Below are 45,040 nucleotides of genomic sequence, written 5' to 3'. Positions count from 1 at the left end.
CTGCGGGCGAATAACCAACACACCCGACAACCCCGTCCGCTCAATCTCCATAACACCTAACCTCAACCGTCTGTTGCCTGTGTTAGGCGAGTATTGTCAGGCTGGGTGTCAATGCAAGGGTGATGCGCGAATTGCTGCTCAGATGATCGCAGACGGAAATGGCGGTTCGTTGCTTTACTGATCCCTCAAACCGCTAGGTCGCCTGCTGGTTCAGCATCTCAAGCACGGCGTCGCGTTCCGACAGAACCAGCAGCAAGGCTAGATCGCCCGGTTCCACCTGTTTCAGGATCATCGCGGCGGCCTCCGACGGGGATGCGGCCCTTTGGATCTGGGTCTTGTCATATCCCTGTTCCAGGGCAGACTTTTCGATCAGGTCCGGTATCTCTCCCAATGAGCGGCCCCGTAGATACCCTTCCAGTTCAGCAGCAACGACCACGTCGGGTTGGAAATTCAACGCGGTTGCAGTGACGTCCCGAATGTCCTGATCCGAGCGATCTCCGGCATGGCTGAGCATGATGAACCGCCGTTTTGCTGGCAGGGCCGACAGCGCATCGCACACGGCAGAAATCGAATGCGGGTTATGCGCGAAATCCACGAAAACCTGAGCGCCGTTGTATAGGAATTCGTTACAGCGACCCGGATTGTCCCTGGCATCCGGTTTGAACCCGGCCAACCCATGCCGCACCGCCTCAAGCGTCAGCTTCAAAGCCAGCGCAAGGCACATAGCCGCCAGAGCGTTCAGGATGTTGTATTTCGCGGCCCCGCCCATGGTCAGGGGCACGTCGGACACAGCTATGACCACCTGCTCGGACCGGCCGTCGAAAAAGACGATATTGCCCTGCGAAACATAAGCGCAGCATGTTCCCGCGTCCCGCGCCCGACGGATCAGATCACTCCCGGCATCCAGAGAAAACCACCAGATATTTGCCGTAGTGTTTTCGGCCTCGGCACGGACAAAAGGATCATCGGCATTCAGGGCCAGAACGCCGCCCTTGGTCAGTGTCCGGTGCACGGCGAATTTCGCCTGAGCCAGCTCGGGCACCGTGTTGACGCCGTATTGCCCCAGATGATCGTTCGCCACGTTGGTGACAGTGGCGGCCATGGCGGCACGTGTCGGCAGGCCGCGGCGCAGGATACCCCCACGGGCCACTTCGAGGCAGCCGATTTCAAGCCGCTTGTCGCGTAGCAACATCCGCCCTCCGCCGGGGCCGGAATAATCGCCGCGATCCAGAATATCATCACCCACCCGCACAAACTCGGTCGAGGTCAGTCCCGCGACCTTGCCCGAGGCGCGGGCGATGGCCTCCAGCAACCGGGTCGTGGTGGTCTTGCCATTGGTTCCGGTGATGAAGGCGACGGGGATGTTGTGAAGGGAGGGCCAGTCAACGTTATCCGGGGCGGGCAGTGCGTTGACAGGCCAGACTTGACTGCCGGTGCCATGCCCGATGGAAATCTCGTCATCGTCGCACAGGATATCCACACCATGCGCCTCGGCGGCCGCGATCAGGGCGATCAGCGCAGGGTTGGCCTCCTTTGCCATGACGCCTTTGACGTCCCGGATCATCTGATCAAAATCGCCCGGCGTGGCCTCCAACAACTCTGCCGCGCAGAAATGCCAGGCGGTCTGCGCCGCAAAGATCGCGGAATAAAGCTGATCCATCGGTGCCGAGATTGCCAGATTGACGCCACCGGTGAAGGTACGGTGGGTCAGTACCTGATCCTGCCAGCCAAGCGCATCCAGAACGCGCCGGGCGTGTTTTTCCCACAGTGCAATGACCTGCGCGGGGTCGATATCAGTGAAAAATACATCCATCACCGCGCCGGGGTAATCCCATAACAGGCCGGGGCCGGTCAGGCGCCGCGCGTCATCCACCTGAATATGACCAGCGGTCGCGCATTCGATGGTCAGCGCGGTTTCAAGCTCTTCGATCCGGTCCATTCCGGTGCCTCCGCTCAATCCGCGTCTTCGCTGATTTCACGCGCCAGTCTTACGCCGCGTTCGTCCCGGATCAGGTTCTGGTCACTGTCGAACATGTCCTCGAACGTGGTGTCGGCGGGGCTGGTCCCGGGTGTCGCCTCGGTTTCAGAGGTTTCTCCATCGGAATTGAAATAGATGATCTGTTTCCAGCACCGTGTGGTGTCATCGCCAAAGATCACCAGCAGATCGCCCGGTGCCGCCATCTCCAGCGCTGTAGTCACGGCCTCAACCTCATCCGGAATGATCGAGATCACGTCGTCCGGCGTCCCGCAATCGATCAGGGCCTGCCGCATCATTTGCGGCACTTCGTCATGCCCGCGACCCCGGCGGCGGTCGTCTGCCTTGCAGATGAAGTGGTCAAAATGCCCGGCCAGCGCTGCGGCCCCATCAACAATGTCTTCATCGCGCCGGTCGCCGGGCATCGCAACAACGCACAGCCTGCGGCCCTTGACCTCCAACTGATCGGCCAAAGCGGCCATCGCCTTCAGCGCGGCCGGGTTGTGGCCGTAATCAAGGATCACCTTGAAAGGATGTTCATCATAGACATTCATCCGCCCCGGCGCCTGGAAATAACTGGTGTCGAAAGTGCGCAGACCATGCCGGATATTGTCCAGATCGACCCCAAAGCTATAGGCCATTGCCGCCGCGACCATGGCGTTTTGCACGTTGAAGATCGCCTTGCCCTCAAGCGTGGCAGGGATCAGATGCGACCACAGAACGGGGATGTGAAGCCCTTTGTCATAGATGGTCAGCATGTCGCCATTCATGCCTTTTTCCAGCACGATGGCCTTGCCCCCTGTCTTGATATGTTCCTTGACCAGACTGTGGCCGGGGTTGGTCGTGACATAGAAGATCTGATCCGCCCCGGCGTAATCGGCCATCTTCAGACAATTGATGTCGTCTGCGTTTAGCACGGCCGTATCGGTCGCGCTTTCCACCACCACCCGTTTGACTACGGCCAGCTCCTCGACCGTGTTGATCCCGCCCAGACCCAGATGATCTGCCGAGACGTTCAGACAGGCCGCCACGTTCGAGCGTTGATAGCCCAGACCCGAGCGCACCAGCCCGCCCCGCGCGGTTTCCATCACCGCAAAATCGACCATCGGATCACGCAGGACGATCTGCGCCGATTTCGGGCCGGTCATATCCCCCTTTACGCTTAGCTTGCCATCCACATAGACGCCGTCGGTCGAGGTCATGCCAACGATCTTGCCGCTGGTTTTCATGATATGACCCAGCATCCGCGACGTGGTCGTCTTGCCGTTGGTGCCGGTGATGGCCGCAATCGGGATGCGGGTCTGTTCATTGGCGGGGAACAGCATATCGATGACCTTGCCCGCCACATCGCGCGGCTGACCTTCGGACGGGGCCACATGCATCCGGAAACCGGGGGCGGCGTTTACTTCGACAATCGCGCCACCGATATCCTTGTAGGACTTGGTGATATCGTCGATCAGGAAATCGACACCGCCCACATCCAGCCCGACGGCCATGATGGCGCGTTCGGCCATGTCGCGGTTGTCAGGATGCACCACGTCGGTCAGGTCGATGGCGGTGCCACCCGTTGACAGGTTCGCAGTCGAGCGCAGATAGAAAACCTCGCCCTCGGGCAAGACAGTGTCTTCTGTCACGCCCGCATTCTCCATCAGGCGGTTTGCCTGATTGTCCAGCTCGAGCCTGGTCAGTACTTTTTCGTGCCCGATGCCCCGGCGCGGGTCCTGGTTCACGATGTCGACCAGTTCAGCAATCGTATGAGTGCCGTCGCCTGTCACATGGCCGGGGACGCGTTTGGCCACCGCAACCAGTTTGTCGTTCACGACCAGCATCCGGTGATCAAATCCGGTGATGAAGCTTTCAACCAGAATGGCGCGGCTGCGCGAATGCTCCTTGGCCTCGGCAAAGCCTGCCTCGACCTCGGCATCGGAATTCAGATTGATCGAAACGCCGCGCCCATGGTTTGCGTCCAAGGGCTTGACCACCACAGGAAACCCGATCCGCGCGGCAGCGCGCACGGCCTCGCGGGCCGAATAGACCATGCGCTGCTGCGGAACCGGCAGGCCAAGATCGTTCAGCAGGTTATGGGTGTCTTCCTTGTCGCAGGAAATCTCAACCGAGATATGCTTGGTCTCGGACGTAATTGTCGCCTGAATGCGTTTCTGAAACTTGCCGTGCCCAAATTGCACAAGCGAGCCGGAATTCAGCCTGATCCACGGGATGTCGCGTTCCTGCGCCGCCTTGACCAGCGATCCGGTCGACGGGCCAAATTCCTTGCGTTGCGCCCTCAGCACAAAGCTGCGCAGTTCTTCATCCCAGTTGAAGTCCGGGTCGAATTCGTAATCCACCTGATCTTTCAGGGATTGCGGCAGCAGGTGCATCAGCAACCGCATCGCCAAATTGCCCGCATCCAGACCGACGTCACGCTGGCGGTATTCATAGACCATATTGTACTGGCCCGGCTCACCTGTGCCGCGCGTACGGCCAAAGGTCACGTCGGACCCGGCCACGTTCTGCACTTCGATGGCGCAATGTTCCAGCACATGCCCCAACCAGGTGCCTTCATCCTCGCGCAGGCGGCGGATGAAGCCGCCGGGTTCGCGATAGGAGCAGCCATGTTCTGCCAGACCGGGAAGCGCCTTGATCAAGGCGTCAATAAACTCGGAACCAATTTTTGCCGAGGGCCACTCTTCCAGAACACCCAGATCGATGACGTGGCGAATGACCGGAAAACTTGCCCAGACATTTGGGCCGACAAAGACATTGGTTGAGATTATTTTCATGAGGCTCCCCGTTGGTTAGCTATTATTCCCCCCGCTGGCGGCCTCTTGACCGGACATGTCCGGCAATGTGCAGAACGCCATATGCTCATCCGGCGGAAAAGCCTGGCGAGCCGTCAGATCATAACGGCACCCTTCGCCCAGAACGTCAAGCCGAAGTCCAAGCAGGCTCAGTGCTTCACCGCGGCGCGCGTCCCACATCGACGAATGAGTCAGATGACTGGCGTCAACGACGGTAACCGATCCACTGCCCACGACTTCAAGGACATTATCGGGTCCGATGAAGGCTGCCGTGTCTTCGTCGATACCCAGTCCGATCAAAAAAGGGTTGAAAGATGAAGCAGTTAACAAACGTCCCAGCCGATTGCGCTGTGTGAAATGCTGGTCGATGATGACGGCGTTGGTCAAGCCCATGCCCGGAGCCAGCGTGATATTGCCCTCAGCCGGGGCGGAGTTGCTGCTGCCCCCGGCCACCATGTGTTCGGACATGATTGATGCCCCGGCTGAAGTGCCGGCAACCGGCACACCGGCCGCATTCCGACGGCGAATTTTCTGCGCAACAAGCGTGCCACCCAGAATCGCCGACAGCCGCAGCTGATTGCCACCGGTCATGAAAACCCCTGTGGCGCGGTCTAGCATCTCGGCATAATCGGGATTATCGCAATCGGCACGACGTGAGATGGGCAGAAATTCGACCTTGCCCGCACCCAGTTCGGAAAAGATGCGATTGTAATCCGGTCCGGTCTCTTCCAGCATCGAGGCTGTCGGGATCACGACAATATCGGCATTCTCACCACCTGAAAGCTCTACGAACTTACGGTGGATCTGCATTTCCTTGACGCGGTCTTCGCCGCCGCCGATCGGGATGATGAACCCGCGCGGGGTCTCTGCATCAACGGGTGCAGGGCACATATCTTACTTACCTTCCGGTATAAAAGCAGCCAGCCATCGGGGCCACTCGGACGCTTAATCTGTTCATACATGCCGTGTCGGGCCATCTGACCTTATCGGACATGCCGTTCCCCCCAGCGACATCACATGCCGCACGGCAGGGATTTCGTCAAGAACCACCGGTTTTGTGCCTGCTTCAGCCTGCCAGTGCCAAACCCTGCGCGACAAAAGCAATCCCCCCGAAACATCAAAGCTCCGGGGGGATCAGAATGTCCGTCAGTTTGCGCGCTGGTTCAGATGTCGAATTTGACACCCTGCGCCAGCGGGAGCTCTGCCGAGTAGTTCACGGTGTTGGTCTGGCGGCGCATATAGGCCTTCCACGCGTCCGAGCCGCTTTCGCGTCCGCCACCGGTTTCCTTCTCGCCTCCGAATGCGCCACCGATCTCGGCGCCCGAGGGGCCGATGTTGACGTTGGCAATACCGCAATCCGACCCCGCCGCAGTCAGGAATTGCTCGGCCTCGCGCATGTTCAGCGTGAACACACAGGATGACAGCCCTTGCGGCACATCGTTTTGAATCTGGATCGCATCGTCAAAATCGTCATAGCCCATGACATAAAGGATCGGTGCGAATGTCTCGGTTTTCACGACCGCACTTTGGCCGGGCATTTCGACGATTGCGGGCTGCATATAGACACCCGCAGGAAGCCCTGCGGTCACGCGCGCGCCGCCAAACACGGTGCCGCCTTCGGCCCTTGCGGCTTCCAGTGCGGCTGTCATGGCGGCACCCGATGCCTCATCTACCAGTGGCCCGATCAACGTGCCCTCAGACAGCGGATTGCCGATGGGCAAACCGGCATAAGCCTTTTTCAGGCGGCTCACCAGTTCCTCGCGGATCGAGTTGTGCACGATCAGACGGCGCAGCGTCGTACAGCGCTGACCGGCGGTCCCAACGGCCGAGAAGACAATGGCGCGCACGGCCATTTCCAGATCCGCCGAAGGGCCAACGATCATCGCGTTGTTGCCACCCAGTTCCAGAATGCACTTGCCAAAGCGTGCCGCTACAATGGGCGCAACTGCACGACCCATACGTGTCGAACCCGTGGCCGAGATGATCGGAACATCTTCGCTGGCCACCAGCGCCTCGCCCAACTCCGCGCCACCGATCAGGACCTGAAGCAACCCTTCGGGGGCATCGCCAAACCGCACCAGCGCGCGTTCAAAGATCTTCTGGCAGGCCATCGCTGTCAGCGGGGTCTTCTCGGACGGTTTCCAGATCACCGGATCGCCACAGACCAGTGCCAAAGCGGCGTTCCACGACCAGACCGCAACCGGGAAATTGAAGGCCGAGATCACCCCGACCGGGCCCGCCGGATGCCAGGTTTCCATCATCCGGTGCCCCGGACGTTCCGATGCGATGGTCAGACCGTAAAGCTGACGCGACAGACCAACGGCAAAGTCGCAGATGTCGATCATCTCCTGCACTTCGCCCAGACCTTCGGACGTGATCTTGCCGGCCTCCCAGCTGACAAGCGCGCCCAGATCGTCCTTGGCGGCGCGCAGCTCTTCGCCCAGCAGGCGGATCAGCTCGCCCCGACGCGGGGCCGGCACAACGCGCCACGCCTTGAACGCGGTTTTGGCGCGGGCAATGATCGCGTCCATTTCGGTGGCCGGAGTTTCATGCACGTCGGCCAGCAGGCTGCCGTCAATCGGCGACGTCACTTTCAGGGTGCCGCCCTTCAATGTGGCACCCGTCAGATCCAGATTTGCAAGCGTGGTTTGGGCTGTCATTACGATGTCTTTCATATCTCAGGCCGCCTTGTTTTGCCGGGTCACGTCACCAGCACGATACAGCTGGCCAAATTCTGTTTTCAGGAAGTCGTTCAGTTTGACCTGTTCCTGCCGGACAAACCCTTTCGAAGGCAGCGTGCCGGTGCGCATCTGGTCAACGACGCCCAGAATACCCGCAGCTGTCGTGACCTGAATGGCACTCCAGACCTGTCCGTTGATGGTGCGGGCAAAGCTCTTGTTGATCAGGGATTTCTCGCGCAGAACGCCATTGATCATACCCTTGGCCGTGCAATAGACCAGCACCACGTCCTGATCGGTGCGGGGCAGGGCGGTCTCGAAGATCTCTTTCAGCAGATCGCGGCGGCGTTCCAGCCCCAGATCGTGCAGCAGCAGCTTCAGGATTTCACAATGGCCGGGATACCGGATCGTGCGATAAGACACGGCCCGCGCCTTGCCTTCCAGCGTTTCCGGCAGCGTGCCCAACCCGCCCGAGGTGTTGAAGCATTCGTATTCCACACCATCGTGACCCAGAATCTCGTAATCTTCCAGCGGCGCGGTCTTGACCAGTTTGCCGTTCACAATGGCGTCGCATGGATTGCAGTACTCGTTGATCAACCCATCGGTCGACCAGGTCAGATTATACTTCAGCGCGTTGGTCGGATAAAGCGGCAGCGCGCCCACCCGCATATGCAGGCTGTCCAGCTCATCGAACTCCGCTGCAAGCGCGGCTCCGGAGATACCCACAAAACCAGGTGCCAGACCACATTGCGGCATGAAAGCTGTCTCACTGCCTTCGGCCAGTTGGCGTACGGCCTCGGTGGCCGCAACGTCTTCGGTCAGGTCGAAATAATGCGCGCCCGCCTCTTTGGCGGCCTTGGCAATGTTCGGGGTCAAAAAGAACGGTGCCGCTGAAACCACGGCGTTAAACCCGGTCAGTTCCTTTGCCAGACTGTCCGCATCCCGGGCATCAATCTGCTTTGTACCAATTCCAAGCCTTGTGATTTCACCCAGTGCTTTCAGGTCATGGTCGGCCACGGTCACTTTATAGTTTGGCGAGGCCCTCAGCAGCGTCGCGATCATCTGACCGATCTTGCCTGCCCCGATTACGCAAATATTCCAGGACATCAACGTCTCCGTAAATTTCTGTTCCTGATATTATGGTGCAGGGCTGGCCAGACATTTCATAGGCCGCAATTTGACGAAGTGATCGGATATGCCGACATTATGTCGGATCAATTGGCATTATGGCGCAACCGCCTTCAGGGGTTGAAATCGGCAGGCACCCCGAAAGGAGGAGAGCCAACACCAGTGCCCGTCAGGGAATGCAGAAATGCGACAAGGGCGCCGATTTCCGCATCCGAAAGTGTCACTGGCACAATGTCGATCCTGCTGCGCTGGCGTTCCATTTCGAACCGGTCTTCCCACACCGCGAAATCCGCCTCTTGCAACCAGGGGACCTTGGGCAACGCAGCCATGTCGGGTTTCCATTTGGCAAGGCTGGTCTGTGGGTCAAGATGGTGACGGATCATGCTTTCGAGGTCCGCAAAAGCACCGTTATGCCCGTAGGGCGCGGTCAGGGCGACATTGCGCAGCATCGGCGTGCGAAAGCGATAGGCGTCTTCCAGACGGTTGCTTTCCGCCATCCGTCCAACGTCCCGCGCATATGGGTCCCATTGCCGGGTCCGGCCCGGCCCGAAAGGGGGCAAACCTAGCGCGTGAAACTCTTGGTCCGACATCAACGGACCCGCATGGCAGGTCGCGCATCGCGCATTGCCATAAAACAGGTTCATCCCGTCTTTCTGGATGTCTGACAGCGCATCCTTGTCCCCGGCCAAGTACTGGTCGAATGGGCTGTCGGTGCTGCGCCACTCGATGGCCATGAAGGCCGCCAGCGCGTTGGCGATCTGGGTGATCGTGATGTCTTCGGTGGTCTCGATGTTGTCAAAAGCCGCGACTATGGCAGGGCCATAGCGCGGATCGGTCCGCACGCGTTTGGCAAGGATCGGCCAGCCCTTGTCGATCCTGTCGTGAACCGCGCCGGTCACCTGATTTTCAGCGACATTACCGGCCATCTCGAATTGCGCGGTCAGCGGGAACAAGGCCTGCGCCGCCAGAAGCGAGTTCAATCCCCCGGGCAGCCATTCCTGTGCAGGCGAATTGAACCCGTTGCCATAGAGGTCCGAGATGCTCAGGCGGCCATCGTGGAAAACGGTATGGATGTCCTTGGCCCCGAGGTTCCACAACCCCGGCGCATTTCGGGGAATGCGTTTGCGGATCTTGTCCGCGCCGGTACCCGGCGTGCGGTCCGGGCCAAGACCCTGTCCGCCTTCACCGATCCCCAGGGACAACCCGTCAGAAGTGCCGAAATCGGGGTGATGGCAATGGGCGCACGAAATGTTCAGATTGCCTGACAGGATCGGATCGTAAAACAGTTGATGACCGATAGTGGCCTGTTCCATATCAAATGGGATAAAGTCATCATCTGTCAGCGGGCGTGGCAGGTCCTGCGCCACCGCGGCCCCCGCCCAAACGAGGACAATCGCCCAATGCGCCAGTTTCTCTTTACCCTTTGTTTTCTTGCGACCCCGGCTCTGGCTGAGCTGGAACAGGCCCGTGACTTGATGGAGGTCGGAGAGTTTGAAGCCGCGCGCGCAGAACTGCTGCCCGCCGCCCGGTCGGGCAATGCCGAGGCCGAGGAACTGATTGGTGTGATGTACGGGCTGGGTCTTGGGGTCGAGCAGGACCATGAAAGGGCGTTTGAATGGTATCTGCGTGCCTCGATGAAGGGGCATCCGGGGGCGCAGTCGGGGGTCGGCTGGTACTACGAACTGGGTCTGGGATTGCCCGCCCCCGATCTGGTGCGGGCCTATATGTGGTACACGCTCAGCGCCATTGGCGGCGATCCCGATGCGGCGATCAGCCTTGAGGAAGTGATCAAGAAAATGTCGCCGGAGCAGATCGAGAAGGCGCATGTTCTGGTCAACGACTACAAAGGGTGGATGTACCCGTTTCGATAAGGGCCGGGCCACAAGGCCCGACCCGTCCGTTTAGTTCAGGTCTGCATTGCGCGAGGCGTTCACGTCCGCCTCAGCCGCCGTGACCGCATCGGTCAGCGCGGCAAAGATCTCATCACCACGGGCAACATTGGTCTGGAACCAGTCATAGACAGGTGAAGCCGCGGCTTTGAACGCAGCCTTCTGCTCGGGTGTCGGGACATACAGGTCACCGCCACCTGCGACGAAGTCCTCATAGGCCTGAATCGATTTGCGCTTGGGCGAGGCAAAAGTGGCCTGTTGCAGGGCGTAGAACCCATCGACAACGACCCGGCGCATATCTTCGGGCATCGCCTGGAACTTGGCGTTGTTCATCCACCACAGCGCACCCATATAGGCGTGCCCGTCCAGCGTGACATATTGCAGGCCGGCATCCGGGAACTTCATGCCCATGATGTCGGTGATGCCGTTCTTGGACCCCTCGACGACGCCGGTCTGGAAGCTGGTGAAAAGTTCCGGCCACGGGATCGGTGTAGGTGACGCGCCCAGTGCCTTGACCAGTTCCTGTGGCAGGTCGGCGACGACGGTGCGGATTTTCAGACCTTCCATGTCGGCAGGCTCGGCCACCCGGTGTTTTGTATTGGCGAAGTTGCGCCAGCCGCCGGTGTTGCCGATGGTCATCAGGCGGATCGCGCCACCTGAATCCTCCAGCGCCATGTCGCGCATCTTGCGGGTGAAATCGCCCGACAGAACATGCTCGGCGATCCGGTCATCGGCCATCAGATAGGGCAGGTCCAGAACCTGCACGTAAGGAAAGATGCCCGAGGCCCCGCCCGAGGTAGAGATATAGATATCGATGGTGCCATCCGCCACGCCTTGCAGGCATTCTGCACCGTTCGAACACAGCTGGGTGCCGATGAACAGCTCAACCTCGATGGCGCCGTTCGACGCCGCCTCGACATAGTTCTTGAAAACGATCAGACCGTCGTAATCCTCGTCATTTTCGTTCGAATTGGCAGTGGCGCGCAGTGTATAGTCCGCAGCCACCGCAGCGACCGCAGACGCGGCCACAAGCGATGTGGCAATCGCCGCTGTTTTGATGAAGTTTCCGAGCATGCGTTTCCTCCCTGTGATACTCAGTCAGTTTGCAAATCCCGTTATCCTCGGGATCGTCATGGATAGTGCGGGGATGTAGGTGATCAGAAAGATCACGATGATTTCGACCGCCAGAAACGGCAGGATCGCCTTGGCGATCGTCTCGACCCGCTCCCGCGACACGGCGGCGGCCACGAACAGCACCAGCCCCATGGGGGGCGTTGCAAGGCCGACGGTCAGATTGACGCTCATGATGATGGCGAAATGGATCGGGTCTACACCAAGACTGGTGAAAATGGGACCAAGGATCGGGCCAAGGATGATGATCGCGGGGCCTGCGTCCAGAAACATACCGACGATAAACAACAACAGGTTGATCAGAAACAACAGGATCAGCGGATTTTCCGACAGGCTGAGGATCAACGAGGCCAATTGTTCCGGGGCATGGCTCAGGCTGACCACGGTCTTGAACGCCATTGCTGCGCCAACCAGCAGCAGCACCACAGCCGACGTCATACCTGCATTGCTCAGAACATCCGGAATTTCCCTCAGGGTCAGTGTACGCAGAACGAAAAATCCGATGATAAAGGCGTAGCCCACAGCAACAGCGGCGGCCTCGGTCGGAGTAAAGATGCCCCCCAGAATGCCGCCCAGAATGATCACGGGCGTCATCAGCGGGAAGAACGCCTTGAGGCTGGCTTTGCGCCGCTCATCCCATGTGTATTTCCGGCTGGCGACGGGAAAATCGTACTTGTCGGCCATGAACTTGATCATCACCATCAGGCCGACACCCACCATGATCCCGGGCACGATCCCCGCAAGGAACAAGGCGGCCACACTTTCGCCCATGACATAGGCATAGATGATCATGATGCCCGAGGGCGGGATGATTGGCCCGATGACCGAACTCGCGGCCGTAATGGCGGCGGCGAATTTTCGGGTGTATCCCTGTTTTTCCATCGCCGGGATCAGCATCGAACCCAGGGCGGATGTATCAGCCACCGCTGATCCCGAAAGGCCCGCGAACAGGATCGAGCTCAGAACGTTTACATGCGCCAGCCCGCCGCGCAGATGGCCCATCAGCGCCTGGCTGAATTCGACAAGGCGGATGGTGATGCCGCCGCGGTTCATCATTTCACCGGCCAGCATGAAGAACGGGATGGCCATCAGCGGGAAACTGTCCATGCCGTTGTAGACATTACGATAAAGCAGGGTGATGTCGTTCGTCTGTCCGTTCAGCCACAGCAAGATGCCGGGTGCCGCCAGAAGCGCGAAAAAGACCGGCAGGCCAATCAGCAGGAAAATCAGGAACGTAGGCAGGAACCAGATCAGCATCTATTCGGCCCCCACGGCTGCGTCGGGAATGTCCGGCAACAGATGCGCGCCGCCAAGCAGGGTGACCACGGAACGCAGGATAAGCTCGATATTGACCGAGATCAGCAGAATGATCCCCACCAGCAGCGAGGCCATCATCCAGCTGCGCGGAATGCGGTACCACTCGTCAAACCCAAGCGATGTCGGCAGGTACAGGGCGGCGGTTGCAAACCTGCCGCCAAAGCCCGTGACCTCGGACCAGCCGATTTTGACCGCAACCAAAAGCACGGCCAGCGAGATCAGTAGGAGGAACAGATTGAGTGACAGGCCGAGCATACGCGGCAGAAACCGTTGCAGCATGTCGATAGCCACAAAACCGCCGCGCCGAAAGGCCGTCGGTGCCATCAACCCGGTCATCCACAACATGCAGAACCGCGCGGCCTCATCCGGCCAGGGCAGGGCGTTGCCCAGAACGTATCGGAAGAACACCTGAATCAGGATTGCGATGACCATGAAAGCAATCGCAACGACGCCAACCGCGCGGCCCAGACGCAGCGCGGTTTCGTTCACGAATGCAATCGGCGCAAGCACCGATGCCAGTCCGCCCATGCGGATCCTCCCTTGTTCAGCCGCAGGTGTGTCCCGCGGTCGTCAGATCGCGCTTAGTGCTGCGCGAATTGGCCCATTTTCCCGGCGTAGAACGTCAGCGCGTCGCCGTCGCTCATGCTGGCCTTCAGGACTTTGCCCACCACGATCACGTGATCGCCCGCGTCGTGATAGGCATGTTGTTCGCATTCAAATCGTGCCAGGCAATCCGACAGCAGCGGGGTGCCGTTTGCACAGCGCTCATGCCGGATGTCGCGCAGTGCATGGGCATCTTTCGAGCATCCAAAACACAGCTCGGCCTGCGCCGACGATAACACATGCACCGTGAAATGCCGTGCCGCGCGAAAATAAGGGAACCGGCGCGAGTTGCGGTCGCCGGCCCACATGATCAGTGGCGGGTCCAGCGACAGTGACGAAAAGCTGTTGGCCGTGATGCAGATAGGGCCATCACCGCTGTCGCATGTCACGATGGTAACGCCGGTTGCAAACCGACCAAAAGCATCCCGCAGGGTCCGGGTGTCGTCCTTATGTGGCACAAAGGTGTGGGTCATATTCCTTGAGATTGCGTTCATCATGCTACCTCATGCCCCAGCGCCGCCTCGTACAGGCGGAACCAGGTTTCGCGGTCTATGGTGACGTTCAACGCGTCTGAGATGCGTTTGATACGGTTCAGGTTGTTGGTGCCCAGAACCGGCAGAATGCCCGCCGGATGAGCCAGCAGGAAGGCGACGGCCACAGCGGCCCGGTCTACACCGAACTCCTCCGCGATTTCATCAGCGACAACCCCGACGGGCGGGTTTCCGGCCATCAGCAGCCCACCCCCCAGCGGCGACCACGCCATAAGGTGGTGCCCATGCTGCTGGTGAAACGCCAGATCGCCATTGGTGAAAGGGGCGATCGCGCCCAGTGAGATCTCGATCTGGTTGGTGACCAGCCGGGTTTTCATCGCCGATTGCAGCAGGGTCCAGTCCCACGGGCGGAAGTTCGAAACACCAATCGCGCCCACCTTGCCGCTGGCGACAGCCTCATCCAGCGCAGCCCCGGTTTCGTGGTGGTCCATGAACGGATCAGGGCGGTGGATCAGCAGCAGATCGATGTGGTCGATGGCCATTTCCGACAGGGACATGTCGATGGATTTCAGGATATGCGCGCGTGAGGTGTCATAGTATTTGACCTTCGCATCGGAATGCCGCCCCACAGGTGCGACGATGTCACATTTGGTGACGATCTCCATCTTCTGGCGCAGGCCGGGATTGGCGCGCAAGGCGTTGCCCAGAACGGCTTCGGCCGCGTAACCACCATAAATATCGGCCTGATCGAAGGTGGTGATGCCCTGATCAAGACAGGCCTGAATTTTGGCCTCGACATGCCCTGCTGAGGTGTCGCTATCGTCACCCAGCCGCCACATGCCATAGACAAGGCGGCTCATTTCCAGCGTCGGGGATAGTTTCACGCGTTGCATCAGCGGCGCACTCCGTTGCCCAGCGGTGTGGCTGGGGGTGTCTTGGGCACACGCCTGTAGGCTTCGGGCAGCGAGCATGTTTTCAGATGCGGCATCACACGAGCACCGAAATGCTTGGCCTCATCCATGTGCGGATAGCCTGAGAAGATGAAGGCGCGAATGCCCATCTTCCGGTAATCTTCGATCTTTGACATGACCTGATCGGTTGATCCAACCAGTGCCGCACCACAGCCCGAACGGGCGCGGCCGACGCCGGTCCACAGACCGGGTTCCACATACCCATACTTATCCGCCAGATCACGATTCCTGGCCTGATGCGCTACGCCAAGCGACGTTGCATCCAACGCCCGCTCGCGGATCGCGCGGCCATAGTCGTCATCCAGTTTTGAAACGATGTAATCCGCGTATTCCTGCGCCTCGACTTCGGTATCGCGAACGATCATGTGAACCCGCAAGCCATAGTCGAGCGTACGGTCATAATTTTCGGCCACTGCATGAACAGCTTTCATCCGCTCGGCCAGTTGATCCTTGGTTTCCGGCCACATCAGGTACACATCGCAATGCTCGCCGCATAGCTCCAGCGCCGCGGGCGAATAGCCTCCGAAATACAGCAGCGGCCCGCCAGTCTGATAGGGTCGCGCCGGGTCGGTTGTCAGACCTGTAAAGTTGTAGACCTCGCCCGCATGGTTGATTTCCTCCTGCGTCCAGGCCTGTTTCAGGATCTCGACCACTTCGCGCGACCGTTGATAACGATAGGCACTGTCGGCCTTTTCGCCGGGAAAATCGGATGAAATGATGTTGACGGTCAGCCGCCCCTTCAACATGTGATCCAAAGTCGCGATCGTGCGGGCCAGCATGATCGGCTGCATCTCGCCGCAGCGCACAGCGGCCAACAGGTTGATCTTCTGCGTGATCGGCGCGCAACCGGCGACAAAGCTCAGCGTGTCCTGCCCAACCTGATACGATGACGGGCACAGGATGTTGCGGAACCCCTGCGCCTCGGCCTCCTTCACGATGGCCGAGCAATGCTCCCAGCTGGACCGCAGATCACCATCAGGCACACCCAGGAACTGATAATCGTCCGAACATAAGGCGGCGAACCACGAAACCTCGGCCGCATCCAGATCAGGGGATGTGATGGGGACGATGGTCATTTGATTCACGCTCCGTGCATCTTTTACTTTCCTCTTGCGTAGCAATCACATTGATGTAGATCAATAGTGTATCAATTTTTCCTGCGACCGAATGAAGCGCCTGAAATGCCCCCCAACACCCGAAACCCCAATGCCCTGCCTATCTACGTTCAGATTGCCGAGCTGCTGATCCGCGATGTCGCTGCGGGCCGCTTGATCGATGGTGAGCGTCTGCCCCCGGAACGCGATATGGCGGCCGAGCTGAACGTGTCGGTCGGCACGCTGCGAAAATCTCTCGCAGAGCTTGAGAAAAAAGGCATGTTGGAGCGTATTCAGGGGTCAGGAAATTACATCCGCGAGACCGGAACTCAGAACAGCGTCTACGCGATGTTCCGGCTGGAATTGCCCCAAGGGGGCGGGTTGCCGCGTGCGGATATCCTGTCCGTCGATCATCTGAAGAAACCTTCCGATCTGCCGGATTTTGGCACTTCAGACACCGGATCGCGCGTACGTCGGATGCGCTATCTGAATGACACAATCATCGCGGTCGAGGAAATCTGGCTGGACGAATCAGCCGGCCTGATCAAGCGAAGCCTGCTGTCGGACTCGCTCTACCGCTATTATCAGCACCAGCTGGGTTTCTGGATATCACGGGCCGAAGATCGCGTATCGATTGGCCAGCTGCCCGATTGGACGCCCGCGGCGTTCACCAAAGCCGCCGGTGAAACGGTGGGCTATATCGAACGGTTCAGCTGGTCGGACAAGGCCGAACCTGTCGAATTTTCAAAGACCTGGTTCGACCCGGACCGGGCCACCTATGTCCAACGTCTGAAGTAAAAGGAAACGCGCATGACCCAGACCATCAATTACGGGCTGATCGGATGTGGCATGATGGGGCAGGAACACCTGCACAACATCGCCCTGCTGGACGGCACGCGTGTTGCGGCGATATTCGAACCCGATCCCGGGATGGCAAAAGCCGCGCAGGCGATTGCGCCGGGGGCGGTTATGGCACGCTCGGTGCAAGAGGTGTTGGATATCGAAGACCTGGACTGCCTTGTCATAGCCAGCCCAAATCACCTGCATGTCGACCAGATCTGTGAAATCGCGCAAACGCGCCCCTTGCCGCTATTGGTGGAAAAGCCCCTGTTCACCAACCCCCAGGACGCCGCAAGGCTAGCGAAGGTACAGCGTGACTATCCACACCCGATCTGGGTTGCGATGGAATACCGTTATATGCCGCCCATCGCGACCCTGATCGACAAGATCGGGGACACAGGCGGGGTCAGGATGCTGTCGATCCGGGAACATCGCTTTCCGTTTCTGCGGAAAGTCGGCGACTGGAACCGGTTCAACCGCAACACCGGCGGCACCTTTGTCGAGAAATGCTGCCACTTCTTCGATCTGATGCGGCTGATCCTGCAATCCGACCCTGTGCGGATCACCGCAAGCGGCGGGCAGGCGGTGAATCATCTGGACGAAACCTACGGGGGTGAAACACCCGATATACTGGATCATGGCTATGTTCTGGTCGATTTCGCCAATGGCGCGCGCGCGATGCTCGAGCTGTGCATGTTCGCCGAAGGCGCCCGCTATCAGGAGGAGATTTCGGCCATCGGACCCAAAGCCAAGGTCGAGGCTCTGGTGCCGGGGCCGGGGCGGTTCTGGCCCGACCATCTGGGAACGCCGCCAGTGCCGCAGGTCATCGTCAGCCCGCGGGACCCCAAGGGGCCAATGTCGCAGGATATCCCTGTCGATCCCCGTTTGCTGGCTGCCGGAGATCACAACGGCTCGACCTATTATCAGCACAAGGGGTTTCTGGATCTGGTGCGCGGGCACAAGGCCGAACCGGATGTGACAGTGCATGACGGTTTGTGGGCGGTGCGAATGGGATTGGCGGCGCAGCAGGCCCTGCAAACCGGCGAAACGGTTCACCTAAAGCACCCTTAGACTGACACCAGGCAGGTTCAGGGCAGAACCCTCTGCGGCGACAAATGTGTCGCTTGCGGGCCAATCTGTCGTAAATCTGCTAGTGAAGCGGGGCGCAGTAGGGGACAAAACTGTATGACTTGTCAGTGTATCCCCACCCGTCTTGATCGCCGTGCGACCGGCTGTGATCTGGTCGCGACGCGCCGGTAACCGCCCTTCGGGGCCGTTCTGCCTGCCTGCTTTCAGACGACAACGGAATACCTCATGACAACCGCTCTGCGCCTCGCCATCGATATTGGCGGCACTTTTACCGATACGGTCCTGGTCTCGGGTGATGAGACGATACTGGCCTCCACCAAAACCCTGACCACCCACCAGAACCCGGCAGAAGGCGCACTGGAAGGCGCGCGGCGAGTCATGGCGCAGACTGGCCGGTCGCTGAAAGATGTCACCGGATTCATTCACGGAACAACTCTGGCAACCAACGCGCTAATCGAACGGCGCGGGGCGGTCGTGACCACGGTCTGCACCGAAGGATTCCGCGATATTCTCGATATCGGGTACGAACGTCGGTATTCCCAATACGACATCAATCTTGAAAAGCCGGACATGCTGGTGCCGCGCGAACGCTCGTTGACCATACGCGAACGCATGTCGGCAGAAGGCGAGGTGCTGATTGAACTGGATGAAGGGCAAGTAGACCGGTTGCTGGCCGAGATTGACGCCAGCGGGGCCGAGGCGGTGGCCATCTGCCTGATGCACTCTTACGCCAACCCGACCCACGAATGGCGTTTGCGCGATCTTCTGGCGCGACACCGCCCCGGTTTGACCGTCTCGATCTCGTCCGATGTCAGCCCCGAAGCGCGTGAGTTTGACCGGCTCTGCACCACTGTAGCCAACGCCTATATTCAACCGCTGATGGATAGCTATCTGACCCGGTTTGTGGATCAGTTCACGGCCGAGGGCGTAACCTGTCCGATCCTGATGATGACGGCAGGCGGTGGTATGTGCACGATCGACACCGCCACGCGTTTCCCCATTCGTCTGGTGGAATCCGGCCCTGCCGGTGGGGCTATTCTGTCCGCCCGCATCGCCGCGCGTGCCGGGTTGGATCAGGTCCTGTCATTTGACGTCGGTGGCACCACGGCCAAGCTCTGCCTGATCGACAAGGCGCGCCCTCAGACATCCCGCTCTTTCGAAATCGCCCGCGCGGCACGGTTTATCAAGGGGTCGGGAATGCCGGTGCGCATTCCGGTGATCGAGATGATAGAAATTGGTGCTGGTGGTGGTTCGATCGCGGGTGTTGACCGTCTCGGGCGTCTGACAGTCGGGCCGAAGTCGGCAGGCTCGGAACCCGGACCGGTCGCCTTCATGCGCGGCGGCATCGATCCGACCGTGACCGACAGTGACATCACTCTGGGCTATATCGTGCCCGACACCTTTGCCGAGGGGCATATCCAGCTGGACCCTGCTGGCGCCAAGGCCGCCCTGAGACGTGTGATCGGGGAAAAACTGGGGCTGGATGCGACAGGTGCGGCAGATGGGGTCAGCCGCATCGTTGTCGAAAGCATGGCCAGCGCCGGGCGGATGCACGCGGTCGAAAGCGGCAAGGACCTTGGCCCGCGTACCATGATTGCCTTTGGTGGCAACGGGCCGCTGCATGCCACCCGCGTCGCCCGGTCCGCCGGTGTTTCGCATATCGTGATCCCGCCCAATCCCGGCGTCGGTTCGGCGGTTGGGTTCCTGTTTGCCCCGGTGTCCTTCGAAATCGTCCGCTCGCGCTTTTCCCTGCTCGACAGCATGGACATGGACGGGTTGAACGCCCTGTTCGATACGATGATTGCCGAAGCAAAAGAGGTCGTCGCCCAAGGGGCAGGGGATGCACCCACCGAAACCCTGCGCACCGCCTTCATGCGCTATAGCGGGCAAGGGCATGAGATCGAGATTACCTTGCCGGATCGCGCCCTGACGCGCCAGGATATCGCCCCGCTGACAGCCGCATTCGAAAGGGAATACCGCAAACAATTCTCACGCCCTGTGCCGGGGATGAAGATCGAGATCCTCAATTGGGCCGTTCGCGTTGCCACCCCGGACAAAGCGGTGCCCACGGTGTCAGAAACGCCGGGCAAAACCGCATTTCAGGTCACGCAGACACGCCCCATCACCTGTGATCTGGATGGCACGGTAAAACAGGCCGCCTTTCTCGCCCGCGCCGATATGCGCCCCGGTGACCATGTGGCAGGCCCCGCGCTGATCCATGAACCGCAAACAACCACACTCGTTTCCGCCGATTTCTCGGCCCAGATGGATGCAATCGGCAACCTTGTCCTGATACAGGACCAGAAAGGAGGCGCATGATGACCGCTGAACTGTCCCCCGCCCGCCTGCAAGTGATGTGGAACCGCTTGCTGGCTGTGGTCGAAGAACAGGGCCAGACCCTGATCCGCGCGGCTTTCTCGCCCATCGTGCGCGAATGCGGCGACATTTCCGCGGGGATATTCGACGTGAATGGCCGGATGCTGGCGCAGGCTGTGACCGGAACACCGGGCCATATCAACACCATGGCCGAGGCCGTGCTGCACCTGCGCGCCCGTTTCGCGGTGCAGGACATGCGCCCCGGCGACATCTACATGACGAACGACCCATGGCTGGCCTCGGGGCATCTGAACGACTTCCTGCTGATGATGCCCGCGTTCAAGGATGGCAGGGTGGTGGGCTTTACCTCCTGCACCTCGCATCTGGTGGATCTGGGCGGTCTGGGTATGGGGCCTGAAGGCTCGGACATCTATGACGAAGGCCTGCTGATCCCGCCTTGCAAACTGGTCGAGGCCGGAACGCCCAATGCGCTGCTGATGGATATCATCCGCGCCAACTCGCGCGAGCCTGTGGCCAATGAGGGCGACATCTACGCCCTGATCGCCTGTTGCGAGGCCGGGGTGAACCGCCTTGTTGCGATGATGGACGAGTTCGGGATCGATGATCTGGACAGCCTTGGCACCTATATCATCGACACCTCGCGTAAAGGTGCGTTGCAGGCCATCGCCGAGGTGCCCGAGGGCGTTTACAAGAACGTGCTGCGCATGGACGGTTATGAGGCAGAGCTGGAGCTGCACGCAACGCTCACTGTGACCAAAGACGGGATGCATGTCGATTTCACGGGCACGTCCGGGTGTTCGAAAAAGGGCATCAACGTGCCTTTGAACTATGCGACCGCCTATACGGTCTTTGCCCTGCGTTGCATCGTCGGACCGGATATCCCGAACAACGCGGGCTCGCTGGAACCTTTCACGGTGGACGGCCCCAAAGGTTGCATCCTGAACGCCCAGCATCCGGTGCCTGTGGCCATGCGGCATACGCTGGGGCAGGTTACACCGGATCTGGTTTTGGGCTGCCTGCATCAGGCGCTGCCCGATCAGGTGCCCGCCGAAGGGGCCTCGTGTATGTTCGATCTGCCAATGCGCCACGCGCCCGAAGTGGCGGCGAATGGCGGGCGTGAATTTGCCATCGAACCCGTTCACAACGGCGGCACCGGGGCGCGACCCCATGCGGATGGCCTGTCTGCGACAGCCTACCCTTCGGGGGTGTTCGGCTCGCAGGTCGAAATAACCGAAAGTGTCGCACCGGTGATCATGTGGCGACGCGAATTGTTGCCCGACTCGGGCGGCGCAGGCCAGTTCAGGGGCGGATTGGGGCAGCGGATCGAGATGACGTCCGCCAACGATGCCCCCTTCATCGTCTTCCTGTCGGTCGAACGTCTGAAATTCCCCGCTCTGGGCCGCATGGGCGGCCTGCCCGGCGCGCCGGGACGTATCCGGTTCCGCGATGGCAGTGGCGACATTCCGGGCAAGGGTGAGCTACGTGTGGAAAGTGGCGACTACCTGATCTTCGATACCCCCGGCGGCGGCGGCTTTGGCGATCCGGCCGCGCGCGACCCAGAGGCGCTGGCGCTGGACCTCAGGCGCGGGCTGGTCACGGAAGAAGGGGCCAAAGCCTATGGGAGTGCCTCATGATCCGCGCAGTTGATCACATTCGTGCCATGGCGGCCTATGCGCTGGCCGATCTGGGCGGCCCGGACACTGTATCTCTGGCCCAGAATGAAAGCGCCTTTCCGGTCAGCCCTGCCGCAATTGCGGCGGGGAAGGTGGCATTGCACCGGATGCCGCTTTACCCCGATCCCGACTGGTCGGACCTACGCGTCGCCATCGCTCAGGTGCACGGGGTGTCAGCCGACAACATCCTGTGCGGTGCCGGATCGATGGAGTTGATCGGCTGCCTTATCCGCGCCTATTCAGGGCCGGGCGACCATGTATTGGGCACGGATTACGGCTATGCCTATGTGGCATCAGCGACGGCGCAGGTGCGTGCAGACTATGTGAAAGCGCGCGAGGTTGATCTGACCGTCTCGGTCGACGACATTCTGGCGGCTGTTACGCCAGATACCCGGATCGTCTTTGTCTGCAACCCCGGCAACCCGACCGGCACCCTGATCCCGAATGCCGAGATCATCCGCCTGCGCGACACATTGCCCGAGGACGTGCTGCTGGTGGTCGATCAGGCCTATGCAGAATTCGCTGATCGCGACCACGACCCGGCTGAAATCTTTGCCCTCGTCGCACGTGGGGATACTGTGGTCATACGCACCTTCTCAAAGGCTTACGGTCTGGCGGGCGCGCGCGTGGGTTGGGGTCTGTTCCCGTCTGAGGTCGCGATTGAGCTGCGAAAACTGCTCAACCCCAACAACGTATCGACCCCCTCTCAGGCCATGGCAACGGCAGCGGTGCAAGATCAGCCCCACATGCGCAACACGGTTGCCAGAACCGCCGCCATCCGGGATCGCTTTGCCGACGGGTGCCGGGCGCTGGGATTATCTGTTCCGCACAGCCACACCAATTTTGTCCTGATCCGATTTGCCGATGCCGCCACCGCGCAAAAAGCGGATGCAGCGTTGCGCAAAGCGGGTTTGCTCATGCGCGGAATGGGCGGCTATTGCCTCGCGGATTGCCTGCGCGCCACGATCTGTGACACGGCAGTGATGGAGCGCTGCCTGACTGTTCTGAAAGAGGTGACGTCATGACCTTTGAAACCCGGACACGGGCCAAAATCGGGGTGCTGGTGCCCTTTACCAACACCAATCTCGAAGCTGACATGATGCTGATGCGCTGCCCGGACACGACGGTGCATTTTCAGCGAATGGGTGGCTATGACGTGGATGAGATCCCCGGCTCGGATCAGATGGCGGGTCTGGGGGCCTCGGATATCAGCCATGACCTCAAGATGATCTCGGGCGTTCGGCCCGATGTGGTGCTCTATGGCTGTACCTCGGCCACGCTGACCCATGGCCCGTTCTTTGATCACCAGCTGGCGCAGGACATCAGGGCTGCGTCGGGGGCCGTGTGTATTACCGCCGCAGGGGCGCTGGTTGGTGCGATCCATGAGCTCGGCGTGTCCAGCGTCGGTTTTTCTTCACCCTATCTGGGCGAGATCAACACGCAGGCCATGGATTTTCTGACGCAAAACCAGATCACAACGGTGAAATGCGCCGATATCGGCCGCGAGCTGGGCAATTACGGGCAGGGAGAACTGACCCCGGACGAGGTTTTCGACCTTGCCATGCAGGCCGACCACCCAAAGGCCGAGGCCATCATACTCAGCTGCACCGACATGCGCGCGGTCGAGGCCATAGACCGGATCGAAGCGGCCCTTGATAAACCTGTTGTGACGTCCAATCAGGCCATGATGTTTGCCCTAATGCGGGCGCTTGACCTGCCAAGGCACAGAAATGTTCCGGGGCGGTTGTTTGATCTGCTATAGCCGCGGATCAGGCAAAAGCATGGAACCCACGTCGGATGGCTGCCTGCCTCAAAGGCAGGTTCGCCCCGACACATGGGGCGGGAAATCTGGCTAACCCAACGCGCCGTGTCGCAGACGTGACTGTATTTACGTCGCAAAAGAACAAGATACCGTGCCCTCGACGCCATAGTCGGAATAAGGGCCGCTCGGGAATGAAGCACATGTTGAACCATCCGCACGGTTACGGGAGATTTGGCCAGCCCTGCGGGGAAACCATCTTAGGCTTGTCTGAAACATCATACGTTCACAAAACACAAAGGTGCCTCTTTTCATGAGTCAAGTTTCGGAAAATCTGCTGAACCAGATCCGCGACCGTTTTGCCCAGATTGATCACTGCCCCGAACAGGGCGAGCGGATATTTTTCGAAAACGCCGGTGGGGCTTTGACACTGAAATCCGTGCTAGACAGCTCGGCGCGTCACGCCGCAATCCCGGACAATCAGGGGCGTGACAATCCGGGGTCTCATGCTCTGGTTGCAACGATCAACGCGGCCAAGGCCGATATGCGGGATTTCATGAATGCACCCGGTGGTCAGTTCTTTGTGGGTGAAAGCGGCACAGAACTTCTGTTCCGGCTGATCATGAACGCCTGTCTCGGAACCGGTCCGGGGATTGTGCTGGGGTCGACACTGGAACACCCCGCCACACGCTCAGCCTGTGATCGCTGGGCCCGTATTGCCGGGCAGACCCATGTGCTGGTGCCCCACGATGACAACACCGGCACCGTGACAGCCGGGACCTATGCCGCAGCTGTTACACCCGACACCAAAGTGGCGACAATCCTGCACACCTCACCCGTGACGGGCATGGGCGTTGATGTGGCCGCAGTTTCACAAGCGATCCGCGCCGTGGCGCCAGACTGTTTCATAATTGTCGATGGCATCCAGCACGCCGCCCATGGCCGGATCGATCTCAGCGCGTATGACGTCGACGGCTACGTGATCTCGCCCTACAAGGTGTTTTCGCGCCATGGCTACGGCGTGGCGTGGATTTCCGACCGGCTGACGCGGCTTGAACACAATGCCCTGTTGGACGGCCCGGCAGATAACTGGGAAATGGGCACACGCGACACCGGGGCTTATGCGACCATGTCCGACGTTGTGTCTTATTTCGAATGGCTTGGCAGTCAGGTCAGCGACGCCACCGACCGGCGTGCCAGATTTCTGGCAGCGGGTGACGCCATTCACGCGCAGGAAAAGGCACTGACCGACGCGATGATCCACGGCACCGGCAACCTGAGCGGTCTGGCCGAGATGGAGAAAGTCACCATTCTGGGCGGTGCCGACAACCCCGCACGCGAAGGGCTGGTGTCGCTGCGCGTACAGGGCGTGGCCTCGGCGGATGTCGTCAAACGGCTGAACGATGAAGGTATTCGCACCCATTTGCGCAAGGCCGACCACTATTCTGGCAACATATTGACGCCGCTGGGTTATGACGCCTGCGTCCGGGTCTCGATGTGCCACTACAACTCAATCGGCGAAGTCGCCAAATTTCTGGCTGTCATGAAAGAAATCGCCGCCTGAGCTGCGGCGGACCAAGGGACAAGCACTCATGAAAACCCATGCACAAGCTGTCGTGATCGGAGGGGGCCTTGCCGGCTGTTCGATCCTGTATCATCTGGCCAAGCTTGGCTGGACCGACGTTGTCCTGCTGGAACGGAACGAGTTGACCTCCGGTTCGACCTGGCACGCAGCGGCGAATATTCACGGGCTGCACGATAACAACAACATCACCCGCATCCAGCACTATACGATGAATCTGTATAAACAGCTGGAACAGGAAACCGGCCAAAGCTGCGGCGTATTCCAGCCCGGCTCGCTCTATCTGGCCCAGACCGAAGAGCGTGAGCAACAGTTGCGCCTGCAAGAGGCCAAGGCCCGGTTCTATGGTCTGAACTTCTACGAAGTCAGCCGTGAAGAAGCCAAGGAACTGCATCCGCTGGCGCAGTTCGATGACATCCGCTGCATCATGTACGAACCCGATGGCGGCAATGTCGACCCGTCGGGCGTGCCGCACGCCTATGCCGCCGGGGCCCGCGCCATGGGGGCCACCATCGAACGGTTCTGCCCGGTGACAGGGACCGAACAACAGCCCGACGGCAGCTGGATCGTGCGCACGCCCAAAGGCGAGATTCACACCCAATGGGTTGTCAACGCCGCCGGTCTCTGGGGGCGTGAGGTGGCGGCGCTGGCGGGTCTGACCCTGCCGCTGCAACCGACCGAGCATCAGTATTTCGTGACCGAAAGCATCGACGAGGTCGCCAGCCTGGGGCGCCGTCTGCCCTCGATCGCTGACCGCGACGGCGAATACTACTTCCGGCAGGAAGGCAACGGCCTGCTGATCGGGGCTTATGAGAAAGACATGAAATTCTGGGCCGAAGACGGCACGCCGCTGGATTTTGCCCATGATCTGTTCCCCGACGATCTGGACCGGATCATGGAAAACGTGATCCGCGCCACCGAACGCGTGCCGGTCGCGGCCACAGCCGGGGTTAAACGCGTGATCAACGGGCCGATGATCTGGTCGCCCGACGCCAACATGCTCTGGGGGCCGGTGCCTGAGCTGAAGAACTATTTCCTCTGCGGTGGTTTGATCCCCGGTTTCTCGCAATCCGGTGGGTTGGGTCTGCTGGCGGCGCAATGGATGATCGAGGGCGAGCCGCAATATGACATGTTCGCCTGGGATCTGGCCCGCTTTGGCGACTGGGCCGACAAGAAATTCACCAAGGCCCGCGTTCAGGATGCCTATACCCACCGCTTCAAGATCCATTTCCCCAACGAGGAACGCAGCGCAGGCCGCCCGGCCCGTTTGCGCCCCGCCTATGAGATGCAGAAACAGATGGGGTGCGTCTTTGGCCTCAATTGCGGCTGGGAACATCCGCTCTGGTTCGCCGATGAGCCCGAGGTGGAAGAGACCACCGGCTTTACCCGCCAGAACTGGTGGGTGCCCGTGGGCCGTGAGGTGCAGATGCTGCGCGACAGCGTGGGCGTGATCGACATTTCGAACTTCGCCAATTACGTGATCAAGGGCCCCGGTGCCCATGACTGGCTGGACCGTCTGGCGGCCAATCGGGTGCCCACCGAAGTGGGGCGCAGCTGCCTGACGCCGCTGATCTCGGTTCGCGGTGGCGTGGCGGGCGATTTCACCATCACCAAGCTGGCCGAAGACGAATACATGATGATTGGCTCCGGCATGGCCGAACGCTATCATCAGCGCTTCTTCAACATGGTCGATATGCCCAAAGGCACCACGCTTGAGGTCGCCACCGACCGCATCGCAGGGTTCAACATCGCAGGCCCCAGGTCACGCGAAGCGTTGGCACGCCTGACCAATGCCGATCTGTCGAACGAGGCGTTCCGCTTCATGCGGTCGCAGAAAATCACGGTCGCTGGCGTCGAATGCGTGGCCATCCGGGTCAGCTTTACCGGCGATCTGGGCTGGGAACTGCACTGCGCCGAGGGGGATCAGGTGGCGCTCTACACCGCCCTGCTTGAGGCCGCCAAAGACTGTGGTGGCGGTCCGGTGGGCGCGCGCGCGCTGGGGGCGCTGCGGATCGAAAAGGGCTATGGCTCGTGGGGGCGCGAGTATTCTCAGGAATACTGGCCGCAAGAGGTCGGGCTGGCGGGTCTGATCAAACTGGACAAGGATTTCCTGCACAAAGACGCCTATCTGTCCGTCAAGGACAACCCCGCGCGCGAGGTGCTGTCCGTCTTCGAACTGGATGTGACAGAAGATGCCGACGCAACCGGGGGCGAGCCGATCTTTACCCCCGATGGCACGCCCCTGGGCCGTGTCACTTCAGGGGCATACGGCTATTCGGTCGGGAAATCGCTGGCGCTGGGGTTCCGCAACCCAAACACGGCACAGCCGGGCGATGAGGTGGTCATTCAGGTCATCGGCAAACCGCACAAGGCGCGCGTACTGGCCGAGGCACCGTTTGACCCGACAGGCGCCAGACTGCGGTGTTAACGCTCAAAACCCGTCTACAGGCAGGCAAGGCCAATAAGACGCTCCAAAAGATGTCTCGTCTCGGCACTTCAGGCGACTTCATCTTTTTCCAAATACTCCCGCCGGAGGCGCCCGAACTCACTCACCTGCGCATTGCGGGCGCCATTGCTGCGCCACCGGGTCACAAATGCGCAGGCAGTCCACCGCGCGTGCAGCGATCTGGGACACGATATCCATCAGGGCGTCGGGCTTCAGATAAAACGCAGGAACCGGGGGCAGGATGATGGCGCCCATTTCTGCCGCCGCCGTCATGTTGCGCAAATGGGCCAGGGTCAGCGGTGCTTCTCGTGTCAGTAAAACCAACGGCCTGCGTTCCTTGAGCTGAACGCTGGCGGCGCGCGTCAGCAGGTTATCGTCCAGCCCATGCGCAATCGCGGCAAGCGTTCGCATGGAACAGGGCGCAACGATCATGCCGGATACCGGAACCGACCCGGACGCAATGCTGGCACCGATATCGGCGCTTGGGTGATGCCGCGTCACCAGTTGCCGCAGGTTTTGCAAAGCGTCCGGGCCGCATTCCTGCGCAAGTGTCCGCATCCCGGCTGCGCTGACCACAAGATCGGCCTCGATATCCGATGACGCCAGGCACCGGGCCACTGCAAGGCTTAACGCCGCGCCTGACGCACCGGATACCCCCAAAACAACACGGGCGTTTGTCATGCTCTCAGCTCCGGCATCAATCGGTTTACAAGGTCTTCCGCAAAGGCGTGATCTCCATCCGCAGTGTGCATCACAGTCCCCCATTCCCGCAGCGTTTCACTGCCCAGTTTCGTCGTGGCGTCGATGCCGATTTTTCCGGCCAGACCGGGTTCGGGTGATGCAAAATCCAGATAATCCATAGGTGTCCTGTCCAGCACCATCACGTCCCGGCCCGGGTCCATGCGAGTGGCAAGCGCCCAAGCAATATCCTCCCAGTTTCGGGGATCGATATCGGCATCGACCGCGATGATCATTTTCGTATAGCTGAATTGCGGCAGCATTCCCCACAGGGCCATCATCACGCGCCGGGCCTGCCCCGGATACCGTTTGTCGATGGCAACGATTGCCATTCGATAGGAACAGGCGGCGGGCGGCAGCCAAAGATCGTGGATTTCGGGGATCTGCGCGCGGATGGTCGGCAGGGCCAGGCGGTTGAACACCTCGCCAATGATTGACGGTTCGTCCGGTGGCCGCCCGGTATAGGTCGAAAGATACAGCGGCGCGTCCCGATGGGTGACAGCGCTGACCTGCATCACCGGAAAGGGTTCAGCCGGGTTGTAATAGCCGGTGTGATCCCCAAAAGGCCCCTCGGGGGCGGTCTCGCTTGGTGAAACCCAACCTTCCAGAACAATCTCGGCGTCAGCAGGGACCAACATGGGGATGGTTCTGGCCGGGATCAGATGTGGGCGCTTCTGGTTCAGGGCACCGGCAAATGTCAGCTCGGATACCGTTTCTGGCAAGGGCAAGGCCGCCGATAACAAAGTCGCGGGGTTTGCGCCCAGCACAATGGCGACGGGCATCTTTTCGGCGCACCTCGCCCAGCTCCTGTGATGCGCCGCGCCGCCGCGATGAGGCAGCCAGCGCATGATGACACGGTTCCGGTCCAGCACCTGAACACGGTAAACCCCCGCGTTATAGCCTTGCGCCGCGTTTGCATCGCTGCCGTAGGGCCGGGTAAGAACCACGGGCCACGTGATCAGCGGCCCCGCATCGCCGGGCCAGTGGGTCTGGATTGGCAGCGCGGTCAGATCCACATCCGCTCCGCTGTGGCAGAGGCTTTGCACCGGGGCAGTTCTGACCAGTTTCGGTCGGGTCGACAGGGCCGCCTTCAGCATCGGCCATCTGGCCAGCGCGTCCCGCACTCCGTCCGGCGGCGTCGGGGACCGCAGCGCGGCCAGAAAGGCCCCCAGATCGTCCAGCCCGGCGGGTGTGACACCCAGCCCGGCAGCAACCCGTTCCGCTGTTCCGAACAGGTTGACGACGACGGGGGTATCGAACCGATCAGTGGACACGTCTGTCGGGTGGTCAAATTGCAGAACCGGCCCACCCGCCTCAAGCACGGCGCGGTGAACAGCGGTCATCTGATGGCGTACGGAAACCGGATCAGGGATGCGCCTGAACTGTCCGGTGTCTTCGCACCATTTCAGAAAATGCCGAAGGCTGGGATATTGCGGCAGGGTGCGAATGGGACTGCTCCGACGGTGGTTTCCACCCTCTAGCAACGAAAGCGAGGGGTCGAATTGACAACCGTCAAGTCACCCCAGCCGCGATCGCCCTAGGAAGGCATCCAAGGTCATAATGTTGAGACAGCAGGAGGTCTCATTGCCCGTTCCTCAGAACCCGATACCGCGCTGCCCGGCGGCTTTGGCGGCCATGTTTCGGATAGTGCCGCTTGGCCCCTTGTCGCTGTCGCTGACGGTCTTCACGCGCCGGGTCGCAAAGAAAAACCCGGAAATGTTTCAACGGCTTGGCGCATACGGAAGATCAGTTTTCGTTCTTGATCCGACGGATTTGCCTGTTGTCCTGCTGCTTGATCCGAATGGCGGTGCCCCAAAGGTGACACTGACCCGGCGCAGCGGGTCAGGGGTTGCGCGTATTTCCGGCCCTCTGGCGGCCCTTCTTGGGCTGGTTCACGGTGCATTTGACGGCGATGCACTGTTCTTCTCACGTGATCTGGTGATCGAGGGCGATACGGCCGCGGCGCTGGCCCTGCGCAACGCAATAGACGACGCGGAACTGGACCTCGCGCACGAGGCCGCAGCCCTCTCCGGCCCGCTTGCGCGCCCGCTGAAGCAGCTGATCGCGTTGGTGGAACGTCGAACCGGCCTGTACCTGACTCGACCGGAAGATGCTGTACTATGGTGATGGAAATCGTCTGCCCGGCAGGAACGCCCGCCGCCTTGCGCGCAGCCGTCAAGGCCGGGGCGCATACAGTCTATTGCGGCTTCAATGACGAAACCAACGCGCGCAACTTTCCGGGCCTGAACTTCGACCGGGCCGAAATGCGCGCGGGTGTTGCCTTTGCCCATGACCACGGGGCCAAGGTACTGGTTGCGATCAACACGTTTCCCCGCGCCGGCAGCGAAGCAATCTGGCATCGCGCGGTGGCCGACGCGGAAACCTGCGGCGCGGATGCCGTGATCCTCGCCGATATCGGGCTGCTGGATTATGCCGCGCGCAACCATCTGGGGCTGCGCAGGCACCTGTCCGTGCAGGCCGCGGCGGCGAATGCCGATGTGATCAACTTCTATGCCGAAACCTTCGGCGTCAAACGTGTGGTCCTGCCGCGCGTGCTGTCGGTTCCCGAAATCGCCGCCATCAACGCCGAAACAGAAGTCGAGACCGAGGTTTTTGTGTTCGGCGGGCTCTGCGTGATGGCCGAAGGTCGCTGTTCGCTGTCCTCTTATGCCACCGGGCTGTCTCCGAACATGAATGGCGTCTGTTCGCCCGCCAGCCATGTTGAATACCAGAACGACAAGGGCGCGTTGAACACCCGTCTGGGCGGTTACCTGATCCACCGGGTCGAACGAAATCAGCCGGCACCCTATCCGACATTGTGCAAAGGGTGCTTTTCCGCAGGTGAAAAGACGGGCCACCTGTTCGAAGACCCCGTCAGCCTGAATGCGGAACGGCTGATCCCGCAATTGCAGAAGGCCGGCGTTACCGCGCTGAAGATCGAAGGGCGCCAGCGCTCGAAATCCTACGTTGCGCAGGTGGTTCGGAACTTCCGTGCCGCTGTCGACGCGCTTGAGGCCGGGCGCCCTCTGCCCGAGGGGATGCTGGCCCGTTTGTCCGAAGGGCAGGCCATGACAACCGGCGCATACAAAAAAACCTGGAGATAGCGCGATGGAACTGACCGTTGGCCCCAACCAGTTTTTCTGGCCCGCCGATAGCTGGACATCCTTTTACGAGGATTTGGCCCAAACCCCCGTCGACCGCATCGTGCTGGGCGAGCTGGTTTGTTCCAAGCGCCTGCCGTTTTATCAGGACCGGATTCCCGACGCGATTGCCCGGCTGGTTGAGGCAGGCAAACAGGTTGCGCTGACCAGTCTTGCACTGGTCACGCTCAAGCGTGAACACAAGCTGACCGCCGATCTGGCCGATCTGGGGGTCACGGTCGAGATCAACGATCTGACCGCGCTGGCGCATCTGCCCGAAAACACCGCTTTCGATGTCGGACCGCTGATCAATGTCTATAACGAAGGCACACTGGCATGGCTGGCGTCACGTGGGGCGCGCCGCATATGCCTGCCACCGGAACTGCCAATCGCCTCGGTCAGGGTTCTGGCACAGGCCGCCGCCGGTCTGGGTGTCGCGGTCGAGGTTTGGGGCCACGGTCGCCTGCCGCTGGCCATCTCCGGCCGGTGTTACCACGCGCGCCTGCATGGGCGCAGCAAGGATAATTGCCAGTTTGCCTGCGAAAACGATCCCGACGGGCTGGAAGTGCTGACCGGCGATGGACAGCCGTTCATGGCCATGAACGGTGTGCAGACCCTGTCAGACAGCTATGCCTGCACGGATCATCAGATCGAGTTGCTGCAAAGTGCTGGCGTCGCGGCCCTGCGCCTGTCGCCGCAATCTCAGGGGTTCCCAAGGCTCTGCGCGCTCTACCGACAGCGGCTGGATGGGCAACTTGACCGGGGCGATCTGGAACATGCGCTGCGCGCCGCCGATCCCGGTATAAGGCTAAGCGACGGGTTCCTGACCGGCGCATCCGGCGCTGAATGGTCGGGTTCGGCATGCGCGCCCACCGAAGCAGCACGCTGATCATTCTGGAAAAGACCGGCATCCGATAGCGAATTTTCAGCACGACCTGAGCGGGCGATCCGGAAAATCTATGGATCGTCCTGCACAGTCAGGTGGTCACAGGCAGGCGTTGCCGCACCAGTTCGGCCCACAGGTTTGCTCCCAATGGCAGCAGCGCGTCGTTGAAATCATAGTCATTCGCGTGCAGGGGGCGGCCATTCGACCCCTCGGTTCCATTGCCGATCAGCAGAAAACACCCCGGAACCGCTGCCGCAAATTCCGCGAAATCCTCGGAAAACGACATGGCGGTCCGGTCGCCGTCAACCTCCAAACCCAGCGTTTTTGCTGCTGAAACCACATGGGTTGCGGCGTCGGCATCGTTGATTGCCTCGATGAATTCGGTCTGGAACTCCACCGTCACCGCGACACCGTGGCTTTCCGCCACGCCTGCTGCAATCTGCCGCATGTGATGTTCAATCCGCGCGCGGTCGTCGGGGGACATCGCCCGTGCGTCCCCTTTCAACACCGTTCGGCTTGGCAGGACGTTGCGCTGCCCATCGGTGATGAACTCGGTCACGGAAACGACCGCGCCAGACGCCGGGGCAAGCTTACGCGAAACGATGGTTTGCAAGGCCAGAACAAGCTCTGCTGCGGGCGTAAGTGTCTCGCGCCCGACATGGGGCATCGAGGCATGGCCGCCCTGACCAGTGATTGTGATCTGGAATAGGCTTTCGCTGCAACAAACAACACCGGCGCGGGTTGAAACCCGCCCAACGGGTTCGCCCGGCAGATTGTGCGCGCCATAGACTTCGTCAATCGGAAAATCCCGCAGGACGCCTTCATCAATCATCGCCCGCGCACCCAGCCCGTGCTCCTCATTGGGCTGGAACAGGAAGACAACGGTGCCGTCAAAGCCCTGATCCCTGGCCAAAAGCTCGGCCGCGCCCAGCAGCATGGTCGTATGGCCGTCATGGCCGCAGGCGTGCATCACGCCCGGATTCTGAGACTTGTAGGCAAAGTTGTTGGCCTCGGTAATGGGCAGGGCGTCGAAATCCGCGCGCAGACCGATGGACCGGTTGCCATGGCCCGCTCGCAGAACACCAACAACGCCGACACCCTCATGCACTTCGATGCCAAGGCTTCTCAGGTGATCGGCGATCCGGGCCTTGGTCCAGTCCTCCTGAAAGCCAAGCTCGGGGTTGCGGTGAAACTCATGCCGCAGGGCGCGCAGGTTCTCAAAAAAACTCGTCAAGGCAACTCTCCTTCGTCCTGCTTTCTTTCGTCATTGCTACAGGGTTTTGCAATCCCGCTCAAAGATAGGTTCCGATTGATGCACGTTGCCCCCGGATGAGAGCCCTGAACAATTTCGATCCCGCGAGGGGAACACCAGCCCACGCATCACAAGACGGCAGGTCTGTAAACCATTCTGCGCCTACATCCCGTTGCGGGGGATGACAAAAGACTGTTCTTCCTCAAAGATCAGGTCGTCACCCGACCACGCCTTTAGGCGAGCGGTCAGGTGAAATTCGGTCGCAGTCGCCCTTTGTTCGGAACAGGTCCAGATCTTGGCGGACCACCCCTCGCGGTCGAAACCGGCGGTTTGCTCCATTGTGGCTACTGCCGACAACGGATCATCCGGCTGGATGGTATAGCGTCGATCCGACATATCGCTCAGCACCGTGCCGATATCGTCGAGGCGAATATCGCCCACCGGCCCAAAGACACCCCCGTCAAGGAAATACCTGTGTGTCACCTCGCCATTGGTCAGATCGGTGTGGACCGAACGCTCCATCGAACCGGAGCGAACGTTCGTCTTCCGCGGGGCGACGTCGGGACCCCGAGGTTCGGGCAAGGGGCGTGGGGCTGGCGCGTCATCATGCTGGCTGCGCACGGGCAGGATCAGCCGCGATGTGCCGGGTTGGATCGTCAGCGTAACCGGCTCGGGCGCTGGCCACAGGACCGGCCAATAGGCGGACGCGATTTGCAGAACGATGCGATGACCCGCCAACACCCGATAACCGGTTCCATAAAGCGGGACAGTCACGTGCATGTCTTCGCCGGGTGTGATCGGTGTCGGTTCAGTGTCGCTGATCCGGTGGGTCAGATTGCAGAACCCGCGTGCAATCAATGTCTGCGCGCCATCCGGGGCCTCATCCACCAGCAAGGCCGCAACAAAACCCTGCGCCCGATCGGCAGAAACTGTCAGGTCTACCGAGGGCTGGCCCAGAATATCGATCGGCTCTCCAAGTGGCTCTGCTTTGAATTGCAGCGCCCCTGCGGCTTCGATCCGGCAATCTGCCGCCATATCTCCGGGTATTGCAAAGGAACACATGTCGCCCGCTGCGGCCCCGAAATTCTGCGGCGAACAAACCGACATCTCCCCGCCCGACCCGGCGGAGGCGTCCAGCGTTCCGTCATTTAGCCACAAGGGCTGGTCCTTGACATGTGGCGATGGCCAGCTTGGCTCCTCGATCCACTGCCCGTCGCGGTGCACATGTGTTCCGGACGGGGCGGCACTGTCCTGCAGGAAAAACCGCAAGGGCGGCTCGTCCATCAGGCCCGTGTCGATCCCCTTCAGCCAATGGTCCCAGAACCGGATCACCTCGCCGACGAAATCGACCCGGGGCCCCGGCACCCCTTCTTGCGGGTACAGATGCGCCCAGGGGCCCATCAGGATCTTGACCGGCCCGCTCAGGTGTTCCGCGATGCGGAAAGGAGTGTCGCGATACAGGTCCATCCATCCGCCAAAGAAATACACCGGCACATCGACATCCGCGTAGTTTTCGCAGATCGAACCGCGCCGCCATATGTCGTCATGGGTCTGATGTTCCAGCCACATGGCGGGCCAGAATTCAGCCCCCTCCAACCGTGCGCGCCACATGTCGATCCAGCGATCTTTGCCCACAATCTCGGGGTCGGGCGGCATGGCATTGTACAGCTGCATGATCGAGCCCCACCAGAAATTGTCATTGGCCAGACAGCCGCCGTAAAAGTGAATATCCTCGCGCCAGCGGTCATCCGTTCCCATCACCGGCGCAATCGCCTTCAGCGCAGGCGGGCGGGTAGCGGCCACCTGAAAGGCGTTATACGCCCCCCAGCTTTTGCCAAACATTCCGACATTTCCGTCGCACCAGTCCTGATCGGCAATCCACTGGATGATGTCGTGCCCGTCCTGAATCTCCTGATGCGAATACTCATCCTCGGGGATCCCGTCGCTGTCGCCATAGCCGCGGATGTCCACCCGGATCGACGCATAGCCTGCAGCGGCGAAATGCGGATGCATGCTTTCATCCCGCATCCGGGTGCGATCCCGGCGGCGATAGGGGATGTATTCCAAAACACAGGGAACGGGCGTTGCTCGGGCCGAGCCGGGCAGCCAAAGCCGTGCCGCAAGTTTTGCGCCGTCCGGCATGGGAATCCAAACGGTTTCGATGACCTCTGTGTTGCTCATGTCCGGTCCTTTGACTGACTGTCAGGTGAAAAGCTGTTTGTGGCGTGCTTGGCCGGGGGGTTTTTCAATGGCCTCACCATCGAAGCCCCAAGCGCAGCGCATCATAAATGGCGGCATGCGTGTTGCGTGATGAAATGGCATCGCCGATCCGGTACAGATCAAACCCCGCCTCTGGGACCGATTGCGGAAACACGGGGCCGGACCCGCCGACCAGCGCTTCATAATCCACGGCGCCCAAGTTTCGCGACAGCGGTTTCAGATCGAAGTACAGATCATCCAGCGGCAAAACACCCTGATTGACAACCACCTGATCATACAGGCGCTTTTCTATCAGGTCTGAGTAATCCGTACCAATGGCTGCCTCCAGCTGATTGCCTGATCGCACCAATGATTTCAGCGTCCGGGCGACTGTGAACTCGGCACCGGTCTTTTGCAGGGCGCGCATGTAGGGCACCAGGTTCATCCCCATGATTTCGGGGGCAAAACTGCGGTCTCGGGTCATGATTTCTACCCGCCCCCCCGCTTGCGCGATAGCCTCAGCCGCCATCAGGGCCGGGTGATCCCCTGCATCGTCATAGATAAGGACATTGTCGCCGGGGCGCACATCACCGGTCAGGATATCCCAGGCAGTAACCGCCAGATCGTTACCCGCCTCCAGAACCGTCACCTCGGGCAATCCGCCGGTTGCGATCACCACCATGTCCGGCGCAAGCGCAGTTACAGCATCGGCGTCCGCAAAGGTGTTGAAACAAAATGTCACGTCGCGTGCGGCGCATTGGGCCATGCGCCAGTCGATGATCCCGATCATCTCGGCCCGGCGCGGGGACTGCGCGGTCAGCCGCACCTGACCGCCGGGTGCGGGGGCGGCCTCAATAACGGTGACGTCATGCCCGCGCTCGGCCGCGACCCGCGCCGCCTCAAGCCCGCCGGGGCCTGCGCCCACAATCACCGCGCGGCGGCGCGTTTCAGCGGTGGGGATCAGATGCGGCATCGACAATTCGCGCCCGGTGGCCGGGTTGTGGACACACAGCGCCTCACCCGCCTGATAAATGCGGTCAAGACAGTAAGTGGCACCGACACAGGGCCGGATGTCCTCTTCCCGTCCAGCCCGGATTTTGGCAACGATCATCGGATCTGCCATATGCGCGCGGGTCATGCCGACCATGTCCAGCAGGCCCGAGGCCACCGCATGCCGCGCCGTCGCCACATCGGGAATGCGCGCGGCGTGAAAGGTCGGCATCCCAACCTCGGCCCGAACCCGCCCGGCAAAATCCAGATGGGGTGCGCTTTTCATGCCCTGAACCGGGATCACGTCCGTCATGGCCGGGTCGGTATGAATACGCCCGCGAATGATGTTCAGGAAATCGACCTGACCGCTGTCGCGCAGCCTTCGGGCAATCTCCAGCCCTTCCGCTTCGGTTATGCCGCCCTTTTCCACCTCATCGGCGGTGTAACGGACCCCTATGATGAAATCGCTCCCGACGCGGTCGCGGATTGCGTCCAGAACCATGAAACCAAAGCGCATCCGGTTGTCCAGATTGCCTCCAAAGGGCGCCTCCATCCGATTGGTCATCGGCGACCAGAACTGATCGATCAGATGACCGTAGGCCTGCAATTCAATTCCATCCAGCCCGGCGGCCTGCATCCGTTCGGCGGCATCGGCGTAATCGGTCACGATCCGCGCGATGTCGAAATCTTCCATCTTCTTGGCAAAGGCCCGGTGCGCTGGTTCCCGGTCGTGCGACGGCGACAGGGACGGCAGCCAGTCACCCTTGTTCCAGCCCGTGCGCCGCCCCAAATGGGTCAGCTGGATCATCACCGCACAGCCATGGGCATGGCAGGCATCCGTCAGCTCCGCCATCCAGCGGACCACCTCGTCCTTGTATGCCAGGATATTGTTGAACGCAGGCGGGCTGTCGCGGCTGACAACGGCCGACCCCGCCGTCATGGTCATCGCAACCCCCGCTTTGGCCCGCACCTCGTGATAGGCACGATAGCGTTCCGTCGGCATCCCACCTTCGGGATAGGCGGGTTCATGACTGGTTGTCATGATCCGGTTTTTCAGCGTCAGGCGCTTTAGCTGATAAGGTTGCAGCAAGGCATCGCGGCTCATGATTGCGCCTCGTGATCAGTTTGATTGCGCAAGGCGGCAACAGGGTCGGATGACATGCAGCTCTCCGGTTATCTGGGGGCAAGAGGTGATGGTCTTCGCCGATTGAAATCAAACTGGAATTGCCAAGTCAAATTTGTTTTCAATCAGACGTTTTCGACCAATTTTCCCCGTGCCTTTCGCCCTAGTGGACACGACAAGCGCGGCCGTGCGCCCCCGGCTGGCGCATGTCTTCGGTTAATAAACGGGGTGCCCTCGCGCAAACAGGCGACGAGGCCGGGCTCAGGGCACTTCGGAATGGACGCTCAGCAGGGTTTCCAGAAACAGTTTGGCCGCGCGTGTCGGATCCGGCTGTTTCCGCGTCACCGCCGCAAAGCGCGTTCTGTATTTGATTTCCTGCGGCATCACCTGCCTCATAAGCCCCTTATCAACAAATTCCTGCGCCAGATGGTCCGGAAGAAAGCCCAGATAGCTGCCCGACAGAATAAGTATTGCAAGGGCTTGTTCGTTCTGCACTTTGGCGGCGCGCCGAAACCCCAGTTGCTGGCCGTAGATCAGGTTGGGCGAGTTCACGTTCAGACCCGCATAGTTGAACGCCTGAATGTCCCGCAAGCTCAGCGTGTCAGCGGACTGGCTGAACAACGGATTGGCCTGCCCGCAATACAGAAACATGTTTTCCCCATAAAGCGGCGCATAATGCAGGCTTGCCGAGGGGCGGTGCAGGGCGATGATCCCGACATCCAGCTGCCCGCTGATAACCAAGGTCTCAATGACGTTAGGCGGTTCAATCGACAACTCGATCTGGATGGCAGGGGCGGCTTCGTTGAAGCTGTGAATGGCGCGCGCAAGGCGCGCTTCGGGGTTCGTGGTGCATTGATCGAACAGCGCCACGCGGATACTTCCTGCCAGTTGCTGCTTGATCTCGTTGACTTCGGTTCTGAACTGCGAAACCGAAATCAGCAGGTCGTCTGTCGCGGCCAGCACTTTCTCGCCGTCTTCAGTCAGGGAAAAACCCGCCGGGCCACGGTTGCACAGCTTCAGATCCAGCCGAAGCTCCAGATCCGATATGTGTTTCGAGATTGTTGATTTCCCGATGTTGAGCTCAATTTCTGCTGCCGAAAACCCTCCGCTTTCCGCAACGGTTTTGAAAACCCGAAGAAGGCGAATGTCCGTGTCCCCGATGCGGGTGGCCAGTGGGTTCTGTCTCATATTATAAGTTCGAAATTTGTGAAACCTTTCGCGCAAATATTAACAACGACGAAACCATGTTGGCAAGATAGCCTCTTGTGGCCGAGGCAGAATCGGACTGGCCACCTTCTCCCCAGGCCATCGCGCACCTCGAAACACGACAAATGGGAGGACATCCATGTCATTTATCAAAAAGCTTGGCACCATCAGCGCCGCCGTTTCCGTTGCTGCACTGATGGTTGCAGGCACGGCTGATGCGAAGAACTTCAAGATCGCGGTGGGCGATAGCGCAGGAAGCGCACAGGAAGCTCTGGGCATCGCCTTCGTCAAGGCGCTGGAAGAGAAATCGGGCGGTGCCCACACCGCCACGCTGTTCCTGAACGGTCAGCTGGGGTCCGAACAGGACACCGTGAACGAGGCGGCGATCGGCACGCTGGATATGTCGCTGCTGGCGATCAATAACATCACGCCCTTCTCGCCTTCGGTCGGTGTTTTCACGCTGCCTTACGTGATCCTCAGCCTGGAAGATGCCGAAAAGCTGACCCAGGGCCCAATCGGTCAGGAACTGGTCGAAAACACCATCCGTGATGCCGGCGTGCGCATCATCGGCTGGACCTATACCGGTTTCCGCCGCCTGACCAACTCGAAAAAACCGGTCAAATCGGTTGCTGACCTTCAGGATCTGGTCATCCGCGTTCCCAAGAACGAGATCATGATCGAAACCTACAAGGCATGGGGCATCAACCCGACGCCAATGGCCTGGTCGGAAACCTTCACCGGACTGCAAACCAAGGTGGTTGACGGGCAGGACAACCCTTACCTGACCATCAACGCGATGAAGTTCTACGAGGTTCAGGACCACGTCACCAACCTGCGTTACATCTTCTCGATCGAACCGCTGATCGTTTCAGAAGCGGTCTTCCAGGACCTGTCCGCAGAAGATCAGGCAATTATCCTTGAAGCGGGACAGGAAGCCACCCTGGCTTCCGCACAGTTCCTGCGGGATTCCGAAGCCGCCATCAAGGAAGAGCTGACCGCCAAAGGTATGGAGATCATCGATCCCGAAAACGACGAAGCCGAGTTCATCGAACTGGCGACAGGTGCCGTATGGCCCCAGTTCTACGACTCCATCGGTGGCGTCGAAAAACTGAACACCGTTCTGGAAGCCATTGGCCGCGAGCCGGTGCAGCAATAATCGCCGCAGAGCGATACCGGGAAGAGCGCCACGGCGCTCTTCTCATCTCAGGGAGGAGTGAAACCACATGTTCTGGAAATTTCTGGACAACATAGAAAGTGTCATCTGCCGGATACTCTTATCCGGCTTTGTCTGCCTTTTGTTCGTGCAGATCATCGCGCGCGAGGTCTTCGGCTTTTCGGTCAGCTGGATCGAAGAACTCTCGGTCTACATGTTCGTATGGTTCGTCTATTTCGGTGCAAGTTACGCCGCCCTGAAAGGGGCGCATAACCGCGTGACGTTCCAGTTCAAATTCCTGCCTGACGGGTCGATTAAATACATCGAAGCCTTTGCCGACCTCTTCTGGCTCTTCTTCAATGTCTACTTCCTCTATCTGGCGACAGACTTTGTTTTCAACAAGATGAACAAGTTCTGGAAATCCCAGACACTGGGCATCGAGATGAAGTATATCTACATGGTGCTGCCCATCGCATTTGCGCTGATGACCTTCCGCATCATTCAGGTGAATTACCGCCGCCTTGTCAAAGGCGAGGACATTCACGATCCCGACCAGATCGATCTGGACGAGATCAAGGCCGCTGCCGAAGCGGCCAAAGACCACTGAGACCGGGAGGGGTAACCATGGAATCCGAAATCGTCACGGTCCTGTTTGGATCATTTCTGTTCTTGCTGCTCATTGGCGCGCCGATCACGGTGGCGCTGGGTGTCGCGTCGCTGATCTCGTTTCTCTATCTGGGCGACAATCCGATCAAATTCGTGCAGATCGCCTTTACATCCGTGGGCTCGTTCCCGCTGATGGCGCTGCCAGCCTTTATCCTCGCCGGGGCCCTGATGGAGGCTGCCGGTATCTCAAAACGCCTGATCAACGTTGCCGAAAGTCTGGCCGGTCCTTTCACCGGTGGTATTTCGGCCGCAACGGTCATGGCCTGTCTGTTCTTTGGTGCAATTTCGGGCTCGGGCCCGGCAACAACCGCGGCTGTTGGGATGCTGATGATCCCGGCAATGATCGACCGCGGCTATGAGCGCGGCTATGCCTCGGCGATCACTGCGTCCTCTGGCGGCCTCGGGATTATCATTCCTCCCTCCATCCCGATGGTGATCTTCGGCATTGCCGCGCTCGGTATGGCCCCGCCACCCGAAGCGGTCGAGAAATTCGGCACCTTCCAGTCGGTTTCGATTTCGAAACTGTTCATTGCCGGGTTTGTACCCGCCTTCCTGATCGCCACCAGCCTTTTGATCCTGAACTACTTCATGTCGAAAAAGCGCGGCTACAAAGGCGTCGCCGAAGGCTGGTCGATCCGCCATGTGGGCTGCGAAATGTATCGCGGGTTCTGGTCTTTGATGGCGCCGCTGGTGATCTTGGGTGGTATCTATACCGGCTTCTTCACCCCGACCGAGGCAGCAATCGTCGCGATCTTCTATACCCTGTTCGTGGGGGTAGTCATCTATCGCGAACTGACCTGGCAGTCGCTGTTCCAGTCGCTTGAAGCCACCACATGGCTGACCGGTCGCGTCCTGCTGATCCTGTTCACCGCTACGGTGTTCGGACGTCTTTTGGTGGAAAACCAGATCCCGGCGATCATCGCAGATTCGATGCTCAGCTTCACCGACAACCTCTATGTAATTTGGGCGCTGATCATCTTCTTCCTGCTGTTCGTCGGCATGTTCATGGAAACACTGGCCACCATCCTGATCCTTGTTCCGGTAATGCTGCCGGTAGCGTATTCGGTTGGTATCGATCCGATCCACTTTGGCGTGGTGATGGTCTGTACGCTGGGCATCGGGTTCCAGACCCCGCCGCTGGGCGAGAACCTGTTCATCGCATCGGGTATCTCGAACATCTCGATCGAACAGATCTCGTTGCGCGCGCTGCCTTTTGCGGCGGCAAACACGGTGGCGATCTTCATAATCGCCTTCTTCCCTGAACTGTCGCTGTGGCTCCCACGGCTGTTTGGCTACTGATCTGAAAGGATGACGACATGAAACAGATGGTCTCCAACATCCTGTTTGCCACCGACCTGTCCGAAAACTCGGGTCACGCCATGCGCCATGCCGCCAGCATCGCGCAGGCCACCGGGGCGGAGATTCACGTGTTGCACGTGAATGAACCCTTGTCGGACGACGCCAAGATCACGATGGAAATCTTCATTATGAACGAAGAGACCCGCAAGACCGCCATTGAGCGTCGTCACGAGATGGTGCGCAAGGTTCTGGCCGAGCGGCAAGCCAAGTTCTGGGCGCAGTTCGACGGCGACGACGGGAAAATTCGCGATCAGGTCACCTCGGTCGAGGTGACTGACGGCCATCCGGCAGAAGTGATCCTGCGCCGCTCGGTCGAACTGGGTTGCGACCTGATCGTATTGGGGGCGCATGATCACGGCTTTTCGCACACCTTCCTGGGCACGGTCGCAAAACGCGTTTTGCGGCGCTCCAGGATCCCGACACTGATCGTTCCGAACCCGGACGAAATGTAACAACCCCACTGACAAGGAAGTACAAAATGAACAAAACCCTGACCGCGCAGGACCTGGCGGACACGTTCGACGCGTTCAACCGCCACGACATCGACGGCGTGATGACCCACTTCGCCGACGACTGCGTGTTCTACACCGTGGCCGGTGACGAGAAATACGGCAACAAGGTTGAAGGTGCCGAAGCCATCGCCGCCGCGTTTTCGGGCGTCTGGGCAGGCATGAAAGACGCCCATTGGGATCATCACAGCCACTTTGTCCACGGTGATCGTGCCGTATCCGAGTGGACCTTCTCGGGAACCGACGCAAACGGAATGCGGATCGAAGCCGAAGGTGCGGATCTGTTCACCGTTCGTGACGGTAAAATCATTGTAAAACAGGCGCTTCGCAAAGCGCGCCCAATGTTCAAAGCCTGATCCGCCGCCCTGCGCGCAGCCTCGGAGAAAAACAAGAATGGTGGATAACAGCATCCCGCGTCACTGGCCCAAGGCCAGTTATGACCCCAAATATGACCCGATCATTGATGCGGGTCCGGGTCACAATCGCGACCACGCGCCCACGTATTGGATTGGAACGGCCGGAACACCTCCGGCCGATGATGGACCTGTGTCCAGCGATATGGATGCGGATGTGGTGGTGATCGGATCGGGGTATACCGGTCTGTCGACCGCCATTCATCTTGCCAAGGAACACGGCATTCAAGCTGTTGTTTTAGAAGCAAATACCGTCTCATGGGGCTGCTCCACCCGCAATGGCGGGCAGGCCCAGATCTCATCCGGGCGGCTCAAGCGGTCGCAATGGATCGAACGGTGGGGAACGGACGTGGCCAAGCGCATGCATGCCGAGGTCACAGAAGCGTTTCAGCTGTTCAACGATCTGATTGCGTCGGATGATATCGATTGCGACCCGCAGCCAGGCGGCCACTACTACATCGCGCATCGCGACAAGGTCATGCCGTCCCTCAAGAAAGAGAGCAAGCTGCTCAACGATGTGTTCGGCTACGGCTCGCGCATCCTCTCTCGGGAAGAGCTGCATGAAAAGCACGTGCGCGATATGGAGGCCGCAGGTGCCATGTGGGAACCTGACGGGACCTGCATCCATGCGGGTAAACTGGCGTTCGGCTACGTCAACATGGCGCGTCGTCTGGGGGTGAAAATTCACACCGGCAGCCCGGTCATGGGATGGCAGACGAAGAACGGCGTGCATCACCTGCGCACACCGGGCGGCATCGTCCGCGCCAAAACGGTGGCCTTGGCAACCGCGGGCTATACCCCACCGGGTCTGAACACGCGCACAAAGCACCGCCTGATGCCTATCCTGTCCAACTCGATGGTGACACGGCCCCTAACCCAGGCCGAACTGGATGAGTGTGGCATTCAGACCAAATCGCCCCTGACGGACACGCGCACCCTGCGCCATTATTATCGTTTATTGCCTGACAACCGGATGCAGATCGGCAGCCGCAGCGCGGTAACAGGACGAGACGCCGAGAACGAAAAACATTTGGAGCTTCTGAAAAAGGGCCTCGCCCGAAAGTTTCCGGTGCTGACGGATATCAACCTCGATTACTCGTGGTGGGGCTGGGTCGATGTCAGCCACGATATGATGCCGCGTATCTTTCAACCGGACCCGAAACAGCGCGTGTTCTACGCGATGGGATATGGTGGCAACGGCGTGATGTACTCGGCTCAGGCCGGGCGTCGTATGGCACAGCTGATCGCGGGCAAGAAAGACAAGGCCTTTGCCCTGCCGATCTTTACGTCCCCGCTGCCCAGCCATGGTATCCTGACACCCTTCCGCCGCCTCGGCCAGCGCATAGCCTATGTCGGCTATTACCTCAGAGACGAAATACTCTAATTTACCAACGCTTTGGCGTTCTGAAGATAAGGAAACACCCCTATGAAGATGACGACGGAAGAGGCCTTTGTTAAGGTTTTGCAGATGCATGGTATTGAACATGCGTTTGGGATCATTGGCTCTGCGATGATGCCGATTTCGGATCTGTTTCCGAAGGCTGGGATCATGTTCTGGGACTGTGCGCATGAGGGCAGCGCGGGGATGATGGCGGATGGCTACAC

Annotated in this window: 37 protein-coding genes; 19 read left to right on the top strand and 18 right to left on the bottom strand. The window is 60.1% G+C overall.

What is annotated here, in order from left to right; genetic code table 11:
- Nucleotides 1–193 precede the first annotated feature (193 nt).
- From AC2FLU_RS00700 to AC2FLU_RS00675, 6 genes are all read right to left on the bottom strand, one after another.
- Nucleotides 194–1,939, bottom strand: coding sequence for a Mur ligase family protein (locus AC2FLU_RS00700; protein WP_496808465.1), 1,746 nt, complete (start codon nucleotides 1,937–1,939; stop codon nucleotides 194–196).
- A 14-nt stretch (nucleotides 1,940–1,953) separates the two neighbouring features.
- Nucleotides 1,954–4,755 (bottom strand): cyanophycin synthetase, encoded by a 2,802-nt coding sequence (gene cphA / locus AC2FLU_RS00695; RefSeq protein WP_496811761.1) that lies wholly within the window; start codon nucleotides 4,753–4,755, stop codon nucleotides 1,954–1,956.
- A 15-nt stretch (nucleotides 4,756–4,770) separates the two neighbouring features.
- Nucleotides 4,771–5,664: a cyanophycinase gene (locus AC2FLU_RS00690; RefSeq protein WP_480477557.1), complete on the bottom strand. Its 894-nt coding sequence runs from the start codon at nucleotides 5,662–5,664 to the stop codon at nucleotides 4,771–4,773.
- A gap of 272 nt (nucleotides 5,665–5,936) precedes the next feature.
- A complete protein-coding gene (gene amaB / locus AC2FLU_RS00685; protein WP_496808469.1) occupies nucleotides 5,937–7,433 on the bottom strand; it encodes an L-piperidine-6-carboxylate dehydrogenase in 1,497 nt (498 codons plus the stop codon).
- A gap of 18 nt (nucleotides 7,434–7,451) precedes the next feature.
- A complete protein-coding gene (locus AC2FLU_RS00680; RefSeq protein WP_496808463.1) occupies nucleotides 7,452–8,558 on the bottom strand; it encodes a saccharopine dehydrogenase family protein in 1,107 nt (368 codons plus the stop codon).
- A gap of 134 nt (nucleotides 8,559–8,692) precedes the next feature.
- Nucleotides 8,693–9,946, bottom strand: a complete 1,254-nt coding sequence (locus AC2FLU_RS00675) for a cytochrome-c peroxidase (protein ID WP_496808462.1) — start codon at nucleotides 9,944–9,946, stop codon at nucleotides 8,693–8,695.
- A 33-nt stretch (nucleotides 9,947–9,979) separates the two neighbouring features.
- Here AC2FLU_RS00675 and AC2FLU_RS00670 point away from each other — a divergent pair, with 33 nt between their 5' ends.
- Complete coding sequence (locus AC2FLU_RS00670; RefSeq protein WP_480607358.1) at nucleotides 9,980–10,450, top strand: tetratricopeptide repeat protein; 471 nt, start codon at nucleotides 9,980–9,982, stop codon at nucleotides 10,448–10,450.
- Nucleotides 10,451–10,480: 30 nt separating this feature from the next.
- Here AC2FLU_RS00670 and AC2FLU_RS00665 read toward each other — a convergent pair whose 3' ends face one another.
- The 6 genes from AC2FLU_RS00665 to AC2FLU_RS00640 are packed head-to-tail and all read right to left on the bottom strand — an operon-like array spanning nucleotide 10,481 to nucleotide 16,057.
- The gene (locus tag AC2FLU_RS00665; RefSeq protein WP_480555887.1) at nucleotides 10,481–11,542 is read right to left on the bottom strand and encodes a TRAP transporter substrate-binding protein; all 1,062 of its coding nucleotides are present in this window, start codon (nucleotides 11,540–11,542) and stop codon (nucleotides 10,481–10,483) included.
- Between the two features lie 24 nt (nucleotides 11,543–11,566).
- Nucleotides 11,567–12,856: a TRAP transporter large permease gene (locus tag AC2FLU_RS00660; RefSeq protein WP_209599366.1), complete on the bottom strand. Its 1,290-nt coding sequence runs from the start codon at nucleotides 12,854–12,856 to the stop codon at nucleotides 11,567–11,569.
- Entirely contained in the window at nucleotides 12,857–13,444 is a 588-nt protein-coding gene (locus AC2FLU_RS00655) for a TRAP transporter small permease (RefSeq protein WP_480477543.1), read from the bottom strand.
- A 53-nt stretch (nucleotides 13,445–13,497) separates the two neighbouring features.
- On the bottom strand, nucleotides 13,498–14,013 hold the full coding sequence (locus AC2FLU_RS00650; RefSeq protein WP_480477541.1) for a flavin reductase family protein: 516 nt from the start codon (nucleotides 14,011–14,013) through the stop codon (nucleotides 13,498–13,500).
- Nucleotides 14,013–14,903: an aldo/keto reductase gene (locus tag AC2FLU_RS00645; RefSeq protein ID WP_480625462.1), complete on the bottom strand. Its 891-nt coding sequence runs from the start codon at nucleotides 14,901–14,903 to the stop codon at nucleotides 14,013–14,015. Before AC2FLU_RS00645 ends, AC2FLU_RS00650 begins: the two co-directional genes overlap by 1 nt.
- Entirely contained in the window at nucleotides 14,903–16,057 is a 1,155-nt protein-coding gene (locus tag AC2FLU_RS00640; protein WP_496811760.1) for an LLM class flavin-dependent oxidoreductase, read from the bottom strand. The genes AC2FLU_RS00645 and AC2FLU_RS00640 overlap by 1 nt, the downstream gene beginning before the upstream one ends.
- Before the next feature lie 105 nt (nucleotides 16,058–16,162).
- Here AC2FLU_RS00640 and AC2FLU_RS00635 point away from each other — a divergent pair, with 105 nt between their 5' ends.
- The 8 genes from AC2FLU_RS00635 to AC2FLU_RS00600 all read left to right on the top strand — a co-directional run bounded on the left by AC2FLU_RS00635 (nucleotide 16,163) and on the right by AC2FLU_RS00600 (nucleotide 27,783).
- Complete coding sequence (locus AC2FLU_RS00635; RefSeq protein ID WP_480477535.1) at nucleotides 16,163–16,873, top strand: GntR family transcriptional regulator; 711 nt, start codon at nucleotides 16,163–16,165, stop codon at nucleotides 16,871–16,873.
- Nucleotides 16,874–16,885: 12 nt separating this feature from the next.
- Nucleotides 16,886–17,986 carry a Gfo/Idh/MocA family protein gene (locus AC2FLU_RS00630; RefSeq protein WP_480625460.1) on the top strand — a complete coding sequence of 367 codons (1,101 nt, stop codon included), beginning with the start codon at nucleotides 16,886–16,888 and terminating at the stop codon, nucleotides 17,984–17,986.
- Nucleotides 17,987–18,229: 243 nt separating this feature from the next.
- Nucleotides 18,230–20,323: a hydantoinase/oxoprolinase family protein gene (locus tag AC2FLU_RS00625; protein WP_496808460.1), complete on the top strand. Its 2,094-nt coding sequence runs from the start codon at nucleotides 18,230–18,232 to the stop codon at nucleotides 20,321–20,323.
- Nucleotides 20,323–21,975, top strand: coding sequence for a hydantoinase B/oxoprolinase family protein (locus AC2FLU_RS00620; protein ID WP_496808459.1), 1,653 nt, complete (start codon nucleotides 20,323–20,325; stop codon nucleotides 21,973–21,975). The genes AC2FLU_RS00625 and AC2FLU_RS00620 overlap by 1 nt, the downstream gene beginning before the upstream one ends.
- A complete protein-coding gene (locus tag AC2FLU_RS00615; RefSeq protein WP_496808458.1) occupies nucleotides 21,972–23,039 on the top strand; it encodes a pyridoxal phosphate-dependent aminotransferase in 1,068 nt (355 codons plus the stop codon). Before AC2FLU_RS00620 ends, AC2FLU_RS00615 begins: the two co-directional genes overlap by 4 nt.
- Complete coding sequence (locus AC2FLU_RS00610; RefSeq protein WP_496808457.1) at nucleotides 23,036–23,776, top strand: maleate cis-trans isomerase family protein; 741 nt, start codon at nucleotides 23,036–23,038, stop codon at nucleotides 23,774–23,776. The genes AC2FLU_RS00615 and AC2FLU_RS00610 overlap by 4 nt, the downstream gene beginning before the upstream one ends.
- 310 nt (nucleotides 23,777–24,086) lie before the next feature.
- Nucleotides 24,087–25,337: an aminotransferase class V-fold PLP-dependent enzyme gene (locus AC2FLU_RS00605; RefSeq protein ID WP_496808456.1), complete on the top strand. Its 1,251-nt coding sequence runs from the start codon at nucleotides 24,087–24,089 to the stop codon at nucleotides 25,335–25,337.
- Nucleotides 25,338–25,365: 28 nt separating this feature from the next.
- Nucleotides 25,366–27,783 (top strand): GcvT family protein, encoded by a 2,418-nt coding sequence (locus tag AC2FLU_RS00600; protein ID WP_496808455.1) that lies wholly within the window; start codon nucleotides 25,366–25,368, stop codon nucleotides 27,781–27,783.
- Between the two features lie 117 nt (nucleotides 27,784–27,900).
- Here AC2FLU_RS00600 and AC2FLU_RS00595 read toward each other — a convergent pair whose 3' ends face one another.
- A complete protein-coding gene (locus AC2FLU_RS00595) occupies nucleotides 27,901–28,482 on the bottom strand; it encodes a UbiX family flavin prenyltransferase (RefSeq protein WP_496808454.1) in 582 nt (193 codons plus the stop codon).
- Entirely contained in the window at nucleotides 28,479–29,987 is a 1,509-nt protein-coding gene (locus AC2FLU_RS00590; RefSeq protein WP_496716425.1) for a UbiD family decarboxylase, read from the bottom strand. Before AC2FLU_RS00590 ends, AC2FLU_RS00595 begins: the two co-directional genes overlap by 4 nt.
- A gap of 136 nt (nucleotides 29,988–30,123) precedes the next feature.
- Between AC2FLU_RS00590 and ubiT the strand changes: the two genes are divergently transcribed.
- Genes ubiT through ubiV form a run of 3 tightly spaced genes read left to right on the top strand, consistent with a single transcriptional unit; the run spans nucleotide 30,124 to nucleotide 32,568 of the window.
- Nucleotides 30,124–30,666, top strand: a complete 543-nt coding sequence (gene ubiT / locus AC2FLU_RS00585) for a ubiquinone anaerobic biosynthesis accessory factor UbiT (RefSeq protein ID WP_480496068.1) — start codon at nucleotides 30,124–30,126, stop codon at nucleotides 30,664–30,666.
- Complete coding sequence (gene ubiU, locus AC2FLU_RS00580; protein ID WP_496808468.1) at nucleotides 30,666–31,643, top strand: ubiquinone anaerobic biosynthesis protein UbiU; 978 nt, start codon at nucleotides 30,666–30,668, stop codon at nucleotides 31,641–31,643. The genes ubiT and ubiU overlap by 1 nt, the downstream gene beginning before the upstream one ends.
- Nucleotides 31,644–31,647: 4 nt before the next feature.
- Nucleotides 31,648–32,568: a ubiquinone anaerobic biosynthesis protein UbiV gene (gene ubiV / locus AC2FLU_RS00575; protein ID WP_496808453.1), complete on the top strand. Its 921-nt coding sequence runs from the start codon at nucleotides 31,648–31,650 to the stop codon at nucleotides 32,566–32,568.
- A gap of 88 nt (nucleotides 32,569–32,656) precedes the next feature.
- Here the strand turns inward: ubiV and AC2FLU_RS00570 are convergent, their stop codons facing one another.
- The 4 genes from AC2FLU_RS00570 to AC2FLU_RS00555 all read right to left on the bottom strand — a co-directional run bounded on the left by AC2FLU_RS00570 (nucleotide 32,657) and on the right by AC2FLU_RS00555 (nucleotide 39,317).
- A complete protein-coding gene (locus tag AC2FLU_RS00570; protein ID WP_496811759.1) occupies nucleotides 32,657–33,799 on the bottom strand; it encodes an amidohydrolase in 1,143 nt (380 codons plus the stop codon).
- Nucleotides 33,800–33,979: 180 nt separating this feature from the next.
- Nucleotides 33,980–35,998, bottom strand: coding sequence for a CocE/NonD family hydrolase (locus tag AC2FLU_RS00565; RefSeq protein ID WP_496808452.1), 2,019 nt, complete (start codon nucleotides 35,996–35,998; stop codon nucleotides 33,980–33,982).
- A 73-nt stretch (nucleotides 35,999–36,071) separates the two neighbouring features.
- Entirely contained in the window at nucleotides 36,072–38,111 is a 2,040-nt protein-coding gene (locus AC2FLU_RS00560) for an oxidoreductase (protein ID WP_496811758.1), read from the bottom strand.
- Between the two features lie 279 nt (nucleotides 38,112–38,390).
- Nucleotides 38,391–39,317 (bottom strand): LysR family transcriptional regulator, encoded by a 927-nt coding sequence (locus tag AC2FLU_RS00555; protein WP_496808450.1) that lies wholly within the window; start codon nucleotides 39,315–39,317, stop codon nucleotides 38,391–38,393.
- Between the two features lie 157 nt (nucleotides 39,318–39,474).
- Here AC2FLU_RS00555 and AC2FLU_RS00550 point away from each other — a divergent pair, with 157 nt between their 5' ends.
- The 7 genes from AC2FLU_RS00550 to AC2FLU_RS00520 form a co-directional block, all read left to right on the top strand.
- On the top strand, nucleotides 39,475–40,491 hold the full coding sequence (locus tag AC2FLU_RS00550) for a TRAP transporter substrate-binding protein (protein ID WP_480496057.1): 1,017 nt from the start codon (nucleotides 39,475–39,477) through the stop codon (nucleotides 40,489–40,491).
- 67 nt (nucleotides 40,492–40,558) lie between these two features.
- A complete protein-coding gene (locus tag AC2FLU_RS00545; protein ID WP_209507931.1) occupies nucleotides 40,559–41,095 on the top strand; it encodes a TRAP transporter small permease in 537 nt (178 codons plus the stop codon).
- 17 nt (nucleotides 41,096–41,112) lie between these two features.
- On the top strand, nucleotides 41,113–42,453 hold the full coding sequence (locus AC2FLU_RS00540) for a TRAP transporter large permease (protein WP_480496053.1): 1,341 nt from the start codon (nucleotides 41,113–41,115) through the stop codon (nucleotides 42,451–42,453).
- Between the two features lie 17 nt (nucleotides 42,454–42,470).
- A complete protein-coding gene (locus AC2FLU_RS00535; RefSeq protein ID WP_480496051.1) occupies nucleotides 42,471–42,965 on the top strand; it encodes a universal stress protein in 495 nt (164 codons plus the stop codon).
- A gap of 26 nt (nucleotides 42,966–42,991) precedes the next feature.
- A complete protein-coding gene (locus AC2FLU_RS00530) occupies nucleotides 42,992–43,378 on the top strand; it encodes a nuclear transport factor 2 family protein (protein WP_480477499.1) in 387 nt (128 codons plus the stop codon).
- 37 nt (nucleotides 43,379–43,415) lie between these two features.
- Complete coding sequence (locus AC2FLU_RS00525; RefSeq protein WP_496811757.1) at nucleotides 43,416–44,819, top strand: NAD(P)/FAD-dependent oxidoreductase; 1,404 nt, start codon at nucleotides 43,416–43,418, stop codon at nucleotides 44,817–44,819.
- Between the two features lie 42 nt (nucleotides 44,820–44,861).
- The coding region (locus AC2FLU_RS00520; RefSeq protein WP_496808467.1) for a thiamine pyrophosphate-binding protein at nucleotides 44,862–45,040 on the top strand (179 nt) is incomplete at its 3' end.

The organism is Ruegeria sp. SAZD013 (genome assembly GCF_059612525.1).
This window is presented reverse-complemented; position numbering and strand designations above follow the sequence as displayed.

What these genes read in the sequence shown, in the direction of transcription:
- AC2FLU_RS00700 (WP_496808465.1), bottom strand. Translation starts at nt 1,939, where the DNA reads ATGGACCGGATCGAAGAGCTTGAAACCGCGCTGACCATCGAATGCGCG.
- cphA (WP_496811761.1), bottom strand. Translation starts at nt 4,755, where the DNA reads ATGAAAATAATCTCAACCAATGTCTTTGTCGGCCCAAATGTCTGGGCA.
- AC2FLU_RS00690 (WP_480477557.1), bottom strand. Translation starts at nt 5,664, where the DNA reads ATGTGCCCTGCACCCGTTGATGCAGAGACCCCGCGCGGGTTCATCATC.
- amaB (WP_496808469.1), bottom strand. Translation starts at nt 7,433, where the DNA reads ATGACAGCCCAAACCACGCTTGCAAATCTGGATCTGACGGGTGCCACA.
- AC2FLU_RS00680 (WP_496808463.1), bottom strand. Translation starts at nt 8,558, where the DNA reads ATGTCCTGGAATATTTGCGTAATCGGGGCAGGCAAGATCGGTCAGATG.
- AC2FLU_RS00670 (WP_480607358.1), top strand. Translation starts at nt 9,980, where the DNA reads ATGCGCCAGTTTCTCTTTACCCTTTGTTTTCTTGCGACCCCGGCTCTG.
- AC2FLU_RS00665 (WP_480555887.1), bottom strand. Translation starts at nt 11,542, where the DNA reads ATGCTCGGAAACTTCATCAAAACAGCGGCGATTGCCACATCGCTTGTG.
- AC2FLU_RS00660 (WP_209599366.1), bottom strand. Translation starts at nt 12,856, where the DNA reads ATGCTGATCTGGTTCCTGCCTACGTTCCTGATTTTCCTGCTGATTGGC.
- AC2FLU_RS00655 (WP_480477543.1), bottom strand. Translation starts at nt 13,444, where the DNA reads ATGGGCGGACTGGCATCGGTGCTTGCGCCGATTGCATTCGTGAACGAA.
- AC2FLU_RS00650 (WP_480477541.1), bottom strand. Translation starts at nt 14,013, where the DNA reads ATGAACGCAATCTCAAGGAATATGACCCACACCTTTGTGCCACATAAG.
- AC2FLU_RS00645 (WP_480625462.1), bottom strand. Translation starts at nt 14,903, where the DNA reads ATGCAACGCGTGAAACTATCCCCGACGCTGGAAATGAGCCGCCTTGTC.
- AC2FLU_RS00640 (WP_496811760.1), bottom strand. Translation starts at nt 16,057, where the DNA reads ATGACCATCGTCCCCATCACATCCCCTGATCTGGATGCGGCCGAGGTT.
- AC2FLU_RS00635 (WP_480477535.1), top strand. Translation starts at nt 16,163, where the DNA reads ATGCCCCCCAACACCCGAAACCCCAATGCCCTGCCTATCTACGTTCAG.
- AC2FLU_RS00630 (WP_480625460.1), top strand. Translation starts at nt 16,886, where the DNA reads ATGACCCAGACCATCAATTACGGGCTGATCGGATGTGGCATGATGGGG.
- AC2FLU_RS00625 (WP_496808460.1), top strand. Translation starts at nt 18,230, where the DNA reads ATGACAACCGCTCTGCGCCTCGCCATCGATATTGGCGGCACTTTTACC.
- AC2FLU_RS00620 (WP_496808459.1), top strand. Translation starts at nt 20,323, where the DNA reads ATGACCGCTGAACTGTCCCCCGCCCGCCTGCAAGTGATGTGGAACCGC.
- AC2FLU_RS00615 (WP_496808458.1), top strand. Translation starts at nt 21,972, where the DNA reads ATGATCCGCGCAGTTGATCACATTCGTGCCATGGCGGCCTATGCGCTG.
- AC2FLU_RS00610 (WP_496808457.1), top strand. Translation starts at nt 23,036, where the DNA reads ATGACCTTTGAAACCCGGACACGGGCCAAAATCGGGGTGCTGGTGCCC.
- AC2FLU_RS00605 (WP_496808456.1), top strand. Translation starts at nt 24,087, where the DNA reads ATGAGTCAAGTTTCGGAAAATCTGCTGAACCAGATCCGCGACCGTTTT.
- AC2FLU_RS00600 (WP_496808455.1), top strand. Translation starts at nt 25,366, where the DNA reads ATGAAAACCCATGCACAAGCTGTCGTGATCGGAGGGGGCCTTGCCGGC.
- AC2FLU_RS00595 (WP_496808454.1), bottom strand. Translation starts at nt 28,482, where the DNA reads ATGACAAACGCCCGTGTTGTTTTGGGGGTATCCGGTGCGTCAGGCGCG.
- ubiU (WP_496808468.1), top strand. Translation starts at nt 30,666, where the DNA reads ATGGAAATCGTCTGCCCGGCAGGAACGCCCGCCGCCTTGCGCGCAGCC.
- ubiV (WP_496808453.1), top strand. Translation starts at nt 31,648, where the DNA reads ATGGAACTGACCGTTGGCCCCAACCAGTTTTTCTGGCCCGCCGATAGC.
- AC2FLU_RS00565 (WP_496808452.1), bottom strand. Translation starts at nt 35,998, where the DNA reads ATGAGCAACACAGAGGTCATCGAAACCGTTTGGATTCCCATGCCGGAC.
- AC2FLU_RS00560 (WP_496811758.1), bottom strand. Translation starts at nt 38,111, where the DNA reads ATGAGCCGCGATGCCTTGCTGCAACCTTATCAGCTAAAGCGCCTGACG.
- AC2FLU_RS00555 (WP_496808450.1), bottom strand. Translation starts at nt 39,317, where the DNA reads ATGAGACAGAACCCACTGGCCACCCGCATCGGGGACACGGACATTCGC.
- AC2FLU_RS00550 (WP_480496057.1), top strand. Translation starts at nt 39,475, where the DNA reads ATGTCATTTATCAAAAAGCTTGGCACCATCAGCGCCGCCGTTTCCGTT.
- AC2FLU_RS00545 (WP_209507931.1), top strand. Translation starts at nt 40,559, where the DNA reads ATGTTCTGGAAATTTCTGGACAACATAGAAAGTGTCATCTGCCGGATA.
- AC2FLU_RS00540 (WP_480496053.1), top strand. Translation starts at nt 41,113, where the DNA reads ATGGAATCCGAAATCGTCACGGTCCTGTTTGGATCATTTCTGTTCTTG.
- AC2FLU_RS00535 (WP_480496051.1), top strand. Translation starts at nt 42,471, where the DNA reads ATGAAACAGATGGTCTCCAACATCCTGTTTGCCACCGACCTGTCCGAA.
- AC2FLU_RS00530 (WP_480477499.1), top strand. Translation starts at nt 42,992, where the DNA reads ATGAACAAAACCCTGACCGCGCAGGACCTGGCGGACACGTTCGACGCG.
- AC2FLU_RS00525 (WP_496811757.1), top strand. Translation starts at nt 43,416, where the DNA reads ATGGTGGATAACAGCATCCCGCGTCACTGGCCCAAGGCCAGTTATGAC.